Genomic DNA, 57,671 nt, shown 5'->3' with positions numbered 1-57,671 from the left:
ACATTCCTTGAACCTATTGCATAAGCTAGTTATCAAAACGATAAAGGGGTTTAGATAAATGTACTATGCACCTTATATGCATCAATATCCACAATTTAATTATGCTACGGCTCCTATGTATAATTACGGAATGCCCTCATTTTACTCGCCTTATGCTTATGGAGGAGGCCAAGTATGGAATTATGAGGAACGGTTAACTGATCATGGACCACAACCATATGTCGTCAATATCGAAGAAGCAATAAAACAAAATCAATCGTATCGCACAGCTTTATGGACAGGGAAACATCTTCAAGTTACTTTAATGAATCTCAAGCCTGGGGAAGACATTGGTCTAGAAATGCACCCAAATGTGGATCAATTTTTACGTGTTGAGCAAGGTCACGGCATTGTCCAAATGGGCGACCATAAAAATCATTTAAATTTTGTAAGAGATGTTTCGGATGATGATGCAATCATAATACCTGCAGGGCAGTGGCATAATCTCACAAATACAGGTACGGTTCCGCTTAAACTTTATTCAATCTATGCCCCACCGAACCATCCATTCGGTACAGTTCATCTTACAAAAGCTGAGGCAGAGGAAGAGGAACATCACCATCAACGTAATTAGTTAAGGATTGTAGGACCGTTATATGAAAATAATGACATCAATTTCTGCGCTTTTTCATACTATATGTATGAGGTGGATGAAATGGCGAGAGTTAAATATCGACAGGAAGACATTGATTTGATGGCAAGGATGATGCGAGCAGAAGCCGTGGGTGAAGGTAATCAAGGGATGTTATATGTTGGGAATGTCATTGTAAATCGTGCTGCGGCAGATTGTTCAGACTTTAAAGATGTTCGAACAATAGAAGATGTCATATTTCAAGTACAAGGTAATAACTATTCCTTTGAAGCGGTTCAAAAGGGAAATATGTTTTATCAAAGAGCAAGGCCGAATGAACAAAGATTAGCCGAGCAGACGTTGAAATATTGGCGAGAACATCCAGCGAAATATGCGCTTTGGTACTTTAATCCATATGGTCCTTGTCCGCCAACATGGTACGGTCAACCGTTTACAGGTCAGTTTAAAAATCACTGTTTTTATGAACCGGCAGCTGGAACATGTGAAAGCGTGTATATGGGGTAAGATTTCTCGGGGTGTATAGTAATATAGGGGATGTAACAGTTCACCTATAAAGAAATAAAAAAGCGGGTTCAATCCAACACGGATGAACACGCTTTTTTGTTATGTATAAGAAAATCAAAAAGAAACCCGGGAGTTTTCCCGGGTTTGATTAGCACTTACAGTTATTCCTCCATGACACACTGCCTCGCTTCCGTATTGTATCTTAAGATTTACCTAAGATAACCGCACTTTAGCTTTATTCAGTTGTGATGGTCCGTCAGAGAGATTATTCATCCTTACTCATCGGGTTAACCCTCCTAGTCACATTGGATTGGAAGTGAAATCTTTAATAGTATAGGTTGATTAGTAAATCTTATACACAGCAATTAAAATTAATTTTCATAAATGGAATCGGCGAAATTTCTCAAATAAGAAACACTTCCTTTTTTATCCTTTAAAGAAGATAATATTTTTAAGGACCTTAATCATGCCATCTTAACATTTGGCCTTTAAAATAGGAGTAACAATTCAAATCAAAGCGAAGAATAGATGGAGGAAATGAATGATGTTAAAAATATTAATTGTTGATGATGATAAAGAAATTCGAAATTTGATCGCAGTATATTTGGAAAATGAAGGAATGGAAACTGAAAAGGCTGAAGATGCGATGGAAGCTTTAAAAATGTTAGAAAAAAGTGCATTTGACCTCATTATTTTAGATATTATGATGCCGAAAATGGATGGCATTCAAGCGTGTATGAAAATTAGAGAGGAACGCAGCATGCCAATCATCATGCTTTCTGCAAAATCAGAGGATATGGACAAAATTCAAGGGCTCGCTGCGGGTGCAGATGATTATTTGTCTAAACCGTTTAATCCATTGGAATTAATTGCCCGGGTGAAATCTCAATTAAGAAGATATAAAAAATACAATGCCGAGCCAGTTGTCGATAAAAGTATTTTGGAAATAGGGGAGTTAACAGTCAATACAAATACACGGCAAGTGTGGGTGCAAAAGAAAGAAGTTCGATTAACGCCAAAAGAATTTGATATTTTGGAGCTGCTTGCTCGAAACAAAGGAATTGTTTTAAGCGTTGCAAAAATTTATGAAGCGGTATGGAAGGAAGACTTTTTTAAATCGGATAATACCGTGATGGTGCATATTACTAAAATTCGAGACAAAATAGAGGTAGAACCGAAACGCCCCATTTACATTAAGACAATTTGGGGAGTAGGTTATAAAATATGAACACGATTAAGTTTCGAAATACATTAACCGTAAATCTCCTTTTAATGATTGTCATTAGCTTTTTTGGAACGTATGTTGCGATAATCGTTTTTTCTAAAATGGGTACGCTTATTAACCCGAAAGGCAGTATGCTGAAATTAAGTTTATTACTAACATTTTGGTTTATTATGATCATCTTAACGTTCGTTTCGATATTTTCATTGCTCGTAAGGAAAAAAATACTGTATTTAAAACACATTTCTGAAACAGTCCAGCATATTGCAAATGGACAACTCGGGCTAACAATTGATATTAAAGGTAAGGATGAACTTTCACAGCTAGCCGGCAACATTAATTACATGTCAAAGGAATTAGAAAATAAGTTTATCCATGAAAGACAACTAGAAAAACAAAAAATGAACTAATTACAAATATCTCTCATGATTTACGGACACCATTAACATCAATTATTGGCTATTTGAATTTAATAAAAAGTGGGCAATATAATAATGAAAATCAGCTACAGGAATATTTTGAAACGATTTATTCAAAATCACAAAGACTCAATTACTTGATGGATGAGCTATTTGAATTTACCCGATTATCTAGTCCAGATGCGATGTTAAATCTGAATAAAGTGGATTTAACAAGTTTATTGCAGCAAATTGTAGGGGAGTATATTCCAATTTTTGAGAAGGAACAATTAACTGTCCAACGATTAATTACAGAAGAAGATATCCCTGTTTTAATCGATGTTGATAAAATGGTGCGTGTGTATGAAAACCTTTTTATGAATGCCATTAAATACAGTATGAAGCCTTCCGATATACAAGTTGCTTTTAACTCCATAGAGAATATCGCCGTTTTACAAGTATCAAACAAAGTAGAAAATCCCCCTAGAGCAGATGTTAATAAAATGTTTGAACGTTTTTTTAGGGGAGATGAGGCAAGGATGGATGCACAAGGGACAGGACTTGGATTGTCGATATCCAAAAGAATTATTGAACTTCATCATGGGAACATACGCGCAGAGTACAAAGATAATTGGATAAGCTTTATTGTGGAACTTCCAATAAATCATGAACATCTTCAGAATTCTTAATGATTTTTAGGCGTATTTCTTAATTTTCTTTTCTTACTATATGGAGATAGGAAGTAATGAGGAGAATGAAGAATTTGAAAAAGAAATGGATCATTATTGCCATTTGGATTTTAGCTGTATGTATATTAAAGTATTTTAATTTACTTTCACTGGATATGTATACGTTGAAAGCACTAATTTCGGAGTATAAAAATTATGCATATATCGTGTTTATCGGTTTATGGATTGTACGGCTAATATTTTTAATTCCAGGTACAATACTAATGATTTTGGGAGGCATATGCTTTAGTCCAGTAGAAGCTTTCTTATTATCAACAGTAGGGATAGCATTGAGTACGACGTTGATTTATATTGTTTCAAGATATTTCGCAAGTCATAAGATGAGAACGTATTTAGTGGATCGACATCCAGAGTTGGACAGCTTATTAGAAACGTATAACTACAAATTTCTAGCACTAGGCATTATTTTTCCAATAGCTCCTGCAGACGTCATTTGCTTTTTATCCGCTTCAGCCCGTATCAAATATGTAACATATCTATTAACGATACTAATTGCGGGCGCCCCGTTAAGGATACTGTATAGTGTTATTGGGACAAGTCTCGGTGAATCCAAAGTTGGTTTAGCCTTTTTAATCGTATCGTTTGCAATTGTATTTATTGCATCCTTTAAAATTTGGAACAATATTAAGAAAAAGCAAAAGATTCAATGCGAATGAGGGCGCTCAAAGTTTATACGCACAGAAGGTAAAGGAAATAGAATCGCATATAAGCTTAGTAACGCTAACCCCTAGTAAACGGGGGATAGCGTTATTTTTATTGCCTTATAAATGATATTTCAAAAGAATATTAAATCCAAATCATCTCAAGTGAAAAGTCATAAAAATAGACGCTATTAATGCAAAGTGTTCCACGTGAAAAGTTTTATCGATATAATATTTTCTGTCTATTCTGTCGATTATACTTATTAATCTTATATTCTTTTGCTTTTTTATATGTCAATAATTATAATTAAATATGATATTCACAATAAAGGGGGATTTGGATGAAAAAGTTAACGGTTTTTGCAGCACTTATTTTAATGGTTCAATTATTTTTACCATACTCATTAAATGTTAAGGCGGAAGAAACGGATGAGCTATTCAATTATTTAGCGCTAGGTGATTCACTCGCAGCAGGTATGGATGAAAAAGGTGAGATTGGCTATGGCTATGCTGATTATTTAGCACTGTTATTGGCGGGGGACGATGAGGGGTCTATTGATTATAATAAAGGCTTCGCATATCCAGGCTATACAACAGCTGATGTTTTAAAGGACATTCAGGCAGATGTAACAAAGCCGATTACTGATCTAACAGGTATTACGAAAAATACAACAGCAATTAAACAAGCAATTAAAGATGCTGACTTTATAACGTTAAGCGTTGGAGCAAACGACGTCTTAAAAAATGTGAAGACAAGCGAAACAGGTCAACTTTCATTTGATTTAGCAGGCGTTACAAAAAGTATTCAAGATGTAGCGTTGAATTATGAAAAAATCTTTGCAGCCATTTATGATTTAAACCCTGAAGTCGATGTTGTTGTGATGGGTCTTTACAATCCATTCCCTTATATTCAAGATGCATCAATTCAAACGCAATTAAATACGTTAGTTTCGACGATGAATAAAGCATTACAAACAGTTGTCGAAAAAAATGACGCTATTTATTCAAATGTTGCGGAGTTAGTTGCAGGGAATTTCACAACATACTTACCAAATCCACAAAATATCCATTTAGCTGCAACTGGTTATGGGGCAGTGGCAGAAATGATGTTGAGTGATTATATTGTCGCTATTTTAGGTGATTACGAAGATGAGTATGGTGACTTAATTGAAACGCCAATTACTGAAGCGGGTGACTACTTCACAGATATCGCAGGTCATTGGGGTAGTGAATATATTAATTTAGCGTATATGGGCGGTTTCATGAATGGCTTTGAAGATGGCACATTCAAACCAGATGTTAATGTAACGAGAGTACAAGTATTATCTGTTATTGCTCGTGCTTTCGATTTGACGGCAACTAAACCAGCGCCATTTAAAGATATTAAAAACTATTCATTACAAACACAAAATGAAATTGCAGCAGCTTATGAAGCAGGTCTCGTGAAAGAAAACGGTGGTTATTTAAATCCGAAAGATAATGTAACAAGAGCGCAATTCGCACTTATTTTAACACGTCTTTCAAATAGCCTTGAAGGTGAAGTGTATGTACCAGCTGCAAAAGCGCCATTCAAAGATATTGCAAAATACGATGAAGAAACGCAAAATGCAATCACACTTTTATATGATTTACAACTTGTCCAAGGAAAAACAGCAGATCAATTTGATCCAGCTGGAAGTATGACGAGAGCACAGTTAGCAAAAGTATTAGTTTTAGCATTTTTAAGCGGTGAAGAATAAGCGTAAATCAATTAAGATAAAAGCGAGCGTTCAATGGATGGGGATCCATGGACGCTCGCTTTTTATTAATTGCAAAAAAGGGGATTTTTGCAAGGGGATATAAGATTATTCTTTCCACTTTAAGCTCTCAAAGAAATGATAAATCTCTTCAAAAACGAGTTCGCGTTCTTTCCCTAATGTTAAAATATGACCAGAGTTAACAAAGGTTTTTACGGATTTAATCGGCGATTTTATTGAAGAATAAATTAAATCGGCACTTTCACAATAGTATTCATCATCTTCAAATCCACGTAAAATGTGGACAGGTGATTGGATCGTATTTAAGTTATCACTTGTTTCATTAATAAGGTTTTGTAAATTAATTAATGAAGGCATCTCCATAAGCTCAGCAATTTTTGTGCGAGTATCAACGGCTTCATCATACGTACCAGATAATTTTTTATAATTAATTGCATAATCAACAATGCGGCTTTGTAGGCTATCCGTTGTTTTAGCTAAAGCTGGTGCAGACATTGAAACAATCGCTTTTGTTGGACGTTCTTCTCCTAATTTTAATGAGAAAATACCGCCGAGCGATACACCTGCGACTGCGATTTCATCATAACCACGGCTGCGTAATTCATCATAGCCTTCAATGGCACTATTCCACCATTCCATTGGATTGGATTTAATAAGTTGATCTGGCCCACTACCATGCCCTTTGTATAAAGGTGCGTGTACAGTGTAGTTGCGATCTGATAAATATTTTCCTAAACGTTTTACATCATTTGTGTTGCCTGTAAATCCGTGAAGTAAAAGAACAGCACGATTCCCTGTTTCAGTTAAAAAAGGTTTCGGCGCGATGAGTTTCATAGTCGATTAGACTCCTTCGTGAAGTTAATTGTGTCAGTTTTAGAAAACTTTATAAAAATCTATTGATATTTAAAAGCAATTTTGTTATGAAATACAGTTGTTACCGACTATTATAGAACTATAAATATATAAGTACAATTTATTATTTTTATCATTTCGATTACTTTAAGTTATCAATGGAGTGAGGTATGAATTTATGGAGATGGAACAACTTCGATATTTTAAAACCGTTGCTAAGATGCAACATATGACCCGTGCAGCAGAAGTTCTATCGATTTCTCAACCGGCGTTAAGTAAGTCGATTGCAAACATTGAACAAGACCTTGGTGTGCCATTATTTAATCGAGAAGGGCGTTCCATTTATTTAAATCGTTTTGGCGAAACCTTTTTGCAAAGTGTAAATGTGATTTTAGATGAATATGAGCGTGTAAAAGAAGAATTTGAAGATATTGTCCGTCCAGGTTCCGGTGAAGTATCATTCGGCTTTATTCATACGCTAGGAACAGAAGTTGTGCCAGAACTAATTGCGGCAACGAGGAAACGTTTTCCCAATATGCTTTTTTCATTAACACAAGCGACATCATTAAGTTTAATGAAACGTTTAGAAGAAGGGGCAATTGATTTATGTTTATCCCAAAAAATTGCTTCGAAAGTGATTGAAATTGAAACAGAGGAATTATTTGCGGAGGAGCTATTCGTTGTTGTACCTAATACACATCCTTTAGCTCACCTAGAAAGCATCAAGTTAGAAGATATTAAAGGTGAACCATTTATTGCGATTAAAAAAGGAAATTCATTGCGTCAATTAGTTGATGAATTTTTCCTTAAGGAAGGGATTAAGCTGAATACAACTTTTGCTGCTGAAGAAATGCATACCGTTGCGGGATTCGTAAGTGCTGGAATGGGGGTCTCGCTCATTCCAAACATTAAAGGGCTCGATAATTATAATGTAAAACGTTTAAAGGTAAATCCGCCTTGCTATCGTTCAATTGGGGTTTCGTGGGCAAAAAATCGTTATTTACCGCCCGCAGCGACAGAGTTCAAGCAGTATTTAATCGAGTATCTTCAAGATAGAGAAAAAATGCAGTAAGTAATTGGAGGAGTAGTATGATGTGGCAGCAAAAGCAGTTATTTGAGCGATTAATAAATGAACATGTAGAGCCACAAACAGCTGAAAGATTGAGGCAACAATTACAGCTAGCGCTTCATGGTGATAGTAGCGCGATGGTAGAAGTGGCTCGATTTTATAAGGTAGCTGACTATTTGGATGGTATGCACGAGTGGTTGAAGAATGCGATTGATCATAACGATGCGGATGGATATTTTGAATTGGCCAACTGCTTTTATGAAGGTATTGGTGTAGAGGAAAGCATACATCGCGCTCTGTACTATTATGAACAGGCAGCACAGCAAAATCATCCAGATGCGATGAATAATTTAGCGGATATGTATTTGAATGGAGAAGGTACTGAAATTAATGAAGAAGCAGCAATGGCATGGTTTATAAAAGCTGCAAACTGCGATGTAGTAGAAGCGATGTACACACTTGGCATTATGTATGAGCAAGGAATTGGGACAGAAATTGATGAGGACAAGGCATTTACATATTATAAAATGGCGGCAAATGGCGGAGATAGTGAAGGGCTTTACCGCATTGGGATGATTTATTTCAATGGGGAACTAAAGCAAAATCAAAGCTATGAGCAGGCAATGAAATGGTTTTATCGTGCAGCAGATATTTTCCAAGTAGATGCACTTTATAATATTGCTTATTGCTATGAAAATGCACTCGGCGTGGAGAAGGATCAACAACAAGCTATTCGCTATTATAAACAAGCTGCTTTACTAGAAGATGTTGCATCCATGTTGAAACTAGCCGAGCTATATGAAGGAGTAGATCCTCAAGAGGCGGAAAAATGGCGACAAGCAGCACGACAAATTTAACTATATAAGTTCACCTAATGAAACTGATATTTCATTAGAATTAAAATCGAACTAAGGATACGTTCTTTTGTTTTTTAGAAAAGAAATTCATCGATATGTTTAGATTTTCTAAAGAATAGGAATTATATTTATTATAAAAGAATTGGATAAGGAGGGAATCTGCGATGCTATTATTTGCGATTCCACAATTGTCTTCTAATCAAAATGAAAGTCCTATGCAAAAAATGAGTAAATATTCGCGAATGCAACAAGAAGATTTAACAGCGCTCTGTACGATTGTTGAGTACTTAAAAGGACATTTACAAGTAGGATTAGACCATCAAGATGTGAAGAAATATATTGGGGAAATATCAATCATAAATACTCATCAAACAAAACGATATGAAGAAATTGATGCATTGATTAACGAGAATATCTTCCAAATGAAAAAGGGGAAAACACAGGATAATACCGTGCTACTTTATGGGAAAGAGGTTCGAAAAGTTGAATCTGGTTTGCGCACATTGAAGTTATTTGTTTGTGATGCAATCGAGATGTTAGGTGAGGGAAAGATAGAGGGCAATCGAAGTGAAGACAGAATCCGTTATTTCGAAACAAGGTCCCTTTCTTTGGGAAAAGAAATTTCTATTTTAAGTGATCAATTATCACAAATTTAAAGTGCTACATTTTCTTCATTGGTGATACCGATGGGGGAAATGTATTTTTGAAATATAATTTGACTCTATGAATAGATCCTTATTTCTATGGGACGATGTACTTAATAGAAGTAGGTATAATAGATTGAGGATGAGCATATAATATATGACAGAATGTGTGTTTTCTATAAATAACCACTTTTAACATTTACAAATTTAACATTTAACCCTATAGTCCTTATAACATTTAATTCCTTAAAAGGAAATGTGTACATTGTGAATGTGATTCATTAGGTACAATGAAATCGGAACTATTTTTGAGACAAGTATATTTTGGACGGTATGCAATACTAAACGACTAAAAATATGGCTAGTGTAGTCACATAAACATTTTTTTAGTCGTTATTGTTTATATGAATCACTGGTTTGCTTCTTTATAATGTTGTTAACTAGTATAGTTTTATAAATAAGTAAATAGATATATTGAAAACTTTAAGAGTACTTAAATAAACTAAAAACGTCATTTATATCATTACGAAATACAATATTAAAATAGGTGAGGGCATGTGAATGTTTTTTAAAAAAAAGGATGCTATTCCAAAAACGATGATAAGTGATGTAGCTGTTAAGTTAGAGTATATAAACAATTTAAAGGTACGCAAACAGATTCAGATGCTAAATTTAACAGAGGAAGATTTAAAGTATTTAAAAGTTTTCAAACCACATATTGATAAAAATATTGAGATGGTCGTTGGTGAATTTTATCAAAACTTAGGGATGGAATCCAGTTTAACAAATATTATTAGTAATCATAGCTCTGTAGAACGTTTAAAACTAACTTTAAAAAGGCATATTTGTGAAATGTTTGAAGGGATTATTGATGATGAATATTTTGCGAAACGAATAAAAATTGCACAAGTGCATGTTCATATTGGCTTGAAAACAAAATGGTATATTGGGGCTTTCCAAAGTTTATTTATTGTTTTTATTCAATTAGTGAAGGAAAACATTGCAGATGATGAGCAGCGCTTTAAAACAATTGAAGCGATTTCGAAAATATTAAACTTTGAGCAACAAGTAGTTTTAGAAGAATATGAAGCAGTACTAGAACGAATGAAGGACCAGCTGGCAGAAGAAAAACGTCAAATTAGTAATTCAATTATTGAATCATCGTCGAATTTAGCAACGATTTCTGAGGAAACAAATGCAGCATTTCAACAGCTAACAGCACAATCACAAATAATGACCTCCTTTGCGAAAAAAGCCATTGATATTTCAAATGTGGCGGATGAACAAGCGCAAAATGGGAAAAGCCAATTACATCGCCAAGTTGATTGTATGAATGCTATTCAAGATTCAGTGGGTTCTATTTCTGAAGAGATTGATAAGCTAGTAGAAATTTCAAAGGAAATGGAAGCAACAATGGGGATTGTAACAAATATTGCAAACCAAACAAATTTATTGGCGCTAAATGCTGCAATTGAAGCGGCACGAGCAGGAGAAGCGGGTAAAGGATTTGGTGTTGTAGCAGGTGAAGTGCGAAAGCTATCTGAACAAACGAAAGAATCGGCTGTCAATGTAGGAGAACTATTAAAAAATACGAATGATCGCACGATGAAATTGCTTGAATCATTGGAGCAAATTCAGAAAGCTGTTCAAACAGGTGAGGAAAATATGGGAGGCACCGAAGAACAATTCTCACTTATCGTGGAGGCTATGGTGGAAACGAAAGAACAAAATAACCTAGTTGAAAATGAAGTGGAGCAAATGTGTGGCATCATATCGGAGCTTGGTCGAGCATTTGATGAAGTGACATTGTCAGCTGATACATTAGCTGTCATTTCACATGGGCTAGAAAAATAATGTATTTAATAAACCCATGCCATTTTGATTCAATTCAAAATGGTTTTTTCGTGCGATATTTGTAATATACGGTTTGCCTATTTTGAAGGGAAACCGATTATACTAAAGATAAATATAGTTATGTACGGGAATGGGAGCGATTAGGATGAAAACAGTTATCGTTGTAGGTGGCGGCATTACAGGTCTTTGCACGATGCATTATTTGAAAAGACAAATGGCTGAGAAAAAGGTAGCGGCGCGTCTTATTTTAATAGAAAAGAATGCGCATTTAGGTGGGAAAATTCATTCAGAATATGAAGACGGGTTTATTATGGAAACAGGTGCGGACTCTATTGTTGCGCGTCATCCTGGTGTACTGGAACTTGTACGCGAACTGGATTTTGAATCAGAACTTGTATATAACGAGACAGGTATATCCTATATTCATACGAATAATGAGCTTCATGCGATTCCAGCGGGCTCAACATTTGGTATTCCGATGAGTGTGGATTCATTAATGGCAAGTACGCTCATTTCTGAAGAGGGAAAAAAACGTGTGCTACAAGATTTTGAAATACCGAATACGGATTTTACAAAGGACAGTTCAATAGGAGAGTTTTTGGAATTTTTCTTAGGGGAAGAAGTTGTGCATAATCAAATTGCCCCAGTACTATCAGGCGTTTATTCAGGTGATTTGTATCAATTAAGTTTAGCATCGACACTCCCTTATTTAGTCGATTATAAAAATGATCATGGTTCAATCATTAAAGGGTTTGAGGAAAATCGAGAGCAGTTTGAGAAGGCCGCAAATAAGAAGTTCATTTCATTTAAAAATGGATTGTCTGCTGTCATCGATCGACTTGAGGAAATGTTGCCAGAAGTTGAATTTATGAAAAATGCTACAACAGAAAGTATTCGAAAAGTGGGAACGCGCTATGAGGTAATAGCTAACGGAGAAAAAGTGGAAGCGGACGTTGTTGTGCTTGCCGTTCCAAATGACACCGTGCGTAAAGTATTAGCGGATGCACCACTAGATAAAAATTTAAAACAGTTTTCAACGGCATCTGTACTGACGATGTATGTAGGTTTTGATGTGCCGGATGATGTATTGCCAGCGGATGGAACGGGCTTTATTGTTTCGCATCAGAGTGATTTAATGTGCAATGCATCGACTTGGACAAGTAGAAAATGGAAGCATACGTCAGCACAAGGTAACCTACTTGTACGTTTATTTTATAAAAATAGTAATCCGCGCTATGAACAATTAGCTGCAATGTCAGATGATGAGCTTACGAAAGTTGCGTTAGAGGATATTCGAATAAGCCTTGGCATTGAAGCACAACCAAAAATAGTGAATGTGACAAAGTGGATTGATCAAATGCCGCGTTATGATTTAGCGCATAATGAGGCGCTTGGTATTGTAATAGAAGATTTAGAGGCGCGTTATCCGAACGTAATACTTGCAGGTTGCTCGTATTTTGGTGTGGGCATTGGTGCATGTATTCAAAACGGGAAAAAAACCGCACAACAAATAATCAATGCAATTGTGTAAAGTTATGCTTGAATGTGCTAGAAGGTATTGACGTTTTTTTCATATAACGTTATGATTCTTTTAATTATTATTAAAAAATTCATATAATTACTAATAAAAAAATAATATTGTATCTTATCGAGAGAAGTTGAGGGACTGGCCCTATGAAACTTCAGCAACCAACGAATTGTCAGGTGCTAAATCCAGCAGGCAAATGCCAGAAGATGAGAGGGACCTAAACTTACTATGTGTAACGCCTTCTTTTTATATTAGAAAGAAGGCTTTTTTATATCAATAAATGACTGAAAATACTGTGAATAGGGGAGTGGATACAATGGGTTTACTAGAAGATTTAAAAACAAAAGTATTAACAGCTGATGGTGCAATTGGAACGTTATTATATTCTTACGGTTTAGACTATTGTCATGAGGAAATGAATATTGCACGACCAGAAATTATCGAAAAAATACATGGTGAATATGTAGCAGCAGGCGCGGATATTATCCAGACGAATACATATGGTGCGAATGCGATTAAACTTGCTCGTTATGGCTATGAAAATCGCGTGCAAGAATTCAATGAAGCGGCTATTCAAATTGCTAAGCGTGCGGCAGCGCCAGGGGGGCAGTATGTGTTGGCAACAATCGGAGGCATTCGCGGCGTCCGAAAAAATGATGTGACATTAGCAGAAATTTTAGATGCGTTTGAGGAACAAGTGAAAGTACTTCTCGCAGGACAACCGGATGGCTTTTTACTCGAAACGTATTATGATTTTGAGGAATTATCGCATTGTGTTCATTTATTGCGCACATTAACGGACTTACCGATTATTGCACAAGTGACGATGCAAGATCCAGGCGTTTTACAAAATGGCATGTCATTGAATGAAGCGTTATATGATTTGGAAGCGTTAGGCGCGGATATTGTCGGCAGTAACTGTCGCTTAGGGCCGTTCCATACAATTCAAGCATTTGAAGGTATAGCACTTCCGGAAAATGCGTTTTTATCGGCTTCTCCCAATGCTTCTTTATTAGATGTGGAAGATGGGCGTGTTGTTTATGAGTCAGAGGCAGATTATTTTGCGCGAGCTGCGGTTGAATTAGTGGAGCAAGGTGTTCGTTTAATTGGTGGCTGCTGTGGAACGACACCACAGCATATAGCGGCAGTGAAAAGTCGTTTAGCGCATGTTAAGCCGATTACAGAGAAAAAGGTGAAGAAAGAGCAAGGTTGGACAGAGTTTGTGCGTGTACCTGAACCACGTCAGCAAGAGCCTTTACATATAAAGGCGCAGCGCGAACGTTCAGTCATTGTAGAGCTAGATACACCACGTCATTTAGAAATTGATGGATTTGTGGAAGGTGCTAAAAAATTATACAACGCAGGTGCAGATGTCATTATGATGGCGGATAATTCCCTTGCCTCTCCGCGTATAAGCAATATTGCGATGGCGGCTATTTTGAAGCAACACGGTATACGTACATTGCCCCATCTAACTTGTCGTGACCGTAATTTAATCGGCTTGCAATCACATTTAATGGGCTTAGATGCATTAGAGTTGCATGACCTTTTAGTGGTGACAGGTGACCCGACAAAAGTGGGAGACTTCCCTGGGGCAACGAGTGTATATGATGTGTCATCTATGGAGTTAATTTCATTAGTGAAACAATTAAATGAAGGTGTTTCTTTCACAGGGAAAACATTGCGAAAGCAGGCGAATTTCTCCGTAGCAGGTGCGTTCAATCCAAATGTGCGTGTAGTAGAACGTGCGGTTGCGCGTTTAGAGAAAAAAATTGAACACGGGGCGGATTATTTTATTTCGCAGCCCGTTTATACAAAAGAAAAGATTAAAGAAATTTATGAGGCGACAAAGCATTTAGAAACGCCGATATATATTGGCATCATGCCTTTAACTTCATTTAGAAGCGCGAACTTCCTACATCATGAAGTACCAGGCATTAAGCTTTCAGAAGAAGCGTTAGCGCGTATGGAAGCTTGTGGTGAGGACAAGGAGGCTGCAACGAAAGAGGGCATAGCAATTGCCAAAGAACTTTTAGAAACAGCTTGTCAGTATTTTAATGGAATTTATTTAATTACACCATTCTTACGCTACGATATGACGTTAGAGTTAATCGACTATGTGAAAGCGTTCGATCTGAAATATAAAGGAGTCAAAACAAATGCTTAATCATCCAATTCAGGATCAACTACAAAAACGAATATTAATTATAGATGGTGCAATGGGTACAATGCTTCAAAATGAAAATTTGACGTATGAAGATTTCGGTGGTGAAGAATTAGACGGCTGTAACGAAAACCTAATTTTGACGCGCCCAGATGTACTTGAGAAAATCCACCGTGCGTATTTAGAAGCTGGTTCAGATATTATTTGTACAAATACATTTGGTGCGACGCCACTTGTTTTAAATGAATATGACCTGGGACATAAAGCGGTAGAAATTAATAAGCGCGCGGTGGAAATTGCACTAGAGGCGGCACGTGAATTTTCGACACCTGAATGGCCACGTTTTGTTGCAGGTGCGATGGGACCGACAACAAAAACGTTGTCGGTAACAGGTGGAATTACATTTGAAGAGCTTGAAGAGAACTTCTATGTACAGGCAAAAGCATTAATTGAAGCAGGCTCAGATTTACTATTACTTGAAACGTCTCAAGATATGCTCAATGTAAAGGCCGGTACAATTGCCGTACGTCGTGCGTTTGATGAATTAGGAATCGAGCTACCTGTGATGATTTCAGGAACAATCGAACCAATGGGGACAACACTTGCAGGACAATCTATTGAAGCTTTCTACATTTCAATTGAACATATTCAACCGTTATCTGTTGGCTTGAACTGCGCGACAGGTCCAGAGTTTATGACGGATCATATTCGTTCATTAGCAGAGTTGTCAAATGGCTATATTAGTTGTTATCCGAATGCAGGCTTACCAGATGAGGAAGGGTGCTACCATGAAACACCTGAATCATTATCGAAAAAGCTTCAAGGCTTTGCAGAAAAAGGTTGGCTTAATATTATCGGTGGCTGCTGTGGTACGACACCTGCGCATATCGCGGCGATTCGTGAAGCAGTGGCAGGTTTTGCGCCACGTAAACCTAAAGAAAAGACACATACGCATTTCGTTTCAGGCATTGAACCGTTACAGTATGATGATTCGATGCGTCCGTTATTTATGGGAGAGCGTACGAATGTTATCGGCTCACGTAAATTCAAAAATTTAATTATTGAAGGTAAATTTGAAGAAGCGGCAGAAGTTGCACGTGCCCAAGTAAAAAATGGAGCGCATGTTATTGATATTTGTCTTGCCAATCCAGACCGTGATGAAGTAGAGGACATGAAAAACTTCATGCAGGAAGTTGTTAAAAAGGTAAAAGTGCCTTTAGTAATTGACTCGACGGATGAAAAGGTTATGGAAGCCGCTTTAAAGTATTCACAGGGTAAGGCAATCATTAACTCGATTAACTTAGAAGATGGCGAAGAACGCTTTGATGCGGTAATGCCACTTGTGAAAAAGTACGGGGCAGCGCTTGTTGTCGGAACAATCGACGAAAAGGGCATGGCGATTACGCGTGAGCAAAAGCTAGCAGTGGCAGAGCGTTCATTTAAATTGCTGAAAGAAAAATGGGGCATGGCGCCAGAGGATATTATTTTTGACCCATTAATGTTCCCAGTTGGTACAGGGGATGAGCAATATATTGGCGCGGCAGAGGAAACAATCGAAGGAATTCGTTTAATTAAAGAAAAGCTACCACATTGCTTAACTGTTCTTGGGGTGAGTAACGTATCATTCGGTTTACCGCCAGTAGGTCGTGAAGTGTTAAATGCGGTTTATTTATACCACTGTACGCAAGCAGGCCTTGATTATGCGATCGTGAATACAGAAAAATTAGAGCGATTTGCTTCGATTCCAGAAGAGGAAATTAAGCTTGCGAACGATTTAATTTTCAATACAAATGATGAAACATTAGCGGTATTTACAGATTTCTATCGTGGTAAAAAGAAAGAGTCTGCTGTGAAAGTATTGCCTGCAACTGTGGAGGAGCGTCTTGCGTATTATATTTTAGAAGGTACGAAGGAAGGTTTAATAGAAGATTTAAATTTAGCGCGTGAGATGTTTGATACACCGCTAGATATTATTAATGGACCACTTATGGAAGGAATGGCTGAAGTAGGTCGCCTATTTAATGAAAATCAGCTCATTGTAGCGGAAGTGTTACAAAGTGCAGGTGTTATGAAAGCAGCCGTTGCCCATTTGGAGCAGTTCATGGAAAAAGGTGATTCCAGCGCAAGTAAAGGGACGCTTGTACTCGCAACCGTTAAAGGTGACGTACATGATATCGGTAAAAACTTAGTCGATATTATTTTAAGTAATAACGGTTTCCGTGTCATTGATCTAGGAATTAAAGTAACGCCTGCGCAATTGATTGAAGCGATTCGTAAAGAAAAGCCAGACTTTGTAGGACTTTCTGGATTGCTTGTAAAATCAGCACAACAAATGGTTATTACCGCGCAAGATTTCAAAGAAGCGGGCATTGATATTCCGATTTTAGTTGGAGGCGCTGCTTTATCACGTCGTTTTACAGAAACAAAAATTTCTGAGCAATACGATGGTCCGGTCATTTATTCGAAAGATGCGATGCAAGGTTTAGATCAAGCGAACCGTTTAATGAATACAGAGCAACGTGAAGAACTTGTTGCGGAGCTAAAAGAAGCGCGTGAAAAGCGTATTGAATCCGATGCAAAGCGTGCAGCTCGACCAGTTGCAGTACTAGAAAAACCAGTCCGTACAGTTGGAGATGCCGATGTTTTCCTTCCAGGAGATTTAGTGCGTCGAGTGAAGCGTAATTACTCAGTTGCTCACTTACAACCTTATGTGAACATGCGTACATTAATCGGACATCATTTAGGGCTGAAAGGTAATTTAGCACAAATGTTAGAAGAGCAGGACGAACGCGCAGTGCAATTAACTACGCTCGTTAACGAGTATTTAAGTAGTGATCTACTAACGCCTTCTGGTATGTATCAATTTTTCCCTGCACAATCAGATGGCGATGATGTTGTCGTTTATAGTCCAGAAGATCACAAGACGGAAATTAAGCGATTTACATTCCCACGTCAGCAAGTTAAGCCGTTTTTATGCTTGGCAGATTTCTTAAAGTCAGTAGATAGTGGGGAAATGGATTACATCGCGTTAATGGTTGTCACAGCAGGTCATGGGGTAAGCGACTTAGCGAGAACGTTAAAAGAGGAAGGAAAGTTTTTAGAGAGTCACGCACTTATGGCGACGGCACTTGAGCTGGCAGAAGGATTTGCAGAGCGTATTCACCAGGAAATTCGCGATCAGTGGGGCTTCCCAGATGCAACAGACTTCACAATGCGAGACCGTTTTGCTGCGAAATACCAAGGACAGCGCTTCAGCTTCGGCTATCCTGCTTGTCCAAATTTAGAAGATCAAGAAAAGTTATTTGCGTTATTAAAGCCTGAAGATATTGGCGTACATCTTACTGAAGGTTTCATGATGGAGCCAGAAGCAAGTGTATCTGCTATTGTATTTGCACACCCAGATGCACGCTATTTCAATGTTTAAGGCGAAGTGTAAGTTTTGCTGTATAAAGTAAATAAGAACCGTCCTGCTAAAGTTGCGGGGCGGTTTCGACTTTAAAGGGAGATGAATGGATGATTAGACTAGCAACAGCAGCGGATATACCAACGATTTTAGAAATCTTTAATGACAATATTTTAAATTCGACGGCGATATATATGTATGAGGAGCAAACGTTAGCACAGCGTATGGCGTGGTATGAGCAAAAATTGCAAAATGGCGAGCCGTTATTCGTTTATGAAGACAATGGCGAAGTAGCAGGCTATGCAGCATACGGTCCATTTCGTGCGTATCCAGCTTATCAATATACAGTGGAGCATTCCGTTTACGTACATAAAAACCATTATAAAAAAGGGATTGCTACGAAGTTAATGGATGTGCTCATTGAACATGCCCGTAAAAACGAGGTAAAAACAATGGTTGCATGTATTGATCGTGAAAACGAAGCGAGCATTTATATACATGAAAGACTTCACTTTACGTATAGTGGAACGATTCGTAATGCAGGCTATAAGTTTGGACGTTGGCTGGATTTAGTTTTTTATCAACTCGATTTAGAAGGACCAAATGAGTCAAAAGAAAAATAATTATCTCAGATTGGTACCTAGTCATATGACAACTGTCATAAAAAAGTTGTGATATTTGCTCGTACACTCTTTTTCTGAAATTTTATACGATATGTGTAACAACTTAAGGAGAAAGAGGGAGATAATTTTGGCAATAACAGATGCGGAAAAAACAAAACAGTTAAGAAAAGATATAGCCCCATTTGCAAAATCAGAGCTGCGTATTAGTATTCAGCAAATTATAAATACAATTGTACCAATCTTTTTAATATGGGGAGCAGGTTATGTACTTTTACAATATTCACCGTGGTATACGGCATTATGTAGTGTCATTGCATCAGGGTTTGTTGTACGAGCATTTATTATTTTCCATGATTGTACGCACGGTTCATTTTTCAAAAACAAAACGGCCAATGCAGTTATTGGCAATATTACAGGGCTGTTAACATCATTTCCATATGAAAAATGGAAACGTGAGCATTCGATCCACCATGCAACAAGTGCAAACTTAGACAAGCGCGGCATTGGCGATATCGATATGTTAACAATTGATGAATACTTAGAAAAATCTAAGTTAGGTCGTTTAGGTTACCGATTCTATCGTAATCCAATCGTATTGTTTGGGCTAGGACCACTATTTATGGTACTTGTATTAAACCGTATTAACCGTAAAGATGCGAAGCGTAAAGAGCGCTTAAATACGTACTTCACGAACCTTGCATTATTAGTAATTTGTACGTCTTTAATTTTAATATTCGGTTTCTCAACATTCTTATTAGTACATGGCTTAACATTATTTATCGCAGGTTCATTAGGCATTTGGTTATTTTATATTCAACATACGTATGAAGATTCGTATTTTGAATATGATAAAGATTGGGATTATGTAAAAGCTGCGGTAGAGGGTAGTTCTTATTATAAATTACCGAAAATCTTACAATGGATTACAGGAAATATCGGCTTCCACCATGTGCATCATTTATCACCACGTGTGCCAAATTACAAATTAGAAGATGCGCATGAATCAATTAAGCCGTTACAGCAGGCGACGACAATTACAATCAAAACAAGCTTAGAATCGCTACGTTATAAATTATATGATCCTGAAAACTATCGCTTTGTAACATTTAAAGAAGCGACATCATCAGAGCGTATGAGAAATAAAACGTCGTTAGCAAAATAAGTTGGATTTATAAGAAGGTACCTCAAGATTCAACATGAGGTGCCTCTTTTGTTATAATGAATGAAAAAAGAGAATTGAGGCCGTTATGCAAACTTGGTATAGTATCATCCCGAAAAGCCCGATGTTAAGTATTTATATATGGATAATTTTTTGTATTATGCCGTTTTTCTTTATTATTCAGTCATTTCCACTGTGGCAAATTATTACGGGAATTGGGTTTATTTTATTTTACTTCCTATGTCATTATTTTTCGTTCCGTGCAAAACCGGGATTAAAATATATGTGGATTAGCTTCCAAATGGTGCTCAATATTGTGATGACCCTACTGTTTGGATATGTTTATTTATCCTTATTTACGGCATTTTTTATCGGCAATATTAGGCAATCTGTTGGATTTTATATTATGTATGGCTTACATATAGGCTTTACTGTGCTATCTATTGTAGGTGGCTACTTTATTTTTCTTGATTTATTTTTGACGCAAACCCCGTTTATTATCATTAATGTATTGGGCGTAGTTCTTCTACCGTTTACACTGTATTCAAAAACGCGTCGGGAAAATTTAGAAGGAGAGCTTGAGACGGCACGTGAGCGAATTTCCGAATTAACCGTTCATGAAGAGCGTCAACGAATTGCACGTGATTTACATGATACGCTTGGACAAAAACTATCCATGATTGGCTTGAAAAGTGATTTAGCTGCCCGATTAGTGGAAAAAGACCCACAACAGGCGATATTAGAAATAAAGGATATTCGCCAAACAGCAAGTGTGGCATTGAAAGAAGTTCGTGAGCTTGTTGCGGATATGCGCGCGGTACGTATCGAAGAAGAGTTATACCGAGTCGAGCAAATTTTAAAAGCTGCACAAATTAAATTTCGCTTAAATGGCGATAAATCCGAAATCAAAATGCCAGTGCTTGCTGAAAGTGTCATAAGTATGTGTCTTAAAGAAGCCGTGACGAACATTATTAAGCATAGTGAAGCAACGATTTGTCGCATTAGCTTTTATCAAAGTGAAGATGAGTTCAAAATGACGATTCAAGATAATGGTGTGGGCTTAGACCGTTCGAAACGCTTAAATGGCGGAAGTGGTTTAAAAGGCATGCAGGAGCGAATTGAATTTTTAAATGGTGTGATTGATATTGAAAGTGATCAAGGAACATCCGTTATTATTAAAGTGCCATTAGCCATTACGCATCAAAAAGGAGAGATGGAAAAATGATTCGTATAGTTATAGCCGAGGATCAGGGAATGCTACTCGGTGCGATGAAGTCTTTACTAAGTATGGAAGAGGATATCGAAGTTGTAGGGCTAGCAAAAAACGGCGAAGAGGCCATTGAGTTAGTCGAGGAGTTACAACCAGATGTTTGCATAATGGATATTGAAATGCCTGTGAAAACAGGTTTAGATGCTGCTGAGGCGCTACGCGGTAGTGATTGTAAAATTATAATATTGACGACTTTTGCGCGACCTGGTTATTTTGAACGTGCACGAAAAGCAGGTGTCCGTGGTTATTTATTAAAGGATAGTCCGATTGAAGAACTTGTTAACTCCATTCGTATTATTGTAGATGGTCGCCGAATTTACGCGCCTGAGCTTGTCGATTTCGTTTATGAAGATGATAGTGAAAACCCACTGACAGAGCGCGAAAGCCAAGTGCTGGAGCTGATAGCAGAGGGGAAAACGACGAAAGAAATCGCAGCGGAATTATATTTAGCTGCTGGGACCGTTCGAAACTATATCTCTACAATTTTAGAGAAGCTTGGTGTCGGTAACCGAATCGAAGCAATCGCCCGTTTTAAAGAAAAGGGCTGGAATAAATAAAGGGCATAGGGATTTTTTCCTTACTAAAGGCTCCATCTGTGAACTGTACACAGATGGAGCCTTTTTTGGGGGGATTTATTTGCGTTTTGTTAAGCGCCCTAATAAGAAAGCCCCTGCCGCAACTGCAAGAACAGTATTCGTTTTTTTATTGAATACTTTCTTTGTCACGTAGTTTAAGTTTTGTGGCCGCTCTGCTAATTGACGCATGAAATAGCCGTACCAATCTTTGCCGTATGGTACATATACACAAACCTTGTAGCCTTCGCGTGAGAGTTCTAGCTGCAAGTCTTTACGGAAGCCATAGAACATTTGGAATTCGAACTTGTCCTTTGGGATGTTATTTTCGAGGGCAAAGTATTTTACATGGTTAATCATATTTTGATCATGTGTAGCAATCGATGTAAACTGACCGTTTGCTAAATGTGATTCAATCAGCTCAAGGAAGTTAATATCAATATCTAACTGATCTTGATAGGCGATTTCCTCCGATTCTTTGTAAGCACCCTTTACAATGCGTAAACGGGAATTCGTAAACTGACTTATATCATCTTTTGCGCGGTGAAGGTAGGCTTGAATAACCGTACCAACATTCGTAAATGATTTTGTAAGCTCCTCAACCATATCAAGGGTAGTTTGTAAGTGCTGATGGTCTGCTGTATTGACGTTGACGAAAATACCGTAAGTTTCAGCATGTGCTACGATTTCACGTAAGTTGTCATAGCAAAAATCGATATCAATATCGAGCCCAAGCTGAGCTGGTTGTACCGAAATATGGGCATCCACTTCTTTTGCATGAATGGCATCAATCATTACAAGCAGATCATTTTTCGCTTGCGTTGCTTGTGCTTCATCCGATACAAAATTTGTTAAGTGATCGACCGTGCAAGAAATACCTTTTGCGTTCAGTTCTTCAATGCTTTTTAGCACCTCAGGGATTGTTGTACCTGCTACAATATTTTGCGCGCCAAGTTTAAAACCGTATTGTTGTGCTGTGTTGCTAAGTGTTTCGTTTTCAGATAATGAAATGAAAAAATCGCGTAATGCCATGAAAACATCTCCTTGTATCATTGTAAAAAAAGTATACCACACAATTTTTCAGTAGATATTATTGTGTATTAGTCTTTAACTTTTGCATTCTTTCGTTAAATAATGTGGGATACACTAAAAACCCTAAAATAACGGAGGATAATGTCGCGCAAGTGAGTAAGGCGAAAATGATTAAAATTTGAAACTGCACGGCTTCAATCGGATTTGCACCACCGATAATTTGTCCGCTCATGATACCTGGTAATTGGACAAGCCCGATTGTTTTTTGCGCTTCGATTGTTGGAATCATACTCGCTTTAATGGAATCTATTAGTTGTTGATGGACTGCTTGTTTTGGTGTGCCGCCGAGCGACAGAATAAGCTCGATTGTATGTTCGTTCGCATCAATTTCAGATTGAAACCGATTTAAAAACAAAATACATAATACCATCGAGTTTCCAACCATCATGCCACTGATAGGAATGATGAAGTTTGCCGTTGCAGGCATGATTTGAAGCCCAAGGAGTACGCTCATAATGACAACCTCTACCGAAAGCAACGTTACGACAAGCTTCCACGTAATGCCCGGTATACCTTTTCCTTTCTTCCGGGCGTTTAACGTCGCTGCCACAATCATTAATGAAATCATTAATAGCATATAAATGACGCTATCTGATTCGAAAACGAAATTCAGTATGTATCCGACAGCGAGTAGCTGAAAGACAGAGCGCACGGTAGCAATTGTTACATCACGTTCTAGCCCTAGCTTTAAAGCTTTCGATAAGGCAAGTGGAATCAACACAAATAATAAAGTGAGAGATAGGGAAGTATAAGTCATCTTTCATTACCTCGCTGGATAAATGATTGGACGACGGGATTATCTGATTGGAATAGTATCTCCGTTTGCGCGGCATCTATTAATTGCCCCTCTTTTAACAGCCACGTATAATGCCCCAGTCGTTTAGCCTGTTCGATATTATGCGTAATCCAAATAATTGTTACACCATATTGTACATTTAACTGAACTACTAACTCTTCAATTTCACGCACAGATTTGGGATCCAATGCAGATGTAATTTCATCGAGCAATAGAACTTCAGATTGATTTACTAATGTTCGAGCAATCGAAAGTTTTTGCTTTTGCCCACCAGATAAATCAATTGCCTCTCGCATTAAAAATTCCTTATCTAGCCCAACTGCTTGTAAAAAAGACAGTGCCTCTTCTTCGTTTAGCTTTTGCTCTTGTAACTTACGAGGAAGTGCTAAATTTTCATAGACGGAAGTTTTTAATAGCGGTGCAGACTGCAAAGCTATTCCAACTTTGCGACGTAATGTAGTTGGCTCAATTAACTCAATATTGTCATGTTCAATCATAATTTGTCCGCATGATGCAGAAATTAAACCGTTGCACAATTTGAGTAGCGTCGTTTTTCCTGCACCAGAAGGACCAATGAGTGTTGTAATTTGACCTTTATAAAACGTACCTGAAATATTTTTTAATAGCTTCGTTTGATTGATTTCAAATGAAACATTATCGAAAGTAATAGCGTGTTGTAACATAAATAACTCCTTTGCAAATAGTCCTTTTAGTAAGCTTAATCGGTAAAATGTAAGAATGCAAAATAACAGAGGACTACTTTGTAATTTGGTTGAACTTATCAAGTTATAGTATTTCTTGGGAAATGAATACGTGAATATGAATAAACAATAAAGCCCTTACATATTTCGAAAAAAATGAAATAGTGTATACTATGACTAATTATGCTTTGGAAGAAGGGAACAATAATGAGTGAAAAGTATGTAGATGATAGTTTAGCGTTGCATACCGATTTATATCAAATTAATATGGCAGAAAGCTACTGGGCGGATGGCATCCATAATCGTAAGGCGGTTTTCGAGTTGTATTTTAGAAAGCTACCATTCGGCAACGGCTATGCAGTGTTCGCCGGTTTAGAACGTATGTTGGATTATTTGAAGAACTTCAAATTTAGTGAAACAGATATCGCCTATTTACGCGATGAACTTCATTATAAAGAAGATTTTATAAATTACTTAAAAGATATACGCTTTACAGGTACTATGCATTCAATGGTTGAAGGTGAGCTTGTTTTTGCAAATGAACCAATCGTTCGAATTGAAGCACCATTAGTTGAGGCGCAATTAATCGAAACGGCACTACTGAATATTGTTAATTACCAAACGCTTATTGCCACGAAAGCAAGTCGTATTAAGCAAATTATTAAAAATGAAATTGGGATGGAATTCGGTACGCGTCGTGCACAAGAAATGGATGCGGCAATTTGGGGTGCCCGTGCAGCGATCATTGGCGGATTTGAATCGACATCGAATGTTCGTGCAGGGAAGATTTTTGATATTCCTGTAGCAGGTACGCATGCACATGCATTGGTACAAGCATATAAAAACGACTATGATGCCTTTCATTCCTATGCGAAACGCCATAAAGATTGCGTATTTTTAGTAGATACGTACAATACTTTAAGATCGGGTGTACCAACAGCGATCAAAGTAGCGAAAGAGCTTGGAGATAAAATTAACTTTATCGGGATTCGTTTAGATAGCGGTGACATTGCCTTCTTATCGAAAGAAGCGCGACGCATGCTCGATGAAGCAGGATTCCCAAATGCCAAAGTCATTGTGTCGAATGATTTAGATGAATACACGATTTTAAATTTAAAAGCACAAGGTGCGCGTGTAGATATGTGGGGGATTGGCACAAAGTTAATTACAGCTTATGATCAGCCAGCATTAGGTGCGGTTTACAAAATGGTTGCGATTGAAAATGAATGTGGCGAACTAGAAGATACGATTAAAATTTCAGCTAATGCAGAAAAAGTAACGACACCAGGATTAAAAAGGGTTTTCCGAATTATTAATACGAAAAATGGGAAATCTGAAGGTGACTACATTACAATGGCGGATGAAAATCCATCGAGTGAAACAAGAATTAAGATGTTCCATCCTGTGCATACATTCGTTTCGAAGTTTGTCACGAACTTTGAGGCAAAAGAACTGCATATAAAAGTAATCGATCAAGGCGAAATCATTTATGAAGTGCCATCATTACGAGAAATTCGTCAATATGCTCACGGCAATTTAGAGCTACTTTGGGATGAGTATAAACGTGCATTGAATCCTGAAGAATATCCAGTGGATTTAAGTCAAAAATGTTGGGATAACAAAATGCGTAATATTCAAGAAGTGCACAATATGGTTGCAGAAATATAAGCAGCGTTAAGGAGTGGTAGTTGTGACTGAATTACAACAGCAAATTATTGAAGAATTGCATGTTCTTCCTACAATCCATGTAGAGGAAGAGATTCGTAAATCAATTGACTTCTTAAAGGAATATGCAAAAAAGCATTCCTTTGTAAAAGGCTTCGTATTAGGGATTAGTGGAGGGCAAGATTCCACGTTAGCTGGAAAACTTGCGCAGCTTGCCGTCGATGAATTGAATGCAGAAGAAGGGACCACAAACTATTCTTTTTGGGCAGTAAGATTACCATATGGAATGCAATTTGATGAACAAGATTGCCAAGATGCACTCGATTTTATTCAGCCGACGAAAATTTACACGGTCAATATTAAAAAGGCAGTTGATGCGAGCTTTGAAGCATTAGCAATGGCTGGTATTGAGTTAAGTGACTTTGCAAAAGGCAATGAAAAAGCGCGGGAACGCATGAAAGTTCAGTTTTCAATTGCCGCGATGAACGGGGCGGTTGTACTCGGGACAGATCATGCAGCAGAAGCAATTACCGGCTTTTATACGAAGTTTGGAGATGGCGGCGCTGATTTAATGCCGATTTTCCGATTAACAAAACGTCAAGGTCGTCAATTGTTAGCGCATTTAAATTGCCCAGAGCATCTGTATTTAAAAGTACCAACAGCAGATCTTGAAGAAGATCGCCCATCCTTACCAGATGAAGTAGCGCTCGGTGTGACGTATGATCAAATTGATGACTATTTAGAAGGAAAGACAATTCCGGAACAAGCGCGTCAAACATTAGAGGGACATTATATCCGTTCGATGCATAAACGCCATTTACCAATCACTATATTCGATACATTTTGGAAATAATCCAATAGATAAGGCGCCTATAAACAAAAGGCGCCTTATTTTTACATCTAACAAAAATAGTTAATAAGAATGTTAGTTACCGTCTCACTTCTAAAAAAACGTCTGACCTTGTCGATATAAATACCTAAAGGGAGGAATGAAAATGAGGACGTCTAGAGTTAGCAGCGCGACGAGTAGTATTTATCGCAATGATACACGAGCTGTACAATCAGACATCCTATTTGCAGAGGCAATGGATGGGGGAAGACAAAATCTTTTTCGAGACCCCCGAGAGCAACTACAGCAACACCGAGGAAAGAAAAATAAACCAACACCAAAAGCAAAGAAGCTCGTACAAAATAAGGCGAGATTAATCGTAAAAGGGATGCAGTACAACGCCAATTCAGCAACAACGCTCAATCAATTATTTCAACGTACGACAAGTGTCAATGCCATCAATAAATTACAACGACGCAATATAACTTATCAAACCTCTATTTGAAATCGCCTAACTTGAATCTATTGTTAGGCGATTTTTGTGTTTTGTTGACTCTGTTCGAAGGGGTAGTTAACATTTATTTGGAATATTCACACGTTTACAGTTGTACTAAAATTTTCTTTTCGCTATGCTTAAAACAGTGAATTTATATACAAGCTTTTAACTAGGGGGGACAAAGTATGAACGAACAAATTGAAAAAATTATAAAAAACATTGAAAAAGTGATGATAGGAAAAAGAGAAATCGCAGAGTTAAGCATCGTTTCTTTGCTCGCAGGTGGACATGTGCTATTAGAGGATGTACCCGGTGTTGGAAAAACAATGATGGTACGTGCATTGTCCAAATCTTTAGGTACAACATTTAAGAGAATTCAGTTTACACCAGATTTATTACCGTCGGACGTTATTGGTGTATCTGTTTATAATCCGAAAACATTGCAGTTCGAATTCCGTCCAGGACCGATTGTTGGGAATATTGTGCTGGCAGATGAAATTAATCGGACTTCACCAAAAACGCAATCAGCTTTGCTAGAAAGTATGGAGGAGGCTTCAGTTACAGTAGATGGGGAAACAATCCAATTGCCGAAGCCATTTTTTGTTATGGCAACGCAAAATCCAATTGAGTATGAGGGGACATACCCACTACCTGAAGCGCAACTGGACCGATTTTTATTGAAAATTAAAATGGGTTACCCTTCAAAAGAAGAAGAAATAGAAGTGTTACGTCGAGCGGAAAGTACATTGCCAATCGATCAAATTGAAGCCGTTATTACTCTAGAGCAGTTAATTGAATTACAGCAACAAGTAAAGCAAGTCCATGTTGAAGATAATATTAAAGAATATATCGTGTCGCTTGCTCAAACAACGAGACATAATGACAAAGTATATTTAGGCGTTAGTCCACGTGCATCTATCGCGCTTATGAAGGCAGCCCAAGCGTATGCATTAATGAATGGACGCGCATTTGTTATACCAGATGATGTTCAATATTTAACGAAATTTGTATTTGGTCACCGATTAATTTTAAGACCAGAAGCACGCTATGAGGGCGTAACAGAAGAGGGAGTGATTGAGAGCGTGCTGCGCTATGTACCAGTTCCTGTGAAAAGGTTTGTACAGCAATGAGTCGGCTAAATGAATTTTTTAAACATGGAGGAAGACTTGTTACCGTAGTATCGTTGTTGGTCATTACGTACTGCTTTGCCATGTTTCAGGGCGGTTTTGTTAGTTGGTATCTCTTTTTCACCTTATTACCATTTGTCATTTATGCGATTTTATTAGCGATAATGCCAATAAAAATAACAGAAATTTCACGTACACTTTCAAAAGAGCGGGTCGAGCGCGGAGATAATATTGTCGTAACGGTCAAATTCCGCAATGCGAGCTGGTTTCCTATCATCTTTTTAACAGTTAGGGAACTACCGATGGACAGTCGCTTTTATGAGGCAGCTAATGGTCATTCAAGTAAGCTTTTTTTAGTTGGTTGGAAGCGAGAGTTTGAATGGTCCTATGAGCTAAAACAATTAAAGCGTGGCGAACATCATTTTCAAGGAATGGTCGTGACATGTACGGACTTTTTTGGCTGGACGATCCGTAAAGTAAAGGTCGAAAAGCCTCAAATGTTTTTTGTTTATCCAAAGGTATATCCTGTAACAACAGTGCCATTAAAAATGCAGTATGATCAAGGTACGACGGCTTCGTTATATTCACTTATAAAAGATACAACGATGGTAACGGGCGTTCGAGAATATGTACCTGGAGACCGCTTTTCTTGGATTCATTGGAAATCCTTTGCGAAAAATGGGGAGCTACGAACGAAGGAATTTGAGGATAAACAGTCTCAAAATATATTCTTTTTAATTGATCGGTCTGTGCAACGAAATTTTGAACAAGTAGTCGATTTCACTGCATCTTCTATCCGTACGATTGTCAAAGAGCGCGGGGATGTTTCGCTGTTAAGCGTAGGCATGGATCGCTATTTTGCACCTGTCATCAAGACCGAAAGTCAATTCGAGAAAATGATGCAGCATTTAGTTTCAATTCAGTCTGACGCTCAATTTGGTGTAGACAAACTGCTTCTGGAAGATCAAAAATTGATGATGCGTTCGGTCATTGTCATTGTGACAGGTGAGCTGACGCCAAATTTGAAAGAACTTTTAAATTCGAGTTCAAATTACGCCAAGAAAATCATTTGTTTTGTTATTGGAAATGAAACGGACTCTGCGCCATTCCACCATAACAACCAAGTTATTTTTATGAAGCCAAAATCGGAAGAGCAGGAAGTTGCGGAGGTGAATGTCTCATGAAACGCAGCGGCATAGAGCTTGCAGAACAGTTTCTATTTTATTTCATCGTCTTTTTGATATTAAGAGAATGGTTAATACCGATTATGCAGCTTACGGATACCGGCTATTTTAGCTTATTCACTTTATTTATAGCGCTCTGTTTAGTCATTAACTTTTTAGGCTGGCCATTACTAGTATCGTGGTTTTTGAAAATGGGCTTTATTGTGTGGGCTCTAGTATATGTTTACAATGATAGTAATTTATCGGACCTTGCATTTTTACAATATGAATTAAAATATAATGTCACGGTTTTAATGAATGGGGAGTGGGCTTTAGTAAGCGATCCTGTTCGTACAAGTTTATTTTTTGTACTTATTTGGATGCTCATTTATTTAATCCAATATTGGATAACGGTCCGTTTTACGATTTTTTATTTCTTCGTGCTTACCGTATTTTTCATCGCGACGCTCGATACATTTACAGATTATGATGGCACAACTGCGATTATAAAAATAGTTGTTTTAGGTCTTATAATGACATCTTTGTTGTTTGTAAAGCGTTTAATGCAGACGACAAATGCACAATTAAAATGGTCCAATTATTTCATCTATGTAGCGCCAATTGTCGTGTTTATTGGTGTTTCGGGAGTCGTTGCGGCTGTTTTACCGAAATCTGAGCCACAGTGGGCTGATCCTGTTCCTTATTTTAAAGATTGGGCAGGAATCGGACATACGGGTGAGTCTATTTCGCAAGTCGGCTACGGGGACAATGATGAAAGTCTTGGAGGTCCGTTCGTAGGGGATAATACAATTGTATATGAAGTGGAAACGCCAATTCGACAATACTGGCGGGTTGAAACGAAGGATGTTTACACGTCGAAAGGTTGGGAGAGCACAGCAAGCATGAGTTCTGAAGCCATTTTCCAACAATCTGAACGTATCCCGTTTACAATCAATCCGGGTGAAAAAGAAGAGAAAGAAGTGAAGGTTTATCCTTTAGGAGGCCATCCATTTTTAGTACAAGCTTACGGAACAACAAATTACATGTTGAATAACCCAGATGACACATTAAAGTTTAATGCTGCGAATGAAAAAATAGTCGCTATGGTAAGTGATGTTGAAAGGTATGTAACGGGGTATGAACTGTTATTTCAAGAGCCTTCTTACAGCTTTACCGAATTAAAAGAAGTGAAGACGTCCAGCCAAGTAGATGACCGATTTTTACAGCTACCGAAAAACTTGCCAACCCGTGTAAGGGATTTGGCGTACGAAATTACAGCAGATTATGAAAGTGTGTATGATAAAGCGCGTGCAATAGAATCGCATTTTAAAAAGGGCAACTTCCAGTACGAAACAACGAATGTAGCTATACCGAGCGCGGATGAAGATTATGTTGATCAGTTTTTATTCGAAACGATGCTCGGTTATTGTGATAATTTTTCTACTTCGATGGTCGTATTGCTTCGTTCTGTAGGCATACAGGCACGTTGGGTAAAAGGTTTCGCAAGTGGTGAGCGTATTTCAACAAGTAACGGTATGCATTTGTATCAAGTAACGAATAATGATGCACACTCATGGGTAGAAGCGTATATTGACGGAGTTGGCTGGGTACCATTTGAACCGACAATTGGTTTCAACAATCCAGTTAGCATTAATTATGATGTTAAAGCACCGACAGATGATTTAGCGCAGCAACCTGAGAAGAAAGAAGAAGTGGTGCCTGAGCCTGAAGAACAAGACAAGAAGGAGCAAGCAGCAGCTGCAAAAAATAAAACGATTGATTTTTCAAAATGGCAATGGCTTATTTATGTTTTAGCAGGTCTGTTGCTAGTTGTAGCGATTGTTTTATGGAAAAAGCGCGGAAGCTGGCAGCCGAAATTGGCAGTTCAAATGCATCAATCAAAACTAAATGATGCGACGACATTTGAAGACGGATATTTTGTGTTATTAAAACAGCTGGAGCGCATTCATTTAACACGTCGCCAAGATGAGACATTACAGCATTTTGCGAAGCGTGTAGATGAACAGTTAGAAACAACGAAAATGACTGAGTTAACGGCAATTTATGAGCAAATAATTTATGCGGGCAATTCGGGGCAATTCGATACGACAAAAGTAAAGGAAAGTTGGCAACATTTAATCAATCGTACGAGTAGTTGATTGATTGCGTACATGCTAAAATAATAGTACCCATTTCGATATAAATCGACAAAGTTCAAAAAACATTTGGTAAAACAAAAGAAACAGGGTAGAATTAATAGCATTAAGAGGAGGCTGTATTAACTTGAAACAGGATAATATTTTAGTATTAGATTTAGGTAGCAGTGAAAATACAACGATTGCCCGTTGGATTCGTGAATTAGGCGTATATAGTGAGATACATCCGCATGATATTACTGCGCAAAATATCCAAGATTTAAAAACAGTAAAAGGGATTATTTTAAATGGCGGTGTCAATAATATCGTTGATGGACAAGCAATCGACGTATTAGATGAAATTTATAATTTAAACATTCCTGTTATTAGTGTAGAGCATCCATCTACTCAGGCATCTCAAAATTTAGATAAATGGCCAAACGAAGAAGAAACGAAAGCATTTTTAAAAGGATTCGTTTTTGATACATGCAAGGCAGAAGCAAACTGGAATATGAAAAACTTCGTTGAAGATCAAATTGCATTAATTCGTGAGCAAGTTGGCGATAAAAAGGTACTTTTAGCGCTTTCAGGCGGCGTCGATTCTTCAGTTGTAGCAGCATTACTAATTAAAGCAATTGGTAAGCAATTAGTTTGTGTGCACGTGAACCACGGTTTAATGCGCAAAAACGAATCTGAAGGCGTTATTGCGATGTTCGAAAAAGACCTTGAAGAAAACCTTATTTACGTAGATGCAAGTGAGCGCTTCTTAGGTAAGTTAAAAGGTGTAAGCGACCCAGAAGAAAAACGTAAAATCATAGGTAATGAATTCGTTTATGTGTTTGATGAAGAAGCCCGTAAGTTTGACGGAATTGATTTCTTAGCACAAGGAACAATCTATCCAGATATCGTAGAATCAGGCACGAAAACACATAAGGTAGTAAAATCACATCATAACGTAGGTGGATTACCAGACGACTTAAAATTTGAATTAGTAGAGCCGTTATTCCAATTATTCAAAGATGAAGTGCGTGCGTGCGGCGTTGAGTTAGGATTACCGCATGATATGGTATACCGTCAACCATTCCCAGGTCCGGGATTAGGTGTGCGCGTTTTAGGTGAAATTGAGCCAGATCGTCTTGAAGCAGTACGTGAATCGGATGCGATTTTACGCGAAGAGTTTGCGTTAGCAGGATTAGATCAAAAAGTATGGCAGTACTTCACAGTTGTACCAAACTTCAAATCAGTTGGTGTTCGCAACAATGAACGTACGTACGAATATCCAGTAATTATTCGTGCAGTCAATACAATCGACGCAATGACAGCATCAATCGAACAAATCGAATGGCCGATTTTAATGAAAATTACAGACCGTATTATTAATGAAGTAAAACATGTTAACCGCGTGTGCTATGATCTATCACCAAAACCAGGCGGGACGATTGAGTGGGAGTAAACACCAGCCAAATTTCGAGGAGCTACTGCACCGCAGGAATTTTTTGCGATAGCAAAGCGAGCGTTTGCGACGAGCATGCGTAGCAGCGCAGGAGCACATAATTTTGCTCCTTAACGGAGAGCAAAATTATTTACGCGGCGATAGCCGGAAAATAAATAGCAATTAGAAAAAGCTTGGGAGAACCTTATTTGAAAAGGTTTCTGCCAAGCTTTTTGTTTTGTAAGACTAGAAATAGATACGAAAGCAAAAATTGTTGGCAAGCTAATAATAAAAAAAATATTCCGCCAATTCTATTGCTAGTTGATTTTCTTTTTTCAAATGTTTACTATTGAAAAATAAAATGTAGCAAACGACCATTTTCGTTGGGTGATATTACTCACTAGAAGTGAACGCATAGAGCATATTTCTATGCGTTTTTTAGGATTGTAAACTGCATTGAATACTTTAGAAGAGGTGAAAATTGTGTCAAATCCTTTATTAAAAGAACAAGAAAAGATTGTTGTTTTAGACTTTGGAAGTCAATTTAATCAATTAATTACACGTCGTATTCGTGAGTTTGGTGTGTTTTCAGAATTACACCCTCATACAACGACTGCAGAAGAAATGAAAGAAATGAACGTTGCAGGTATCGTATTTTCAGGTGGTCCAAACTCTGTTTATGGCGAAGAGGCATTCAAAGTGGACCCCGCAATTTTCGAATTAGGTTTACCGATTTTAGGTATTTGTTATGGTATGCAATTAATCGCACATACGCAAGGTGGTAAAGTTGAAGGCGCGGATACACGTGAATACGGTAAAGCAGAAATTAACGTAACAGCGGATAACAAATTATTCGGTGAGTTACCAAAGGAACAAATCGTTTGGATGAGTCATGGTGATCATGTAACGGAAGTACCGGCTGGTTTTGAAGTAATTGCAACAAGCCCTGCATGCCCAATCGCTGCAATGGCAAATGTTGAGCGTAAACTGTATGCTGTACAATTCCACCCAGAAGTACGTCACTCTGTTTACGGAAATGGCTTATTACGCAACTTCGTCTTTGATGTTTGTGGTGCAAAAGGCGACTGGTCTATGGCAAACTTCATCGACATCGAAATTGCAAAAATTCGTGAGCAAGTGGGCGACAAAAAAGTTCTTTGTGCATTATCAGGTGGCGTTGACTCGTCGGTAGTAGCGGTATTAATCCACAAAGCAATTGGTGACCAATTAACTTGTATGTTTGTAGACCACAACTTAAACCGTAAAGGCGAAGTGGAACAAGTGATGAAAACTTTCACGGAAGATTTCGATATGAACTTAATCAAAATCGATGCACGTGAGCGTTTCATGAGCAAATTAGCGGGAGTTTCAGATCCGGAACAAAAACGTAAAATTATCGGTAATGAATTTATTTACGTATTTGACGAAGAAGCTTCTAAATTAGAAGGCATGGATTTTTTAGCACAAGGTACGCTTTACACAGATATTATCGAGTCTGGTACAGCAACTGCGGAAACAATTAAATCTCACCATAATGTTGGTGGATTACCAGAAGATATGCAGTTTGAGTTAATCGAGCCGCTTAAAACATTATTCAAAGATGAAGTACGTGCTTTAGGTTTAGAGCTTGGTTTAGACGAGAAAATCGTATGGCGCCAACCATTCCCAGGTCCAGGATTAGGTATCCGTGTACTTGGTGAAATTACAGAAGAAAAGTTAGAAATCGTTCGCGAATCGGATTTCATCTTACGTGAAGAAATCGCAAAAGCCGGTCTTGAACGCGAAATTTGGCAATATTTCACGGTCCTACCCGATATCAAATCAGTAGGTGTAATGGGGGATGGCCGTACGTACGACTACGCAATCGGAATCCGCGGTGTAACATCAATCGACGGCATGACTTCCGATTGGGCGCGTATTCCTTACGACGTCCTAGAAAAAATCTCTGTACGTCTTGTTAACGAAGTACAGGGTGTTAACCGCGTACTGTATGATATTACAAGTAAGCCGCCAGCTACGATCGAGTGGGAGTGAACGCTCGCCAAATTTCGAGGAGCCACTGCACCGAAGGAATTTTTTGCGTCAGCAAAGCGAGCGTTTGCGGCGAAAGCGAAGCGACAGCCGCACAATAAATAGCAATTTTAAAAAGCTTGGAGGACCTTTAATAAGGGTCTCCAAGCTTTTTGTTAATCCAGATAATTTCTTAATGTTTAGTGTACACACCATTTTAAGGAGAATAACTGTAAGGAAAAGATGTTTATTTGCTTTTAGGCAAACTTCGAAGCAAAGTACATTAATAATCCCAATCATATTCTTCCATATCAGGTATCGGTGGTTCAGGCGTGAATGCATCAATTGCAAGGGCAATGAGTACTATCGTAAGTAAAATAATCAAAACGATGTTAGCTATTTTATTCAATTTCTTTTGTAGATCGGATAACTCAGGTACCTCTTTATATCGCCATTTGTCTAAAAAGAAAGCAGCCTCATCTGGTTCGTAAAGACTCCATATTAAAAAGCCGTACGCAGGTATAGATAAGATAATTGCAATAAACAATAACGCCACTTTTTCCACCTCCATTAAACTTATTTACGTTTATAAATCCTTTTATGTTTCATTAATTGATGAAACATAAAAGGATTTTGTATATATATCGTAACAATCCTTCAGTTGTCCTCGCAATAGATAATGAATTAACCATGTTTAACCTTAGATATTTATTGCAACCTCAATAACTGCAGTATCCTTCATTAGGCTTTCCGCAACTATATCCATCTCAGCAGCCAATGCTAGTAACAAATCTAATAAAATCTATCATTATGACATATCTATCTACCTCCAAGAATATATAGTAGATAATATAAAATTCTAGTATAGATGAATTGCTATTGGAAAATGGGGGGGAAGGGAAATGATGAAAAATAAGTTTGGATTAATAAGTTTATTTATCGTGCTTTTACTTGTGCTATCCGGCTGTACAGAGGGAGAACAATCTGATTCTAAGGAAGGTTCAAGAGAGGTCGTAGTAGGTTTAGTTTCGGAGCCAGATTCTGTTGATATTCATAGAACATCGTCGACTGGAGAAGCGAATACGCCTTTATATGATACTTTATTGAAGCAAGACTTTGAGGGGAATATTGTCCCGAATTTAATTGCAGATTACGAGATTATAGGGGATGGCAAAGAGGTAATCTTTAATTTAAAAGAGGACGTGAAGTTCCATTCTGGGAAGCCAGTTAATGCGGAGGCAGTTAAACTATCTTTTGAAAGATTAGTGGAATCTTCTCCTTTTAGTACAAACGCTGGGGATATAGATAGCATAGAAGTAATTAGCGAATACTCCTTCAAAATTAAATGGAAGGATCAGTTTGCGCCGTTCTTTATTAATTTGACGACTTCTTTTTTAGCACCGATAGATGTTTCTGTTCTGGATGAAAACGGAGAAGGGTTTGAGAAGAATCCAAGTGGGTCTGGTCCATTAAAACTAAGTAAAATTAACCGTGGAGACTCTCTAGTATATGAGCCGTATGAGGATTTTAATTGGAATGATGGTGGTCCAGGATTTGATAGCGTGAATTTTAGATTTATACCAGATGAAGAAACTAGAATTTTAGAATTTAAGAAAGGGAATATTGATGTTTTATTGAATGTTCCTTACCAATATATTAAGGATTTAGAAAAGGATTCAGAAGTGACAATTGAAAGGGTTCCAGGGGACGTTTTAAGTTACTTAGGCTGGAACAATAAACTACCTATTTTCCAAGATGTAAAAGTTAGACAAGCGATTGCAATGGCAATCGATAGGGAATCCATTATAGACAATACATTAAATGGGGAAGCGAAAGCAGTGTTTGGACCATTGCCGAAAGCAGCATTTGGTTATAGCGAAAATATTGAAACGATGGCACGAGATAAATATACGAGAAATATAGAGCAGGCAAAGAATTTATTAGCTGAAGCAGGTTGGACTGAGAAGAATAAAGATGGCGTCGTTATGAAGGATGGCAAGCCATTTGCAGTAGAGTTATGGGTGGACGATGATCCAGCGAATCAACGCGCGGCTCAAGTGATACAAAATCAACTAATGAAAATTGGTATTAAAATAAACATTGCTGTGAAAGAATCCGCCGTTATTATTGAGCAAACACCTAAGGGAGCACACCAAATGTTGCTGTGGAGTTTTGGATGGCCAGATGCAGATGTGCTGAACTTCTTATTATTCGGTAAAGATAAATCGAAGCGACTTCATTATGAAAACGAAGCAATTTATAGCCTTTTGGACAAAGCTGCTATTGAAATGGATCAAGATGCAAGGTTGAAACTATATGAGGAAGCGATGGAAATGCTAGTAGAGGAATCGCCATTTGTACCGTTGTATGTGAAAGAAAATATTACGGCAGTTCGTAATTTTGAAAGCTTTGTGGTGCATCCAATCAATGGGTCCATCGAATGGCAAGATGTAAAAGTAAAAGAATAGAAGAAACCTAATCTGCACAAAAGGAGGCGTTTCCTTGTCGTCCTATTTACTCAAAAGAATAACTACAATGCTTATTACCATTATTGGCGTTTCCATTTTAGTGTTTATGATTATTCATTTAATCCCGGGGAATCCGGTGAATCACATACTAGGTGACTATGCAACAGAGGAGTCTATTCGAGAATTAGAATCGAGGTTGGGGCTCGATCGACCAATAACCGTTCAATATTTATCCTATATGGCGAATGCAATACAAGGGAACTTAGGTACTTCATTTATTACTGGCTATACGGTAGTTGAAGAAATTATGAATCGAATACCAATAACGGCACAATTAGCATTTTACAGCATTATATTTGGCTCGTTTTTAGGGATTAGCATAGGTGTACTAGCTGCTGTCAAAAAGAATACGATTTACGATCAACTCGCAATGACGTTGGCTCTTATAGGAATATCTGCACCAGGTTTTTGGATTGCGTTGTTTTTAATTTTGTTATTTTCGTATCAATTAAGTATTTTCCCAATCTCAGGATATAGCGGGTTTTATTCGCTCATACTGCCTTCCATCACATTAGGGTTGGGAACGGCGGGCAGTATTGCGAGAATGACAAGGTCCAGTATGCTCGACGTAATTAAACAGGATTATATACGAACAGCTCGTGCGAAAGGAGCAGGGGCATATCGGTTAATTTTCCAACATTGTTTACAAAATGCTGTTATACCGGTTATCACATTAATCGGTATGCAGTTCGGTTATTTGATGGCTGGGGCAGTAGTTACAGAGACTGTATTTGCACTGCCAGGTCTTGGGAGTCTAATTGTTTCGGCTATATCTACCCGGGATATTCCAACTGTTCAAGGGTTATTGTTATTTATGGGTTCGATTATTATTCTAGTTAACTTTGCAGTTGATTTACTGTATACCAAATTAGATCCTCGTATTCAATACGAATAAAGAGTCGTGTGAGGGGAGAGATAAAGCTGAGATCATTAGATAATCCGACAATTTTAACGCCACAATATATTCAAAGAAAATCACGATTCGTTACTTTCTTTCAAAAGATGAAGAAAAACAAAGGGGCTGTCGTTGGCTCCCTCATCTTATTATTTTTTATTATTACTTCAGTGTTTGCACCATTATTTACAACCTTTCCTGTAAATGAAATGAACTTTGAGGATAGTTTAACTGGCCCGAGTTTAGAGCATTGGCTAGGGACGGACGAATTTGGCAGAGATATTTGGACACGCATTCTCTACGGAGGAAGAGTTTCTTTATTGATGGGTTTATTTGCGGTCGTTATTTCAGGGACGATTGGTGTCATTTTAGGAGTTATCGCCGGTTATTATCGAAAACTAGATATATATATTATGCAATTTATAGATATTTTAATGGTTTTCCCGTCGCTATTAATGGCGATTGCTATCGTTGCAATTTTAGGAGTAAGTCTAACAAATGCAATGATTGCAGTTGCGATATCGGCTGTCCCGTCCTTTGTAAGGGTAGTCAGAGGAGCAGTTTTGACAATTAGAGAAACGGAATATGTGGAAGCTGCTCGAGCACTGGGGCTAAAAGATGGAAAAATCATCTTCAAGCATATACTGCCGAATGTTACTTCACCCATTATCATTTTAGCCACTTTAGAATTTGGAGGTGCCATCCTTTCTGCAGCGGCTTTAAGCTTTTTAGGTCTCGGTGCTCAGCCACCCAATCCTGAATGGGGAGCATTAGTGTATGTAGGAAAATCCTTTCTAAGTCAGGCATGGTGGATGACTTTGTTTCCGGGGCTCGCAATCATGCTAGTAGTGCTAGGGTTTAACTTGTTAGGTGACGGATTACGAGATGCTCTAGATCCCAAATCAAAATAAACGTTAAGCAAGGAGTGGTCGAGTGAGTTTACAGCAATTAATCGAGTCGTATGTGAAGGATATAGAAGCGGACTTTGGAATTTATATTAAGCATGTGCAAAAAAATGAGGAAGTAAATATACACGGGGAAAAGCTATTTCAGACGGCAAGTGTAATGAAGCTTCCTGTTTTAGCAACCTTATACGAAAAGGTCCATCAAGGTGAAATCAATTTACATGAACGCTTACAGCTGACAGAACAAGACTATGTACCGGGCTCGGGTTTATTTCAAGAAATGGACTATGGCTTAACGCCAACAATAAAAGATTTAGCAACGATGATGATTATCGTAAGTGATAATCTTGCTACAGATAAATTATTAAAAATCCTTGGTGGAGTGAATCCAGTACAAGAGACAATGGATCGTTTAGGGCTCAAAAATATTTATATTAAACACTCAATTTGGGACCTTTTAAGTTTAAGCGTAGGCATACCGGTTCAACCATATAGCGCTGAAATCTTTGCTGAAATTATTAGACGTTTGATAGATCAGGAAATTGATTGGGATAGTATTGTGTATCAGCACAATAAAGAGAGCAATGATAGTTCAGCAAAGGATATGTCCTTGTTATTAGAAATGTTCGCTAAAGGGGAATTCGTTTCACCAACATGTTCGAACGAAATACTAAATATTTTATTTAGACAGCACTACCAGCAGCGGATAGGTGGGCTTTTACCACGTAATACACCTGTAGCAAATAAAACGGGTAGCCTTGGTACGATGTTCAATGATGCAGGAATCGTCTACTTACCGGAAGAGAAAGGTCAGTATGTTATTTGTGTCTTTTCTAAAGGGCATACCTTAGAATACGACGGAAACGAACCAATTGCTCAAATTTCTAAAATGGCCTATGAATATTTCCTAGACGGGAGGTAGAGATATTGACGAACCAAACAATCGTTCAAGACTTGCTATCGGTACAGCATGTTAATATATCTTTTAAAAATGATCAATCAGAAATTATTCCAGCAGTAAGAGATTTATCATTTACTATTCAGCAAGGAGAAACGGTTGGTTTAGTTGGAGAATCTGGCTGCGGAAAAAGTGTAACAGCACTTTCGTTGATGCAGCTAATTGAGGGGAATTCGAGCACTACCCAAGGGGAAATATTATTTGAAGGAGAAAATCTAAATACATTTTCAGAAAAAGAGATGCGTAAAGTTCGAGGTAATAAAATTTCGATGATCTTTCAGGAACCTATGACATCCTTAAATCCTGTCCATAAAATCGGAAAGCAAATTAGCGAAGTTCTTTTTCTACATGGATTTGCTACAAAAGCCAATAGCAAGGAAAAGGCAATTGAAATTTTAAAAAAGGTAGGAATACCTCGCGCGGAAAGCATTATCGAAGAATATCCGCATCAGCTTTCAGGGGGGATGAGACAAAGGGTAATGATTGCAATGGCAATGGCATGTAACCCTAAGCTCCTTATTGCTGATGAACCTACTACTGCATTAGATGTAACGATCCAAGCGCAAATTTTAGATTTAATGAAATCATTGCAACAACAATACGATACAGCCATTTTACTCATCACACATGACTTAGGTGTCGTATCGGAAATGGCGGACCGGGTGATTGTTATGTATTATGGGCAAATTGTGGAGCAAGCAGATGTTCGAACAATTTTTAAAAACCCTAAACATCCTTATACAATTGGTTTGTTAAATTCAGTCCCGAACATTGATAGTGAAAATGATGACCGGCTCACCCCTATTGAAGGGAATGTCCCGAATATAGGAGAAATAACGGAAGGCTGCCCGTTTCGTTTTAGGTGTCAACATGTACTAGCGAAATGTCATAAGCATAACCCATCCTTATTTCAGGTAGATTCTCAAAAGGTACGTTGCTGGTTATACGAGGAGCAGGGGGTGGAAGTTTGAGTAACGCTTTATTGAAAGTCGAAAACTTAAAAACGCACTTTCCAATTAAAAAACGTTTCTTACAAAAAGAAAAGCATTTTGTAAAAGCCGTAGATGGACTAAACTTTTACGTTAACAAAGGAGAAACATTAGGGATTGTAGGCGAGAGCGGCTGTGGGAAATCAACTATGGGTAGAAGTATTCTACGTCTTATTGAACCTACAGAGGGGAAAGTTATTTTTAACGAGAAAGAAGTGACTTCTTTAAATGAAAAGGATTTAAGGAAAATGCGAGGGGAAATGCAAATCGTCTTTCAAGATCCTTATGCCTCGCTCAATCCTAAAATGACGGTTGGAGCAATCTTGGGAGAAGCGTTACAAACTCATGGTATTGTTCAAGGGTCTAAAGAAAGGTCAAATAAAGTCCAAGAGCTATTGGTGAAAGTAGGGCTCAGTCCAATTCATATCGATCGATACCCACATGAATTTAGCGGCGGACAAAGACAGCGCATAGGAATTGCGAGGGCAATCGCAGTAAATCCATCGTTAATCATAGCGGACGAACCCGTTTCTGCTTTAGATGTGTCAGTCCAAGCGCAAATTTTAAATCTGTTTCAAGACTTAAAGGAATCTCTCGGGCTTACTTACATATTTATCGCCCATGACCTAAGTGTGATCAAACATGTTAGCGATAGAATAGGCGTTATGTATTTAGGTAGAATCGTAGAATTATCCGATAAGAAGGGATTATTTAAAAATCCGCTCCATCCATATACACAAGCGCTCATGTCGGCAGTACCATCACTAGATCAAGATAGCAAAAAGGAAAGAATTATCCTAACCGGTGACGTTCCAAGTCCGTCAAATCCACCAAGTGGCTGCCCTTTTCATACGAGGTGTCCCATTAAACAAGCAGTATGCGAAATGGTCGTACCTAGAGAAATCAATGTAAGTGAAGGTAGATATGTGAGCTGTCATAAATATGATGATGAATATAGAGGGAATTTTAGTGAACTTCCTAATGAGAGCGCGGATGTGTATAGTGGATGAACGACCGAGGCGGTACACGCAAGAAAAAGCTTGGTGAGCTTGTCAATAGTTCGCCAAGCTAAAAGCATTTTGAATAAAAACGCCACATTAATTCATTTGCTTATCTTTTTTATCAAGAATAATAATTTCATATGGTATTTCTTCAATTGAAAGTTCAGCTCTTTTTAAAGCGATTATTTTTTCTATATAATTTTCTATTTGATCGGTCGACTTATCAGAATTCCAAAACCATTTATGATTCTTCAAGTTCGTTTTAATAATAATTTCTAATGGTTTAGGATGAAATGAGTAGGCAAAACCCCGGTATTCCTTAAAATTCTTTTCAGTTTCTGTTCTGATAGCGTCAAATATAGGTTGCCATTGTTGATCTAAAATTTGATTTTTACTTTGTTCTTTTATCGTTACGGTATAATGCCTATTTGTTTTTGAAAAAATGGAGTTTGCAATAAGCGTTTCTATTACCTCTTTATTAACTAGATCCGCATTGGTCACTTCAATCAATATATCCTCTTCTTTAATAGAGTAGGCAGAACGAGTATATCCGTTTTCTTCTAATACTTTTGATATCAAATTTGATATTTCATTGAATGATTCTCTAAGTTTAATGTCTTCTTCACTTAACTTGAAACGATCCATCGATAGAAATTCTACCTTAAAATTTTTAAAGTCATTCTCTTTTGTAGTATTTTTAATAATCTTCTTAATAGCCTTCTTATTCCTCCTCGTAAAGGTTACCTCTTCAGCTTGGACAGAAAATACGCGGTCTTCATGATGAAAGCCTACTCCTACTTTCGCAAATCCGTTCTCATTTAACGCAAGTGGAATTTCCGTTAATAACTGAATTACTTTGTCATTTTCTACTTTCGTTTCTTTCATACTTTTTACTAAGTCTTTTTCTAATTGTTCTTCTGAATTGGTAGCCTTTGCTTTACTCCAATTTACTCCGATAATAATGACACCAATAATGAGGGCAATCAAAAGAATACCCATTACAACTCTTCTCGAAGTCGTCACCTCTTCAATAAAATTGTATGTGTCATATTTTGTGTTATGACTTTAGCTAAAAGGTGGCAAAACGCGATTGTTTCTGCAATAACGTTAATTTAACTTAATTCAGCAGAAGTCCCCTACTTCTATAAGTGGGGGATGAATGCCAAAAAGGTAATTTTATTCAGTGGAGGTTCAAACCTCGGCTGAATCAAGTTAAGCTCCGGCGGATGTCACAGATTTTTAAGGGAAGTTTTTCGAGCGAGCTCGAAAAAATCTGGACGCAATTACGCCTCGGCGTAATTGATTGAAAGTGATTGAGTGTTACAGTATTTAAACAAGTAATAGTATGTATTTTATTTTTGGTCTAAAATGTGCAAGCTAGACAGGGGATACATCTGCCAAAAAGGAACAAAAAAATAGTAGCAATAGAAGGATTGAAATGCCTATTAAAAAATCCCACATAGATTAAGCTTTCCCCTTTTTTCCTTTAAGCTAAGAGAACTTACCGCCTAGCTCGCGTAATATCAAAGAAGGCAATCAATCCGCAAATTAAAACACCGGAACCTAACAGTATGGTCATAAACCAATTTTCGCCGAACCCATTTACAAAACTATATAAACAACCTAAAGCAACAAATAGTGCAGCGTATTTTGCTCTTAGCCTATTTAACTTTGAAGGTTTGTTATTATTCAAAAGGTTAACCTCCAATCAGTTAAATATCCCGAAAAAGTCAGTGCGTATGATCGAATATAAAACGCTAGTCGTAAACAGCATTTCTGCGATTGTAACAATATACTTCTTTTTATTTTCTGCGTATTTCCATTCCATAAATGCACGTAAAATTTCAGTTACGATTAATATAGTAATTACGATGAACCATGGATTGAAATACCAAGCAGCTTCAATAAAATTATTGTTAGAATAATTAAAATAGCTAATCAAAAATAGAATCGTAAAAGGTATTCGTACCGACCAGTCTAACTTTTTATGTCTTTCATTAACGTAAGGATTAGAGACCCATTTCATTCTTTCGACACCTAGCAATTTTCTAATGACAAAGCCAAAAGTCCAAAATATTACTAAAAGGACAAGTAGCGAAATGAATAGTGGCCCTAGAAAAAATCCAATCAATTATGTTACCCCCTCGAATATTATTATGCATTCTTTGAAATAACCTGGATTAATCTTTAGTTTCAAAACCCTCTGTATCCTTCTTTAAGAGCTCGATAATTTCCTTATTTTGATCCCGTATATCTTTTAAAATTCGTTCCAATGACAATGCAGTAAAAACTAAAATTACTATTAAGAAAAATGTTAAAATCACGATTGAACCTCACCAACCTTTTGCTATTATCAAAGTTAATTGGAAAATCCTACAATACTAAAATTGTAGCATATCAAATTATAAGTGTTAAATAAATGGTAAAAAGGTGTTTGGTAACTATATACAAGAAATCCCTCCTTAATAACTTCGTATTGTTTAGTGTCCCGAAATTATATAAGATGGTAACAAATGGAGTTCAAAGGAGGTAAAAAGAATGTGGCGTAATCGAAATGTGTGGATTGTGCTCATTGGCGAATTTGTCGTCGGGCTCGGGCTGTGGGCGGGGATTATCGGAAACTTAGCCTTTATGACAGAATTTGTGCCCTCCGATTTTTATAAATCTGTAATTTTAGCAATCGGTATGCTAGCAGGGGTATTGGTCGCACCAATGGCTGGGAAAATTATCGATGCTAGTAGTAAAAAGAAAGTGCTTATTGCATCATCAATTGCACGAGTTGTGACGGTATTTATTATGTTCGCTGCGATTGCTTTTGATTCGGTGTTACTCATGGTCGTTTTTTTAGTGGCTTTGCAAGTTGCCGCAACCTTTTTCATGCCAGCATTGCAGTCGATTATTCCAAAAATCGTGGATAAAAAAGATTTACTTACATTGAACGGTTGGCATATGAACGCACGGACGATGTCACGAATTATTGGTGCAGCGGCTGCTGGATTATTTGTAGCCTATGCTGATTTAATTTGGCTGTATGTCGTTTCTCTCATTATGTATATAGCGATGGTTTTTGTATTATTCGGTCTGAAAATTGATGGGGAAGATGCACAGTCAACGGCTAAAATGAAAGACAGTGGCAGTTTTAAAGAAGTGCTACCGATATTAAAGCAGTTTCCGGTTGTGCTTGTGACGTTAGTGTTAATTGTTGTGCCGATATTATTTTTAGGCTCGTTTAACTTGATGATTATGAAAATCTCGCAAATGCATGATTCGGCAAGTATCTCGGGTTTAATTTATACAGTAGAAGGTATTGGTTTTATGGTAGGTGCTATTGCGGTTAAATATCTTGGAGCAAGGTTACGCACAGGAACGATGATGTTCGGGTTGGCTCTTTTCATCGGCTTCTTGCAATCCCTTCTTTATTTCTCAACAATTGAAATGATGAATCTTATTGTTTTTGGCTTGTTTGGTTTTGCGGTCGGTTGTTTCTTCCCAACGACGATGACGATTTTTCAAAAAGAAGTTCCGGGAGAGTTCCATGGTCGCTTCTTTGCATTCCGTAATATGATTGATCAAACATTATTCCAAATCGTCCTTCTTTCCACAGGGGCGTTACTAGATTGGTTCGGTTTACCGATTACAGGCTTAGTATTTGGTTTATTTAGCTTAGGTTTAACGACCATTTTTATGATGTATTTGAAAATGAAAAAGTATCCGATAGCATTTGAATAGCCTTCATTAATAAGAAAGGATGTCCGAGAAGTTGTATTCGGACATCCTTTTCGTCTATTAAATCAATTACGCCTCGGCGTAATTGCGTCCAGATTTTTTTCGAGCCCGTTCGAAAAACTCCTTTTAAAAAATCTGTGACATCCGCCGGGGCTTAACTTGATTCAGTTGAAATTTGAACCCCACTAATAGAATTGCTTATTAGGCAATCATCTTCCACTTACTGAAGTAGGGAATTTTACTGAATTAAATTAAAGTTTTTCATCCATTCTTGGAAATTTGCAATAACAATGTCAATGAAATTCACAGTCGCTGCATCTGTAAGTTGACCTTGCTCATTGAATTTTGTATGTGCCGCTCCAACGTAAACTTCATTCATTGGTAATACGGGTGAATTTAAGCCGCTTGCAAATAAAATATCGCGTAAATGCATTTGTGCTTTAACTGTACCTAAAACTCCCATAGAAGCACCCATAATGATCGATGGTTTGCCATGCATTACTTTATCGACACGGCTCATCCAGTCAATTGCATTTCCTAATACACCGGGAATTGTAGCGTTGTATTCAGGTGTCACCCAAAGTACGGCATCCGCAGCTTTTATTTTTGCTTTAAAATCGATTACTTCCTGTGATGGATTTAATTCGTCATCTTGGTTGTACATTGGAAGAGGCTTTAAATCCAAAATTTCCACATCAAATTGATCCGCATAGCGTGATTGAATATGCTTTGCAAGCTGCAAATTGTATGATTCTTTGCGGATACTACCGACGATAGTTACTATTTTCATTGTGTTACCTCCAAATTTTAGTTGCATTATGTAACTTAGTTTATAAAGATGCAATTGATATGTCTAACAATTTGCTTTTTACATTAAAAAAACAATAATACTGGTGAAAAGTTAGATTATTGCATATTTTTACGAACTTTATAAAGATAAAAACTAAAAATGTTCGGAAACTGGGTTGAAATTAGTGAGATTAAATGATATATTACTAACATAAATCAAATACGTCGTCGTATAATGTCGGGAATATGGCCCGAAAGTTTCTACCGAATCACCATAAATGATTCGACTACGATTTAAAAATAAGATCCTTCATTTTATTATGAAGTGAATTTTTACTTTCCTTAAATCGTAGACATGCGGCATTTTGCTTTGCATGTCTTTTTGATTTGAAGGATTCGGTGCACTCGACATGTTGTAAGACGACAACTTGGAGGAACATTTTACAATGAAAAAATATTTCGAGTTTGATAAACTTGGAACAAATTATCGCAAGGAAACATTAGGCGGATTAACAACCTTCCTATCAATGGCATATATTTTAGCTGTTAACCCAGGAATGCTTTCTGCGGCAGGCATGGATTATAATGCGGTATTCGTAGCAACGGCTCTTGCAGCGGCAGTGGGTAGTTTATTTATGGGACTTATTGCAAGATACCCAATAGCACTAGCACCGGGTATGGGGCTGAACGCATTCTTTGCTTTCTCAGTAGTATTAGGAATGGGGATGGCTTGGGAAACAGCATTAACAGGTGTTTTATTCTCAGGGTTAATTTTCATCATACTTTCATTAACAGGTTTACGTGAAACGATTATCAACGCAATACCAGCTCAATTAAAATATGCAGTAGGTGCTGGTATTGGTTTATTCATTACATTTGTAGGTTTCCAAGGATCGGGCATTATCGTAGGTGACGAGGCGACTTTAGTAAAACTTGGTGATGTAACATCAGGTAATGCATTATTAGCAGTATTCGGTGTCGTTATTACAGCAATCTTCATGGCTAAAAAGATCAACGGTGGTATTTTCTACGGGATGGTTATTACAGCAATCGCTGGTATGATCTTCGGTTTAGTAAATGTACCGGAAAAGGTATTCTCGGGAATTCCCGATGTTTCGCCGACATTTGGTGCAGCTTTTGCAGCATTTGCAGACTTGGGCTTAATTTTTAATATGGATTTCTTAATTGTCGTCCTAACATTTTTATTCGTAGACTTCTTTGATACGGCTGGTACATTAATGGCGGTAGCAGGGCAAGCAGGTTTAGTAAAAGATAATAAATTACCACGTGCAGGTCGTGCTTTATTAGCCGATGCATTGGCAACAGTAACAGGTGCTATTTTCGGTACATCAACAACAACTTCTTACGTAGAGTCTACTGCTGGTGTAGCAGCAGGTGCGCGTACAGGATTTGCTTCAGTTGTAACAGGTATATTATTCTTACTAGCATTATTTATTTCTCCATTACTAGCAGTAGTGACGTCAGCAGTAACAGCACCAGCATTAATTATCGTAGGTGCGTTAATGGTATCTTCATTACGTTTAATTGAATGGGACAAGATTGAAATCGCAATACCGGCATTTTTAGTTATCTTATGTATGCCACTTGGTTATTCAATCGCAACGGGTATCGCAATTGGTTTCTTATTCTACCCAATTACAATGATAGTTGCAGGGCGTAGTAAAGAAGTTCATCCGATCATGTACGGTATGTTCTTAATCTTCTTAGGTTACTTTATCTTCTTATAAGAAATAACCCAAAGCTGTGAAATCGATTTTTGATTTCGCAGCTTTTTTAATATAGAGGAAAGTCGAATGGATTTTATTTATTCACGTTAATTGTTTAGATTGAGATACATGTGGGTAAACAATATTAGAGAGGTGTTCGGATCGGGTTTGTGTAAAGAAAGGGATGGTAATTGTAGCGGAAACGATAACTTAAACGGGGTGGGGGATAGTGATTGATGAGTAATTATTCCGTTTGTATAATAATTTATATATTTAAATCGCGGTGACAAGTAAAGATGCTTTACTCTATATATAATAGGAAGAAACTCAATATCGATAGTTTGCATAAAATCCGAATATTTTTTCTTTTAAAAAAGGGTTGCAATCTAACTGGTATAGGGTGTATATTTAAACACGTTGCTGCGACACAAACGCAAACAACGAAAAACAAAATGAAAAAAGTTGTTGACAAACAAAACCAACTACTTTATAGTATTAAGGAGTCGCGTAAAAACGCGATGATATGAACCTTGAAAACTGAACAAGCAAACGTTAATGATTTAAATGTTTAAGTGATGAACTTAAACAAATTATAGATATCAACTTTATGTTGATACGCTAGCAAAGCAAATGAGCTTTCAAACTAACTTTTATGGAGAGTTTGATCCTGGCTCAGGACGAACGCTGGCGGCGTGCCTAATACATGCAAGTCGAGCGGACTTTCATTGGTGCTTGCACCTTTGAAAGTTAGCGGCGGACGGGTGAGTAACACGTGGGTAACCTACCCTGTAGATTGGGATAACTCCGGGAAACCGGGGCTAATACCGAATAACACTTTTGAACTCATGTTCGAATGTTAAAAGACGGTTTCGGCTGTCACTACAGGATGGGCCCGCGGCGCATTAGCTAGTTGGTGAGGTAACGGCTCACCAAGGCAACGATGCGTAGCCGACCTGAGAGGGTGATCGGCCACACTGGGACTGAGACACGGCCCAGACTCCTACGGGAGGCAGCAGTAGGGAATCTTCCACAATGGACGAAAGTCTGATGGAGCAACGCCGCGTGAGTGAAGAAGGATTTCGGTTCGTAAAACTCTGTTGCAAGGGAAGAACAAGTAGCGTAGTAACTGGCGCTACCTTGACGGTACCTTGTTAGAAAGCCACGGCTAACTACGTGCCAGCAGCCGCGGTAATACGTAGGTGGCAAGCGTTGTCCGGAATTATTGGGCGTAAAGCGCGCGCAGGTGGTTTCTTAAGTCTGATGTGAAAGCCCACGGCTCAACCGTGGAGGGTCATTGGAAACTGGGAAACTTGAGTGCAGAAGAGGATAGTGGAATTCCAAGTGTAGCGGTGAAATGCGTAGAGATTTGGAGGAACACCAGTGGCGAAGGCGACTATCTGGTCTGTAACTGACACTGAGGCGCGAAAGCGTGGGGAGCAAACAGGATTAGATACCCTGGTAGTCCACGCCGTAAACGATGAGTGCTAAGTGTTGGGGGGTTTCCGCCCCTCAGTGCTGCAGCTAACGCATTAAGCACTCCGCCTGGGGAGTACGGTCGCAAGACTGAAACTCAAAGGAATTGACGGGGGCCCGCACAAGCGGTGGAGCATGTGGTTTAATTCGAAGCAACGCGAAGAACCTTACCAGGTCTTGACATCCCATTGACCACTGTAGAGATACAGTTTTCCCTTCGGGGACAACGGTGACAGGTGGTGCATGGTTGTCGTCAGCTCGTGTCGTGAGATGTTGGGTTAAGTCCCGCAACGAGCGCAACCCTTATTCTTAGTTGCCATCATTTAGTTGGGCACTCTAAGGAGACTGCCGGTGACAAACCGGAGGAAGGTGGGGATGACGTCAAATCATCATGCCCCTTATGACCTGGGCTACACACGTGCTACAATGGACGGTACAAACGGTTGCCAACCCGCGAGGGGGAGCTAATCCGATAAAACCGTTCTCAGTTCGGATTGTAGGCTGCAACTCGCCTACATGAAGCCGGAATCGCTAGTAATCGCGGATCAGCATGCCGCGGTGAATACGTTCCCGGGCCTTGTACACACCGCCCGTCACACCACGAGAGTTTGTAACACCCGAAGTCGGTGGGGTAACCTTTATGGAGCCAGCCGCCGAAGGTGGGATAGATGATTGGGGTGAAGTCGTAACAAGGTAGCCGTATCGGAAGGTGCGGCTGGATCACCTCCTTTCTAAGGATATTTTCGGAATCATTCCTTTGGGAATGAAACATTAACGTTTGCTGTTCAGTTTTGAAGGTTCATCTTTTTTGATGAAACACTTCAAAACATTGTTCTTTGAAAACTGGATAAAACGACATTGAAAGCAATAAACAAACAAATGATCAAGAAATTGATCGTGCAATCTTTTAAAATCTTACTCATTTGAGTAAGTGTAACTTATTGGTTAAGTTAATAAGGGCGCACGGTGGATGCCTTGGCACTAGGAGTCGATGAAGGACGGCACTAACACCGATATGCTTTGGGGAGCTGTAAGTAAGCTTTGATCCAGAGATTTCCGAATGGGGGAACCCACTATGTTTAATCGCATAGTATCTTCACGTGAATACATAGCGTGTTGAGGACAGACGCAGAGAACTGAAACATCTAAGTACCTGCAGGAACAGAAAGAAAATTCGATTCCCTGAGTAGCGGCGAGCGAAACGGGAAGAGCCCAAACCAAAGAGCTTGCTCTTTGGGGTTGTAGGACATTCTATACGGAGTTACAAAAGAATGAGATAGTTGAAGCGGCTTGGAAAGGCCCGCCATAGAAGGTAAAAGCCCTGTAAGTGAAACCTCATTCCCTCTTGAATGTATCCTGAGTACGGCGGAACACGTGAAATTCCGTCGGAATCTGGGAGGACCATCTCCCAAGGCTAAATACTACCTAGTGACCGATAGTGAACCAGTACCGTGAGGGAAAGGTGAAAAGCACCCCGGAAGGGGAGTGAAATAGATCCTGAAACCGTGTGCCTACAAGTAGTTAGAGCCCGTTAATGGGTGATAGCGTGCCTTTTGTAGAATGAACCGGCGAGTTACGATTACGTGCGAGGTTAAGTTGATGAGACGGAGCCGCAGCGAAAGCGAGTCTGAATAGGGCGAATTAGTACGTGGTCGTAGACCCGAAACCAGGTGATCTACCCATGTCCAGGGTGAAGGTGAGGTAACACTTACTGGAGGCCCGAACCCACGTACGTTGAAAAGTGCGGGGATGAGGTGTGGGTAGCGGAGAAATTCCAATCGAACCTGGAGATAGCTGGTTCTCTCCGAAATAGCTTTAGGGCTAGCCTCGTGATTGAGAATACTGGAGGTAGAGCACTGTTTGGACTAGGGGGGCATCTCGCTTTACCGAATTCAGACAAACTCCGAATGCCAGATATTTATACACGGGAGTCAGACTGCGAGTGATAAGATCCGTAGTCAAGAGGGAAACAGCCCAGACCACCAGCTAAGGTCCCAAAGTAATCGTTAAGTGGAAAAGGATGTGGCGTTGCTTAGACAACCAGGATGTTGGCTCAGAAGCAGCCATCATTTAAAGAGTGCGTAATAGCTCACTGGTCGAGTGACGCTGCGCCGAAAATTTATCGGGGCTAAACGATTCACCGAAGCTGTGGATGCATCCGTATGGATGCGTGGTAGGAGAGCGTTCTAAGGGCGTTGAAGTCAGACCGGAAGGACTGGTGGAGCGCTTAGAAGTGAGAATGCCGGTATGAGTAGCGAAAGACGGGTGAGAATCCCGTCCACCGTATGACTAAGGTTTCCTGAGGAAGGCTCGTCCGCTCAGGGTTAGTCGGGACCTAAGCCGAGGCCGATAGGCGTAGGCGATGGACAACAGGTTGATATTCCTGTACCACCTCCTCACCGTTTGAGAAATGGGGGGACGCAGTAGGATAGGGTAAGCAGAGCGTTGGTTGTCTCTGTTCAAGCAGTAAGGCGTGTGTGTAGGCAAATCCGCACACTAATACGTTGAGCTGTGATGACGAGTCCGTATGGACGAAGTTCCTGATTTCACACTGCCAAGAAAAGCCTCTATCGAGGTGAGAGGTGCCCGTACCGCAAACCGACACAGGTAGTCGAGGAGAGAATCCTAAGGTGTGCGAGAGAACTCTCGTTAAGGAACTCGGCAAAATGACCCCGTAACTTCGGGAGAAGGGGTGCTCTTGAGCGTGCAAGCGCATGAGAGCCGCAGTGAATAGGCCCAGGCGACTGTTTAGCAAAAACACAGGTCTCTGCAAAACCGTAAGGTGAAGTATAGGGGCTGACGCCTGCCCGGTGCTGGAAGGTTAAGAGGAGTGGTTAGCGCAAGCGAAGCTACGAATTGAAGCCCCAGTAAACGGCGGCCGTAACTATAACGGTCCTAAGGTAGCGAAATTCCTTGTCGGGTAAGTTCCGACCCGCACGAAAGGCGTAACGATCTGGGCACTGTCTCAACGAGAGACTCGGTGAAATTATAGTACCTGTGAAGATGCAGGTTACCCGCGACAGGACGGAAAGACCCCGTGGAGCTTTACTGTAGCCTGATATTGAATTTTGGTACAACTTGTACAGGATAGGTAGGAGCCAGAGATCTCGGAGCGCCAGCTTCGAAGGAGGCGTCAGTGGGATACTACCCTGGTTGTATTGAACTTCTAACCCATGCCCCTTAGCGGGGTAGGAGACAGTGTCAGGCGGACAGTTTGACTGGGGCGGTCGCCTCCTAAAGAGTAACGGAGGCGCCCAAAGGTTCCCTCAGAATGGTTGGAAATCATTCGTAGAGTGTAAAGGCATAAGGGAGCTTGACTGCGAGACCTACAAGTCGAGCAGGGTCGAAAGACGGGCTTAGTGATCCGGTGGTTCCGCATGGAAGGGCCATCGCTCAACGGATAAAAGCTACCCCGGGGATAACAGGCTTATCTCCCCCAAGAGTCCACATCGACGGGGAGGTTTGGCACCTCGATGTCGGCTCATCGCATCCTGGGGCTGTAGTCGGTCCCAAGGGTTGGGCTGTTCGCCCATTAAAGCGGTACGCGAGCTGGGTTCAGAACGTCGTGAGACAGTTCGGTCCCTATCCGTCGTGGGCGTAGGAAATTTGAGAGGAGCTGTCCTTAGTACGAGAGGACCGGGATGGACACACCGCTGGTGTACCAGTTGTTCTGCCAAGAGCATCGCTGGGTAGCTATGTGTGGACGGGATAAGTGCTGAAAGCATCTAAGCATGAAGCCCCCCTCAAGATGAGATTTCCCATTACGCAAGTAAGTAAGACCCCTGAAAGACGATCAGGTAGATAGGTTCGAGGTGGAAGTGTGGCGACATATGGAGCTGACGAATACTAATCGGTCGAGGACTTAACCACAATTTATTGCACAATTTCAATGAAACGTTTATCCAGTTTTGAGAGAGCAATCTTTCATAGTGAAGTGATGATGGCAAAGAGGTCACACCCGTTCCCATACCGAACACGGAAGTTAAGCTCTTTAGCGCCGATGGTAGTTGGGGGCTTCCCCCTGTGAGAGTAGGACATCGCTTCGCACATTTAAAATAACCGAGAAATCAGATATTTTAAATGTTGCTAAGAAAATACAATCGAAACAATTTCAATTAAATTGTTGACAAGGTATAAGAGATTGTGTTATGATATAAAAGTTGTCACTTCGAAAGAAGTAGCGATATGAACCTTGAAAACTGAACAAGCAAACGTTAATGATTTAAATGTTTAAGTGATGAACTTAAACAAATTATAGATATCAACTTTATGTTGATACGCTAGCAAAGCAAATGAGCTTTCAAACTAACTTTTATGGAGAGTTTGATCCTGGCTCAGGACGAACGCTGGCGGCGTGCCTAATACATGCAAGTCGAGCGGACTTTCATTGGTGCTTGCACCTTTGAAAGTTAGCGGCGGACGGGTGAGTAACACGTGGGTAACCTACCCTGTAGATTGGGATAACTCCGGGAAACCGGGGCTAATACCGAATAACACTTTTGAACTCATGTTCGAATGTTAAAAGACGGTTTCGGCTGTCACTACAGGATGGGCCCGCGGCGCATTAGCTAGTTGGTGAGGTAACGGCTCACCAAGGCAACGATGCGTAGCCGACCTGAGAGGGTGATCGGCCACACTGGGACTGAGACACGGCCCAGACTCCTACGGGAGGCAGCAGTAGGGAATCTTCCACAATGGACGAAAGTCTGATGGAGCAACGCCGCGTGAGTGAAGAAGGATTTCGGTTCGTAAAACTCTGTTGCAAGGGAAGAACAAGTAGCGTAGTAACTGGCGCTACCTTGACGGTACCTTGTTAGAAAGCCACGGCTAACTACGTGCCAGCAGCCGCGGTAATACGTAGGTGGCAAGCGTTGTCCGGAATTATTGGGCGTAAAGCGCGCGCAGGTGGTTTCTTAAGTCTGATGTGAAAGCCCACGGCTCAACCGTGGAGGGTCATTGGAAACTGGGAAACTTGAGTGCAGAAGAGGATAGTGGAATTCCAAGTGTAGCGGTGAAATGCGTAGAGATTTGGAGGAACACCAGTGGCGAAGGCGACTATCTGGTCTGTAACTGACACTGAGGCGCGAAAGCGTGGGGAGCAAACAGGATTAGATACCCTGGTAGTCCACGCCGTAAACGATGAGTGCTAAGTGTTGGGGGGTTTCCGCCCCTCAGTGCTGCAGCTAACGCATTAAGCACTCCGCCTGGGGAGTACGGTCGCAAGACTGAAACTCAAAGGAATTGACGGGGGCCCGCACAAGCGGTGGAGCATGTGGTTTAATTCGAAGCAACGCGAAGAACCTTACCAGGTCTTGACATCCCATTGACCACTGTAGAGATACAGTTTTCCCTTCGGGGACAACGGTGACAGGTGGTGCATGGTTGTCGTCAGCTCGTGTCGTGAGATGTTGGGTTAAGTCCCGCAACGAGCGCAACCCTTATTCTTAGTTGCCATCATTTAGTTGGGCACTCTAAGGAGACTGCCGGTGACAAACCGGAGGAAGGTGGGGATGACGTCAAATCATCATGCCCCTTATGACCTGGGCTACACACGTGCTACAATGGACGGTACAAACGGTTGCCAACCCGCGAGGGGGAGCTAATCCGATAAAACCGTTCTCAGTTCGGATTGTAGGCTGCAACTCGCCTACATGAAGCCGGAATCGCTAGTAATCGCGGATCAGCATGCCGCGGTGAATACGTTCCCGGGCCTTGTACACACCGCCCGTCACACCACGAGAGTTTGTAACACCCGAAGTCGGTGGGGTAACCTTTATGGAGCCAGCCGCCGAAGGTGGGATAGATGATTGGGGTGAAGTCGTAACAAGGTAGCCGTATCGGAAGGTGCGGCTGGATCACCTCCTTTCTAAGGATATTTTCGGAATCATTCCTTTGGGAATGAAACATTAACGTTTGCTGTTCAGTTTTGAAGGTTCATCTTTTTTGATGAAACACTTCAAAACATTGTTCTTTGAAAACTGGATAAAACGACATTGAAAGCAATAAACAAACAAATGATCAAGAAATTGATCGTGCAATCTTTTAAAATCTTACTCATTTGAGTAAGTGTAACTTATTGGTTAAGTTAATAAGGGCGCACGGTGGATGCCTTGGCACTAGGAGTCGATGAAGGACGGCACTAACACCGATATGCTTTGGGGAGCTGTAAGTAAGCTTTGATCCAGAGATTTCCGAATGGGGGAACCCACTATGTTTAATCGCATAGTATCTTCACGTGAATACATAGCGTGTTGAGGACAGACGCAGAGAACTGAAACATCTAAGTACCTGCAGGAACAGAAAGAAAATTCGATTCCCTGAGTAGCGGCGAGCGAAACGGGAAGAGCCCAAACCAAAGAGCTTGCTCTTTGGGGTTGTAGGACATTCTATACGGAGTTACAAAAGAATGAGATAGTTGAAGCGGCTTGGAAAGGCCCGCCATAGAAGGTAAAAGCCCTGTAAGTGAAACCTCATTCCCTCTTGAATGTATCCTGAGTACGGCGGAACACGTGAAATTCCGTCGGAATCTGGGAGGACCATCTCCCAAGGCTAAATACTACCTAGTGACCGATAGTGAACCAGTACCGTGAGGGAAAGGTGAAAAGCACCCCGGAAGGGGAGTGAAATAGATCCTGAAACCGTGTGCCTACAAGTAGTTAGAGCCCGTTAATGGGTGATAGCGTGCCTTTTGTAGAATGAACCGGCGAGTTACGATTACGTGCGAGGTTAAGTTGATGAGACGGAGCCGCAGCGAAAGCGAGTCTGAATAGGGCGAATTAGTACGTGGTCGTAGACCCGAAACCAGGTGATCTACCCATGTCCAGGGTGAAGGTGAGGTAACACTTACTGGAGGCCCGAACCCACGTACGTTGAAAAGTGCGGGGATGAGGTGTGGGTAGCGGAGAAATTCCAATCGAACCTGGAGATAGCTGGTTCTCTCCGAAATAGCTTTAGGGCTAGCCTCGTGATTGAGAATACTGGAGGTAGAGCACTGTTTGGACTAGGGGGGCATCTCGCTTTACCGAATTCAGACAAACTCCGAATGCCAGATATTTATACACGGGAGTCAGACTGCGAGTGATAAGATCCGTAGTCAAGAGGGAAACAGCCCAGACCACCAGCTAAGGTCCCAAAGTAATCGTTAAGTGGAAAAGGATGTGGCGTTGCTTAGACAACCAGGATGTTGGCTCAGAAGCAGCCATCATTTAAAGAGTGCGTAATAGCTCACTGGTCGAGTGACGCTGCGCCGAAAATTTATCGGGGCTAAACGATTCACCGAAGCTGTGGATGCATCCGTATGGATGCGTGGTAGGAGAGCGTTCTAAGGGCGTTGAAGT

Annotated in this window: 40 protein-coding genes, 5 rRNA genes, 2 pseudogenes and 2 riboswitches (1 of these 49 only partly in view); of the genes and pseudogenes, 38 read left to right on the top strand and 9 right to left on the bottom strand. The window is 39.3% G+C overall.

Annotated features, from left to right (window positions below; all coding sequences use genetic code 11):
• The first annotated feature begins 58 nt into the window (after nt 1–58).
• From MHI10_RS19515 to MHI10_RS19490, 6 genes and pseudogenes are all read left to right on the top strand, one after another.
• Nucleotides 59–613: a cupin domain-containing protein gene (locus tag MHI10_RS19515; RefSeq protein ID WP_340788435.1), complete on the top strand. Its 555-nt coding sequence runs from the start codon at nt 59–61 to the stop codon at nt 611–613.
• An 81-nt stretch (nt 614–694) separates the two neighbouring features.
• Nucleotides 695–1,135 (top strand): cell wall hydrolase, encoded by a 441-nt coding sequence (locus MHI10_RS19510; RefSeq protein ID WP_340788431.1) that lies wholly within the window; start codon nt 695–697, stop codon nt 1,133–1,135.
• 541 nt (nt 1,136–1,676) lie between these two features.
• A complete protein-coding gene (locus MHI10_RS19505; protein ID WP_340788428.1) occupies nt 1,677–2,363 on the top strand; it encodes a response regulator transcription factor in 687 nt (228 codons plus the stop codon).
• A pseudogene (locus MHI10_RS19500) lies at nt 2,360–3,444 on the top strand (HAMP domain-containing sensor histidine kinase). Before MHI10_RS19505 ends, MHI10_RS19500 begins: the two are co-directional and overlap by 4 nt.
• A 65-nt stretch (nt 3,445–3,509) precedes the next feature.
• Entirely contained in the window at nt 3,510–4,160 is a 651-nt protein-coding gene (locus MHI10_RS19495; protein ID WP_445683199.1) for a TVP38/TMEM64 family protein, read from the top strand.
• A 326-nt stretch (nt 4,161–4,486) separates the two neighbouring features.
• Nucleotides 4,487–5,884, top strand: coding sequence for an S-layer homology domain-containing protein (locus MHI10_RS19490; protein ID WP_340788422.1), 1,398 nt, complete (start codon nt 4,487–4,489; stop codon nt 5,882–5,884).
• A gap of 105 nt (nt 5,885–5,989) precedes the next feature.
• Here the strand turns inward: MHI10_RS19490 and MHI10_RS19485 are convergent, their stop codons facing one another.
• Nucleotides 5,990–6,736 carry an alpha/beta hydrolase gene (locus MHI10_RS19485; RefSeq protein ID WP_340788421.1) on the bottom strand — a complete coding sequence of 249 codons (747 nt, stop codon included), beginning with the start codon at nt 6,734–6,736 and terminating at the stop codon, nt 5,990–5,992.
• Between the two features lie 196 nt (nt 6,737–6,932).
• Between MHI10_RS19485 and MHI10_RS19480 the strand changes: the two genes are divergently transcribed.
• The 11 genes from MHI10_RS19480 (at nt 6,933) to MHI10_RS19430 (ending at nt 21,882) form a co-directional block, all read left to right on the top strand.
• Nucleotides 6,933–7,826, top strand: a complete 894-nt coding sequence (locus tag MHI10_RS19480) for a LysR family transcriptional regulator (protein ID WP_340788419.1) — start codon at nt 6,933–6,935, stop codon at nt 7,824–7,826.
• A 17-nt stretch (nt 7,827–7,843) separates the two neighbouring features.
• Nucleotides 7,844–8,680 carry a tetratricopeptide repeat protein gene (locus tag MHI10_RS19475; protein ID WP_340788418.1) on the top strand — a complete coding sequence of 279 codons (837 nt, stop codon included), beginning with the start codon at nt 7,844–7,846 and terminating at the stop codon, nt 8,678–8,680.
• A gap of 164 nt (nt 8,681–8,844) precedes the next feature.
• Nucleotides 8,845–9,336, top strand: a complete 492-nt coding sequence (locus MHI10_RS19470; protein WP_340788417.1) for a chemotaxis protein — start codon at nt 8,845–8,847, stop codon at nt 9,334–9,336.
• A 549-nt stretch (nt 9,337–9,885) separates the two neighbouring features.
• The gene (locus MHI10_RS19465; RefSeq protein ID WP_340788414.1) at nt 9,886–11,178 is read left to right on the top strand and encodes a globin-coupled sensor protein; all 1,293 of its coding nucleotides are present in this window, start codon (nt 9,886–9,888) and stop codon (nt 11,176–11,178) included.
• 145 nt (nt 11,179–11,323) lie between these two features.
• Entirely contained in the window at nt 11,324–12,709 is a 1,386-nt protein-coding gene (hemG, locus tag MHI10_RS19460) for a protoporphyrinogen oxidase (protein WP_340788412.1), read from the top strand.
• A 111-nt stretch (nt 12,710–12,820) separates the two neighbouring features.
• Nucleotides 12,821–12,919, top strand: a riboswitch (SAM riboswitch).
• 103 nt (nt 12,920–13,022) lie between these two features.
• Nucleotides 13,023–14,873, top strand: coding sequence for a bifunctional homocysteine S-methyltransferase/methylenetetrahydrofolate reductase (locus MHI10_RS19455; protein WP_340788410.1), 1,851 nt, complete (start codon nt 13,023–13,025; stop codon nt 14,871–14,873).
• The gene (metH, locus tag MHI10_RS19450; protein WP_340788407.1) at nt 14,866–18,294 is read left to right on the top strand and encodes a methionine synthase; all 3,429 of its coding nucleotides are present in this window, start codon (nt 14,866–14,868) and stop codon (nt 18,292–18,294) included. The genes MHI10_RS19455 and metH overlap by 8 nt, the downstream gene beginning before the upstream one ends.
• A gap of 89 nt (nt 18,295–18,383) precedes the next feature.
• On the top strand, nt 18,384–18,896 hold the full coding sequence (locus tag MHI10_RS19445) for a GNAT family N-acetyltransferase (RefSeq protein WP_340788405.1): 513 nt from the start codon (nt 18,384–18,386) through the stop codon (nt 18,894–18,896).
• Nucleotides 18,897–19,029: 133 nt separating this feature from the next.
• Entirely contained in the window at nt 19,030–20,058 is a 1,029-nt protein-coding gene (locus MHI10_RS19440) for a fatty acid desaturase (protein WP_445683234.1), read from the top strand.
• An 85-nt stretch (nt 20,059–20,143) separates the two neighbouring features.
• Nucleotides 20,144–21,280 (top strand): sensor histidine kinase, encoded by a 1,137-nt coding sequence (locus tag MHI10_RS19435; protein ID WP_340788400.1) that lies wholly within the window; start codon nt 20,144–20,146, stop codon nt 21,278–21,280.
• On the top strand, nt 21,277–21,882 hold the full coding sequence (locus MHI10_RS19430) for a response regulator transcription factor (protein ID WP_340788398.1): 606 nt from the start codon (nt 21,277–21,279) through the stop codon (nt 21,880–21,882). Before MHI10_RS19435 ends, MHI10_RS19430 begins: the two co-directional genes overlap by 4 nt.
• Nucleotides 21,883–21,957: 75 nt before the next feature.
• On the opposite strand, the gene MHI10_RS19425 is transcribed toward MHI10_RS19430, so the two are convergent.
• The 3 genes from MHI10_RS19425 to MHI10_RS19415 are packed head-to-tail and all read right to left on the bottom strand — an operon-like array spanning nt 21,958 to nt 24,468.
• Nucleotides 21,958–22,929, bottom strand: coding sequence for a proline dehydrogenase family protein (locus tag MHI10_RS19425; protein WP_340788397.1), 972 nt, complete (start codon nt 22,927–22,929; stop codon nt 21,958–21,960).
• A gap of 58 nt (nt 22,930–22,987) precedes the next feature.
• Nucleotides 22,988–23,746 (bottom strand): ABC transporter permease, encoded by a 759-nt coding sequence (locus tag MHI10_RS19420; protein WP_340788395.1) that lies wholly within the window; start codon nt 23,744–23,746, stop codon nt 22,988–22,990.
• On the bottom strand, nt 23,743–24,468 hold the full coding sequence (locus MHI10_RS19415; RefSeq protein WP_340788392.1) for an ABC transporter ATP-binding protein: 726 nt from the start codon (nt 24,466–24,468) through the stop codon (nt 23,743–23,745). The genes MHI10_RS19420 and MHI10_RS19415 overlap by 4 nt, the downstream gene beginning before the upstream one ends.
• Nucleotides 24,469–24,693: 225 nt before the next feature.
• On the opposite strand from MHI10_RS19415, the gene MHI10_RS19410 reads away from it, so the two are divergent.
• The 8 genes from MHI10_RS19410 (at nt 24,694) to guaA (MHI10_RS19375) (ending at nt 35,367) form a co-directional block, all read left to right on the top strand.
• A complete protein-coding gene (locus MHI10_RS19410) occupies nt 24,694–26,154 on the top strand; it encodes a nicotinate phosphoribosyltransferase (protein ID WP_340788389.1) in 1,461 nt (486 codons plus the stop codon).
• Between the two features lie 22 nt (nt 26,155–26,176).
• Nucleotides 26,177–27,004, top strand: a complete 828-nt coding sequence (gene nadE, locus MHI10_RS19405; RefSeq protein ID WP_340788386.1) for an ammonia-dependent NAD(+) synthetase — start codon at nt 26,177–26,179, stop codon at nt 27,002–27,004.
• A gap of 142 nt (nt 27,005–27,146) precedes the next feature.
• Nucleotides 27,147–27,485 carry a hypothetical protein gene (locus MHI10_RS19400; protein ID WP_340788384.1) on the top strand — a complete coding sequence of 113 codons (339 nt, stop codon included), beginning with the start codon at nt 27,147–27,149 and terminating at the stop codon, nt 27,483–27,485.
• A gap of 176 nt (nt 27,486–27,661) precedes the next feature.
• Nucleotides 27,662–28,606 (top strand): AAA family ATPase, encoded by a 945-nt coding sequence (locus MHI10_RS19395; RefSeq protein WP_340788382.1) that lies wholly within the window; start codon nt 27,662–27,664, stop codon nt 28,604–28,606.
• Nucleotides 28,603–29,787: a DUF58 domain-containing protein gene (locus tag MHI10_RS19390; protein ID WP_340788380.1), complete on the top strand. Its 1,185-nt coding sequence runs from the start codon at nt 28,603–28,605 to the stop codon at nt 29,785–29,787. Before MHI10_RS19395 ends, MHI10_RS19390 begins: the two co-directional genes overlap by 4 nt.
• Nucleotides 29,784–31,925 (top strand): DUF4129 domain-containing transglutaminase family protein, encoded by a 2,142-nt coding sequence (locus MHI10_RS19385; protein ID WP_340788378.1) that lies wholly within the window; start codon nt 29,784–29,786, stop codon nt 31,923–31,925. Before MHI10_RS19390 ends, MHI10_RS19385 begins: the two co-directional genes overlap by 4 nt.
• A 118-nt stretch (nt 31,926–32,043) precedes the next feature.
• Nucleotides 32,044–33,354, top strand: coding sequence for a glutamine-hydrolyzing GMP synthase (gene guaA, locus MHI10_RS19380; RefSeq protein ID WP_340789293.1), 1,311 nt, complete (start codon nt 32,044–32,046; stop codon nt 33,352–33,354).
• Between the two features lie 459 nt (nt 33,355–33,813).
• The gene (gene guaA / locus MHI10_RS19375) at nt 33,814–35,367 is read left to right on the top strand and encodes a glutamine-hydrolyzing GMP synthase (RefSeq protein WP_340789292.1); all 1,554 of its coding nucleotides are present in this window, start codon (nt 33,814–33,816) and stop codon (nt 35,365–35,367) included.
• A gap of 259 nt (nt 35,368–35,626) precedes the next feature.
• Here guaA (MHI10_RS19375) and MHI10_RS19370 read toward each other — a convergent pair whose 3' ends face one another.
• On the bottom strand, nt 35,627–35,899 hold the full coding sequence (locus MHI10_RS19370; protein ID WP_340788376.1) for a hypothetical protein: 273 nt from the start codon (nt 35,897–35,899) through the stop codon (nt 35,627–35,629).
• Between the two features lie 346 nt (nt 35,900–36,245).
• On the opposite strand from MHI10_RS19370, the gene MHI10_RS19365 reads away from it, so the two are divergent.
• The 6 genes from MHI10_RS19365 (at nt 36,246) to MHI10_RS19340 (ending at nt 42,628) form a co-directional block, all read left to right on the top strand.
• Nucleotides 36,246–37,811 carry an ABC transporter substrate-binding protein gene (locus MHI10_RS19365; protein ID WP_340788374.1) on the top strand — a complete coding sequence of 522 codons (1,566 nt, stop codon included), beginning with the start codon at nt 36,246–36,248 and terminating at the stop codon, nt 37,809–37,811.
• 34 nt (nt 37,812–37,845) lie between these two features.
• Complete coding sequence (locus tag MHI10_RS19360; RefSeq protein ID WP_340788372.1) at nt 37,846–38,766, top strand: ABC transporter permease; 921 nt, start codon at nt 37,846–37,848, stop codon at nt 38,764–38,766.
• Nucleotides 38,767–38,834: 68 nt separating this feature from the next.
• A complete protein-coding gene (locus MHI10_RS19355; RefSeq protein WP_445683233.1) occupies nt 38,835–39,677 on the top strand; it encodes an ABC transporter permease in 843 nt (280 codons plus the stop codon).
• Nucleotides 39,678–39,699: 22 nt separating this feature from the next.
• Complete coding sequence (locus MHI10_RS19350; protein WP_340788369.1) at nt 39,700–40,593, top strand: serine hydrolase; 894 nt, start codon at nt 39,700–39,702, stop codon at nt 40,591–40,593.
• A 5-nt stretch (nt 40,594–40,598) separates the two neighbouring features.
• Complete coding sequence (locus tag MHI10_RS19345; RefSeq protein WP_340788366.1) at nt 40,599–41,600, top strand: ABC transporter ATP-binding protein; 1,002 nt, start codon at nt 40,599–40,601, stop codon at nt 41,598–41,600.
• Nucleotides 41,597–42,628 carry an ABC transporter ATP-binding protein gene (locus MHI10_RS19340; RefSeq protein WP_340788364.1) on the top strand — a complete coding sequence of 344 codons (1,032 nt, stop codon included), beginning with the start codon at nt 41,597–41,599 and terminating at the stop codon, nt 42,626–42,628. Before MHI10_RS19345 ends, MHI10_RS19340 begins: the two co-directional genes overlap by 4 nt.
• Nucleotides 42,629–42,715: 87 nt before the next feature.
• On the opposite strand, the gene MHI10_RS19335 is transcribed toward MHI10_RS19340, so the two are convergent.
• The 3 genes from MHI10_RS19335 to MHI10_RS19325 all read right to left on the bottom strand — a co-directional run bounded on the left by MHI10_RS19335 (nt 42,716) and on the right by MHI10_RS19325 (nt 44,750).
• Nucleotides 42,716–43,618: a hypothetical protein gene (locus tag MHI10_RS19335; RefSeq protein WP_340788361.1), complete on the bottom strand. Its 903-nt coding sequence runs from the start codon at nt 43,616–43,618 to the stop codon at nt 42,716–42,718.
• A gap of 502 nt (nt 43,619–44,120) precedes the next feature.
• Entirely contained in the window at nt 44,121–44,312 is a 192-nt protein-coding gene (locus tag MHI10_RS19330) for a hypothetical protein (protein ID WP_340788359.1), read from the bottom strand.
• A gap of 15 nt (nt 44,313–44,327) precedes the next feature.
• Nucleotides 44,328–44,750, bottom strand: coding sequence for a DUF4181 domain-containing protein (locus MHI10_RS19325; protein WP_340788356.1), 423 nt, complete (start codon nt 44,748–44,750; stop codon nt 44,328–44,330).
• Between the two features lie 404 nt (nt 44,751–45,154).
• Here MHI10_RS19325 and MHI10_RS19320 point away from each other — a divergent pair.
• Nucleotides 45,155–46,348, top strand: a pseudogene (locus MHI10_RS19320) (MFS transporter); the annotation flags it as partial.
• Between the two features lie 235 nt (nt 46,349–46,583).
• Here the strand turns inward: MHI10_RS19320 and MHI10_RS19315 are convergent.
• The gene (locus MHI10_RS19315; protein WP_340788353.1) at nt 46,584–47,135 is read right to left on the bottom strand and encodes an NADPH-dependent FMN reductase; all 552 of its coding nucleotides are present in this window, start codon (nt 47,133–47,135) and stop codon (nt 46,584–46,586) included.
• A gap of 207 nt (nt 47,136–47,342) precedes the next feature.
• A riboswitch (purine riboswitch) is annotated at nt 47,343–47,444 on the top strand.
• A 136-nt stretch (nt 47,445–47,580) separates the two neighbouring features.
• Between MHI10_RS19315 and MHI10_RS19310 the strand changes: the two genes are divergently transcribed.
• From MHI10_RS19310 to MHI10_RS19285, 6 genes are all read left to right on the top strand, one after another.
• The gene (locus MHI10_RS19310) at nt 47,581–48,882 is read left to right on the top strand and encodes an NCS2 family permease (protein WP_340788350.1); all 1,302 of its coding nucleotides are present in this window, start codon (nt 47,581–47,583) and stop codon (nt 48,880–48,882) included.
• 628 nt (nt 48,883–49,510) lie between these two features.
• Nucleotides 49,511–51,065, top strand: a 16S ribosomal RNA gene (locus MHI10_RS19305).
• 212 nt (nt 51,066–51,277) lie between these two features.
• Nucleotides 51,278–54,204 (top strand): 23S ribosomal RNA (locus tag MHI10_RS19300).
• Between the two features lie 60 nt (nt 54,205–54,264).
• Nucleotides 54,265–54,380 (top strand): 5S ribosomal RNA (gene rrf, locus MHI10_RS19295).
• 265 nt (nt 54,381–54,645) lie between these two features.
• A 16S ribosomal RNA gene (locus MHI10_RS19290) occupies nt 54,646–56,200 on the top strand.
• Between the two features lie 212 nt (nt 56,201–56,412).
• Nucleotides 56,413–57,671, top strand: a 23S ribosomal RNA gene (locus tag MHI10_RS19285); it runs 1,668 nt beyond the window's last position.
• The 16S, 23S and 5S rRNA genes sit together here, the layout of an rRNA operon.

The sequence above is a fragment of the Solibacillus sp. FSL K6-1523 genome, assembly GCF_038005225.1.
Lineage (GTDB): Bacteria > Bacillota > Bacilli > Bacillales_A > Planococcaceae > Solibacillus.
Note: the sequence above shows the minus strand (reverse complement) of the source record. Positions and strands in the feature narration are given on the sequence as shown.

Coding starts and splice junctions, on each gene's coding strand:
- hemG (WP_340788412.1), top strand. CDS start 11,324: ATGAAAACAGTTATCGTTGTAGGTGGCGGCATTACAGGTCTTTGCACG.
- MHI10_RS19445 (WP_340788405.1), top strand. CDS start 18,384: ATGATTAGACTAGCAACAGCAGCGGATATACCAACGATTTTAGAAATC.
- MHI10_RS19510 (WP_340788431.1), top strand. CDS start 695: ATGGCGAGAGTTAAATATCGACAGGAAGACATTGATTTGATGGCAAGG.
- MHI10_RS19335 (WP_340788361.1), bottom strand. CDS start 43,618: ATGGGTATTCTTTTGATTGCCCTCATTATTGGTGTCATTATTATCGGA.
- MHI10_RS19465 (WP_340788414.1), top strand. CDS start 9,886: ATGTTTTTTAAAAAAAAGGATGCTATTCCAAAAACGATGATAAGTGAT.
- MHI10_RS19425 (WP_340788397.1), bottom strand. CDS start 22,929: ATGGCATTACGCGATTTTTTCATTTCATTATCTGAAAACGAAACACTT.
- MHI10_RS19420 (WP_340788395.1), bottom strand. CDS start 23,746: ATGACTTATACTTCCCTATCTCTCACTTTATTATTTGTGTTGATTCCA.
- MHI10_RS19410 (WP_340788389.1), top strand. CDS start 24,694: ATGAGTGAAAAGTATGTAGATGATAGTTTAGCGTTGCATACCGATTTA.
- MHI10_RS19455 (WP_340788410.1), top strand. CDS start 13,023: ATGGGTTTACTAGAAGATTTAAAAACAAAAGTATTAACAGCTGATGGT.
- MHI10_RS19515 (WP_340788435.1), top strand. CDS start 59: ATGTACTATGCACCTTATATGCATCAATATCCACAATTTAATTATGCT.
- MHI10_RS19385 (WP_340788378.1), top strand. CDS start 29,784: ATGAAACGCAGCGGCATAGAGCTTGCAGAACAGTTTCTATTTTATTTC.
- MHI10_RS19390 (WP_340788380.1), top strand. CDS start 28,603: ATGAGTCGGCTAAATGAATTTTTTAAACATGGAGGAAGACTTGTTACC.
- MHI10_RS19475 (WP_340788418.1), top strand. CDS start 7,844: ATGATGTGGCAGCAAAAGCAGTTATTTGAGCGATTAATAAATGAACAT.
- metH (WP_340788407.1), top strand. CDS start 14,866: ATGCTTAATCATCCAATTCAGGATCAACTACAAAAACGAATATTAATT.
- MHI10_RS19415 (WP_340788392.1), bottom strand. CDS start 24,468: ATGTTACAACACGCTATTACTTTCGATAATGTTTCATTTGAAATCAAT.
- MHI10_RS19485 (WP_340788421.1), bottom strand. CDS start 6,736: ATGAAACTCATCGCGCCGAAACCTTTTTTAACTGAAACAGGGAATCGT.
- MHI10_RS19315 (WP_340788353.1), bottom strand. CDS start 47,135: ATGAAAATAGTAACTATCGTCGGTAGTATCCGCAAAGAATCATACAAT.
- MHI10_RS19430 (WP_340788398.1), top strand. CDS start 21,277: ATGATTCGTATAGTTATAGCCGAGGATCAGGGAATGCTACTCGGTGCG.
- MHI10_RS19480 (WP_340788419.1), top strand. CDS start 6,933: ATGGAGATGGAACAACTTCGATATTTTAAAACCGTTGCTAAGATGCAA.
- MHI10_RS19470 (WP_340788417.1), top strand. CDS start 8,845: ATGCTATTATTTGCGATTCCACAATTGTCTTCTAATCAAAATGAAAGT.
- MHI10_RS19310 (WP_340788350.1), top strand. CDS start 47,581: ATGAAAAAATATTTCGAGTTTGATAAACTTGGAACAAATTATCGCAAG.
- MHI10_RS19505 (WP_340788428.1), top strand. CDS start 1,677: ATGATGTTAAAAATATTAATTGTTGATGATGATAAAGAAATTCGAAAT.
- MHI10_RS19400 (WP_340788384.1), top strand. CDS start 27,147: ATGAGGACGTCTAGAGTTAGCAGCGCGACGAGTAGTATTTATCGCAAT.
- MHI10_RS19365 (WP_340788374.1), top strand. CDS start 36,246: ATGATGAAAAATAAGTTTGGATTAATAAGTTTATTTATCGTGCTTTTA.
- MHI10_RS19490 (WP_340788422.1), top strand. CDS start 4,487: ATGAAAAAGTTAACGGTTTTTGCAGCACTTATTTTAATGGTTCAATTA.
- MHI10_RS19435 (WP_340788400.1), top strand. CDS start 20,144: ATGCAAACTTGGTATAGTATCATCCCGAAAAGCCCGATGTTAAGTATT.
- MHI10_RS19395 (WP_340788382.1), top strand. CDS start 27,662: ATGAACGAACAAATTGAAAAAATTATAAAAAACATTGAAAAAGTGATG.
- MHI10_RS19495 (WP_445683199.1), top strand. CDS start 3,510: ATGAAGAATTTGAAAAAGAAATGGATCATTATTGCCATTTGGATTTTA.